Source organism: Vibrio sp. MMH1-50, from assembly GCF_022347645.1.
Taxonomy (GTDB): domain Bacteria; phylum Pseudomonadota; class Gammaproteobacteria; order Enterobacterales; family Vibrionaceae; genus Vibrio; species Vibrio harveyi.
Window position 1 is genome coordinate 1 of record NZ_JAKRGG010000034.1, and the last position, 56,739, is coordinate 56,739.

Below are 56,739 nucleotides of genomic sequence, written 5' to 3' on the forward strand. Positions count from 1 at the left end.
GATTCTTGATTTAGACCCACTAAACCTTTAAATCGCCGCCGCGTCTACAAACCAAGTCAGTCTCGCTGAACCTAGCATCTCGAGGTTACTTGGGTATATCTTGAAACTTTGTATTCTGCCGTTTTGTAATTCGAGCAGTGTAGATTGAGATGCAAAGCGCGATCTTCAGATACAAGAAAAGCGACCGAAGCCGCTTTTCTAAACTATTTCGACAGACTGATTAGTTGTCTACTTTTAGCTTTTGGAAGTACTCATCGTAAAGCACGCTAGCTTCACCAACTTCGTCTTGCCATGTACCGCTGTCCATCACTTCTTGTGGTGGGAAGATGCTTGGATCGTTAGCAAATTCTTTCGGTAGTAGATCGTGAGCTGTTTTCACTGGAGTAGGGTAACCAATCTCTAGTGCAATCTTAGCTGCGTTCTCAGGGCGTAGTAAGAAGTCAATCATCTTATGAGCTGCATCAACGTTCTTAGCACCCGCTGGAATTGCGAGGCTATCCATCCAGAAGATAGTGCCTTTTTCTGGCCAGATGATATCGATGTTCGCGCCTTCTTGACGAGCCATGTAAGCAGAACCGTTCCAAAGCATACCAAGTGATACTTCACCTGCTAAGTATGGGTTCGCTGGGAAGTCTGAGTTGAATACCAATACGTTCGGCATTAGCTTTTTCAGCTCTTCGTAAGCGGCTTTGATCTCGTCTGGGTTAGTGGTATTTGGTGAGTAACCAAGCTTAGTCAATGCAATGTGGAATACTTCGCGAGAATCATCCATTAGCATTAGTTGACCTTCCCACTTGCTATCCCAGAAGTCATCCCATTTAGTCACAGAAGACTTATCTAGCATATCAGCATTGATACCAATACCGGTCGCACCCCAAATGTATGGGATAGAGTAGTTGTTGTTCGGGTCGAACGGCTTGTTCAGGAAGTTAGTGTCTAGATCAGCAAAGTGAGAAAGTTTCTCTTTGTCGATCTTTTGCAGCATGCCTTCTTTACGCATTTTAGATACGAAATAGGTAGACGGTACTACCAAGTCGTAACCAGAACCTTGAGTTTTCAACTTCGCGTACATGCTTTCGTTAGACTCGTACGTAGAGTAGATAACTTTGATACCAGTTTCTTTTGTAAAGTCTTCAAGAACTTCGTTTGGAATGTATTCCGACCAGTTGTAGAAATACAGTTCTTGATCAGCAGCCATTGCAGGGGTAGCGATTAGCGTCGCCGCACACAGTGCGCTTGCGTAGAATTTACTTTTCATTTGTTTTCCGTTTTGTTCAGCAACAGGACAAATCAATACTAGTAACAAATAACGATTTGAGCCAAATTGCGATAAGCACAATCCTGTTTATCTGAGCCACGAAAACCAGCATTAGGGTCAAAATAGAACGTAATGCTTGAACTCGAGTCAAATAAACCTAGCAACATACAATTATATCAGTCAATTACAAAAATAGGCAGCGTATTGCTGCCTATTTTCATTTAGTAGATGGCTTATTAAGCAAGATCAGATTATTGACCCGCTTTTAGCTTCAGGAAGTAGTCTTCATACTTCACTGTCATGTCGCCAACAGAGTCTTGCCATTCAACACGGTCAAGGTCTTCTTGAGAAGGAAACAGTGGTGCAACGTCTTTGAATTTAGCGTTAGATTCTGCAACCGCTGTTAGGTAACCCGTGTCCGCTGAAATTTGCTCTGCGATTTCTGGACGCAGTAGGAAGTCGATCATCTTGTGAGCCGCTTCTACGTTCTTCGCGCCAGAAGAGATTGCGAAGTTATCAACCCAACCGATGCCGCCTTCTTTAGGGAATACTAGTTTCAGGTTCATGCCTTCGTTTTGAGCAGCTGCTGCGCTACCGTTCCAAAGCATACCAACGCCAACTTCGCCAGACATGTATGGTGCGCCTGGGTTGTCAGAGTTAAATACTAGAACGTTTGGCATTAGCTTTTGTAGTTCTGCGTATGCTTCGTCGATTTGTTTTGGATCCGTAGAGTTACCTGAGTAACCCAGCTTGCGTAGTGCAATGTGGAACACTTCACGAGTGTCGTCCATCAGCATTACTTGACCTTCTAGCTCTGGCTTCCATAGGTCAGCCCAGCTTTGGAAGTCGTTTGGATCATACATGTCTGCGTTAACCGCTAGACCTGTAATCGCAACAACGTGTGGAATAGAGTAGTCGTTATTTGGGTCGTAAGGCTTGTCTAGGTAGTTTTTATCTAGGTTGCCGAAGTTTTTCAGCTTAGTCTTATCGATCTTTTGTAGCATGCCTTCGTCACGCATCTTCGCTACGAAGTACGTAGAAGGTACCACTAGGTCATAACCTTGGTTATGAGTTTTTAGCTTTGCATACAAAGTCTCGTTCGACTCGTAAGTCGAGTAGATCACTTTGATGCCAGTTTCTTTGGTAAATTGCTCTAGGATATTACTGTTGATGTAAGGACCCCAGTTCATAAATACCAATTCTTTATCGTTCGCTGCCGCTGTACCAGAGAACAGAGAAAGCGCACATGCACTACCAGCTAATAGAGTAGCCCATTTTTTCATTGACGTTAGCTCCAAACCAAACGTTGTCCAATTAATTTTGGACGATAGATAGAAAAACAGAATGGCATGTAACCATTCTGTTTCGTGATGTTAACGGGTGCGGATTTTACTTCACTTTTTCTCTTGCTAGCAACTGAGAAATTACTACCAGAACCAAAGAAACAATCAGCATGACCGTTGCTAGGGCGTTCACTTCCGGTGAAATGCCCACCTTAACCATTGAGTAAATCTTCAATGGCAAGATTTCGTATGTTGGGCCTGTTACAAACGAGCTGATAATTACGTCGTCCAAAGACAGCGTAAAGCTCAATAGCCAACCTGCAGCAACCGCTGGTTTAGCAAGAGGAAGGATGATCTGTTTTAAGATAACCCATTCGCTTGCACCAAGATCTTTTGCAGCTTCCAACATTTTCACATCAAAGCCATTTAAGCGGCTGTACACTGTTACCACAACGAATGGTAAACAGAAGGTGATGTGAGCAATTAACAGAGTAAAGAAGCCAAGCTGTGCGCCCAATACAAGGAACAGAGCAAGTAATGAAATCGCCATGACAATATCTGGAGACATCATTACGACAAACAGCATGCCGTTTACCGCACCTTTACCTTTGAACGAGTAACGGAATAGGGCAACAGCCGTCAAGCTACCAATAATGGTTGCTGCTGTCGCTGAGAATACCGCTACGTTCAATGAATGCCATGCAGCCTGCATTAGGCTGTCGTTATTTACTAAGGTTTCGTACCATTTCGTGGTGAAACCGCCCCATTTCATACCAAATTTGTTGGCATTAAATGAGTTAACAATTAAGACGATGATTGGCAGATACAAAAATGCATATACCAGCGCCATAAAGCTAAATCTAACTGTGCGTCCCATTAGTCTAGCTCCACTTTCTTATTCAATAGTTTGCCTGCTCTGTAGTAAGCGTAAAGCATCACAGCCATTGCGAAGGTGAGGGCGATACTGGTCGCGGCACCAAATGGCCAGTCACGAGCGTTCAATACTTGGCTCTTAATTACGTTACCGATCAGTAGGTTCTTCGCGCCGCCTAGAAGGTCAGAGATGTAGAACATACCTAGTGCTGGTAGTAGAACCAACAAACAGCCACCGATAATGCCTGGCATTGTCAGAGGCAAAATCACTCGTGTAATGGTTTGAAACTTGTTCGCACCAAGATCTTTTGCTGCCTCGATGTATGTGTTGTCTAGTTTCTCTATTGCCGAGTAAAGCGGCAAAATCATAAATGGAAGCAAGATGTACACAAGACCAATCATTACTGCTGTTTCGGTATACATTAAACGCATCGGCTTATCGATGATTTCCATTGCCATTAACGACTTGTTCAAAATGCCTTGAGTACCGAGAACAATCTTTAAGCCGTAAGTACGGATAAGAGAGTTAGTCCAAAATGGCACAATCACCAAGAACAACATGAACGGACGCCATTTTTCAGGCATTTTCGCTACGATGTAAGCAAATGGGTAACCAATCACCAAGCACAATAAGGTTGCAATGATCGCCATGTAGAAAGAGTGCATCAACACTTTTGCATACAGAGGATCGAGCAGGCGAAGGTAGTTGTCGAAAGTAAACGTTAATTCAATTAGGTTCGCTTCATCACGCGTCAAGAAACTCGTACCGATAATCATTAGGTTTGGAACTAACACAAACAGCGTTAGCCAGCCAACGATTAGGGTAATGATCGCGTTCTGAAGATTAAGCTTCTTGCTTATCATTTAGTACTACCTCCCAGCTCTCAACCCAAGTAATAGCGACTTTCTGGCCGAGTGAGTGGTCCACATCTGGATCATCTTCGTTAAAGAATTCGCTTACCATCACGCGCATGCCTGAATCCAACTGGATAACTGAATCAAGCGTCATACCTTTATAGGTACGTTCTGTTACGTGACCTACGATGCCTTTTTCTTCAGACTCTTTGATCTCTTCGATACGTAAGTCTTCTGGGCGAAGTAGTACTTGTAGTTTCTCACCTGCTTGAGCTGCTTGATCGTAGTAAACAACAGATTCAACGCCTTCAATTTCTGCTCGGATGCGTTTCTCGTCGATACGCTCTAGCATGGTTGCGTTGAATACGTTGATCTCACCGATAAAGCGAGCAACAAATAGGTTCTTAGGCTCTTCGTAAATCTCACGTGGGGAACCATCCTGCTCGATAACTCCGTCGCGCATAACAATAATACGGTCAGACATCGATAGGGCTTCTTCCTGATCGTGTGTAACAAAGATAAAGGTAATACCAAGTTGACGCTGAAGCTGTTTAAGCTCGATTTGCATTTGCTTACGTAGTTTGTAATCAAGTGCAGATAGAGATTCATCTAACAGCAGTACTTTTGGTTTATTAACAACCGCGCGAGCGATCGCGATACGTTGTTGTTGACCACCAGAAAGTTGGTGAGGCTTACGCTGTGCCATTTTTTCTAGGCGAACCATGCGTAGCGCTTCCATAACTCTTGGTTCAATCTCAGCAGCAGGTGTTTTCTGCATGCGAAGACCGAAAGCAACGTTTTCAAATACGGTCATATGAGGGAAGAGTGCATAACTCTGAAATACCGTGTTGACGTGCCTTTGCTCTGCAGGAACCTGTGTTACATCTTGGTCATCTAGTACGATTTGACCGTTGTCTGCCGTTTCAAAGCCCGCGATCATGCGTAAAACCGTTGTTTTACCACAACCAGAAGGACCAAGAATTGTCAGAAACTCACCATGATTAACATCCAGATTTAAATTACCGATGATTTCCTTACCATCGAAACTTTTGCTAATACCAGATAGACGAACTACTGGCTTTCCTGCTTGCTGTTTAGCGTTCAACGTCTGTATTTCTCCCACGTTCAAATTGGGGTGTATCCAATTGATGTGACATTAGTCATTCACTTTTGAGGCGCGCATCATAATCACCAAAATTGTGAAATCAAAGCATTTTCTTATCTTGAAACAGAAAAAATTTTGCAGGCAAAAGTAAACATTCCTTACCATACTGTTTTTGTAGGGGTATTTACATTTCAGCTATACATAAGAAAGGCATTAATTTCTTGTGCAAATGTTTTCAATTTCATAGATTTGCGAGTGGTTAATTATCGACCAAATAGCAGATATTGCAAGTATTGAGGCCGACTTATGATTTTAGACGTGCAAAGATTTCTTTATAATGACGCCCTTATTAATTAACTGGTTTTCCAGAAAAAATTTTACAAGTTAGCCTTGGATAAAATATGAACAACGATTTTGAGAAAGATTTCAATCTTGGAGGGAGTGTAGAGCGAGCTCTTTCTGGCAAGTATGAACTAAAAGCAGCAGCCGTTTTTAGCGAAGCTTGGCGCACAACCATCCAACAGTTTTTGTCCTTCTCGCCAGCGATTATTCTCCTCCTATTCGTTCAGCTGGGTATTTTCTATATTGCACTTCAACTTCAACTCGGAGATCCAAGTGTTATTTTGGATGCGCTTCAAAACCCTGAATCTTTTACCACAGATATCGTGTCCGCTATTTATGTCGCTAATTTCAGTTATGAAGTGATCAGTGCGCCGATTTATGCTGGTATTAGTTTAATGGCAATGAGCCACGTGGCGGGGTTGAAGACAAAGGTACGTCATGTTGGTAAAGGTCTTCAATTTACGGTTCCTGTGATTTTAGCAACACTATTTAGCCTGATGATGCAGGGTGTTGCTGGAATGATTTTCCCTTTGCTATCGCTATACCTTTCTTTAGCATTTAGTCACTCTATCTTATTGATTTGTGAGAAAAGAGTACCACCAATGCAATCGCTTTTATTGTCTCTTCGTGCCATAAACAAAAAGCTTTTTGTTGTCGCAGGGCTTTACTTAAGCGTGATGTTGATGTTTATTGTTGCTGCAATGTTCTACGGAATTGGCTTGATCTTCGTGTTACCGTTCTTCTTCCATTTGAAGGGAATCCTGTACCGCGAAATGTTTGGTATCAAGTTGAAGATCGTAGCGACGCAACAAAACGATAACGATCACGATGGTAACTCTCAGGTGTTTGATGCCTAAATCTTTAAAATCTATGAGTTTACGAGTGGCGGCTATCACAATAGCCGCCACTTTTGTTTCTATTGGTCCTTATTTGCACTATGACCGTGAGTATCGCAAGGCGATTGATCCGCAAGTTGTGCATGGACCCGTTTCACACCCAGATTTGTCGCATCTTCCTTATATTGGTGACATTCCGGATTTTAACTCGATTAAGGACACGAAAGATAAGAAGACAGCATTCTTTGACTTTCTTCGTCCGAAAATCGCGTTAGAAAATAAGCGCATTGAAAAAGAACGTGCATTCCTAACGTCTTTGACGGTTGGAGAGATTAGTTCAGAGCAAACATCCTATGCCGAGCGTTTGGCTGCACTATATTCTTATCCTTTGAAAGATGGAGCTGTCACACAAGCTTGGCTGGATGAAATGCTTAAGCGTGTCAATGTGTTGCCGGAGGCGCTGGTGTTAACTCAAGCTGCCAATGAATCTGCGTGGGGTACCTCTCGTTTTGCTAAACAAGCAAACAACTTGTTTGGTCAATGGTGTTATAAGAAGGGCTGCGGAATTGTCCCTGCAAAACGTGGCGCTGGTAAAACGCATGAAGTAGAGAAGTTCGATACTGTTCAAGAATCTGTACATGGATACTTTATGAATGTGAACCGTAACCGCGCGTACGCAGATTTACGAGACATTCGTGCGAATTTAGCAGGGAAACACAAGGATTTGTTATCTGTGGCGACAGCATCGGAGTTGACTCATGGCTTGCTTGCGTATTCTGAACGTGGCATTGCCTATGTTAATGACTTACGTGCGATGATTCGCCACAATAACGCTTACTGGACACAATAAAAGAAATAACGGATCGGATGAAGAAGTTAAGCCTAAGTTTACTAGGCAGTGCGGTACTGGTCTTAGCATCGCCTGCAACTCACGCGCAAGAATACATGTTTACGTATTCCAAGCTCTATACACAATTGAAGAATAATGCGAAAGAAGGGCACGATGATGTTAAAGTCGGTGTGTTTTTTGTGGATGCAGATACCAAGCAACTGTGTGAGATAGAAAAAGCATGGATGGAAAAAGAAGAGCATTACGAAGAGTTTGTGATTCCAGCTTCTAAAGAGCTTCCAATTCCGATCGATAAGAACTTGAAGTCTGCGAACCCGCTTGTCTTCGTCCAAACACCAAAAGATACTCGATGTGATTATTCTTTAGTTGTAATGACCAAAGAACCATTACAGGGTAACGTATCTTACGAACAACTCACGCCTTTGATGCCTCAAATGCAAGCATTACTTGAAGATCTAGGTGGTATGTTTGCTGGTTGGTTTACACCTCAAGTACAAGGTGTGACGATGGAGTTTGCTGATGCTCTTAATGATACGATTACCTTCTCTAATGGGACAGAGAAAGCAATCGTGGATGGAAAAGTTCAAGTTGCACTGAGCGAAATTGGTGAAGGTGGGCACATGACACTCCCTCAACCAACAACCCGTGTATTACCTTATCTTCCCAACGCGAAAAAATAAGCGTTAAGAAAAGCAAGAAGGGTCGCAACTGCGGCTCTTTTTTATTTCCAACGTACTCTCACCATTTTTTCACACTATTTATTGACGACTCCATCACACAAACATTTAATCCTGCGCAAAAAGCTCGTATAATCCACGCCCCAAAGAAACCCATGTTAGGAAGCCCTGGTCGATTTATCGGCGATGTGAGAGCCCGCAATGAACCAAGTAGATACAAGAAAAGAAACCCTAGAATTCAACAAGCTTCAGAAACGCCTAAGAAGACATGTTGGAAATGCCATTACTGATTACAACATGATCGAAGAAGGCGATGTTGTAATGGCATGTATTAGTGGTGGTAAAGATTCATTTGCGATGCTTGATATCCTGCTGAATCTACAAAAGGCAGCACCAATCAAGTTTGAAGTGGTCGCAGTTAACCTTGACCAGAAACAGCCAGGTTTCCCTGAGCACATTCTCCCAGATTACTTTGAAACCCTGAACATTCCTTACTACATCGTAGACAAGGACACTTACTCAGTCGTTAAAGAGAAAGTGCCAGAAGGCAAAACGACGTGTGGTCTATGCTCACGCCTTCGTCGTGGTACGCTTTACTCGTTCGCAGAGAAGATCGGAGCGACTAAATTGGCGCTTGGTCACCACATGGATGACATTGTAGAAACAATGTTCCTGAACATGTTCCATGGTTCTCGCCTTAAAGCGATGCCGCCAAAACTTCGTTCAGACGATGGTCGCAACGTTGTGATTCGTCCTCTTACTTACTGTCGTGAGAAAGACCTGATCAAATACGCAGAGCACAAAGAGTTCCCAATCATTCCTTGTAACCTCTGTGGCTCTCAAGAGAACCTTCAGCGCCAATCGATTAAAGCAATGTTGATCGATTGGGACAAGAAAACGCCTGGTCGCGTAGAAGCGATCTTCAAGTCAATCCAGAACGTAAGCCCAAGCCAGCTTGCTGACCGCGAACTGTTTGACTTTGAAAACCTTCCACTAGATCGTGAAGGTAACCGTGAAGAATACGAATTCAGCGAAGCGATTGTGTCTTCGACGAACATTGACGAGTCAATGTTTATCGATGTCACCAACATTTGATTCTAGGAGGCTAAGTTAGCCTCCTTTTTATTACGTGTATAACGCAATGATAGACATAAAAAATCCCCCAGTTATTGGGGGATTTTTATTTCTGGATAACGTTACAACTTATTAAGTCGCCGTATTTGGATCAAGTGGACTGATATAACCGTTTGGTTTCAATGCCAGTACGTCACAATTGATCTTATCAATCACATGCTCAGCCGTGTTACCAATAAACACTGCAGAAAGCCCTGTGCGTCCGGTTGTACCAAGAATAACCATTGCCGCATTTAGCTTTTCAGCCGTTGCAGGGATGATATCTTCTGGTAAGCCTTGCTCAACGATAGTTTGCTCTTCATCCAGTCCGTGTTTTTGGCGAAGCGCTTTCATTGCTGTTAAGTGATGACCACGCACTGCGTCGGTATACGTCGTTGGGTCAAACTCAGGCAATTCGATCGTGATATTCGCCGGTGTAACCGGATAAGCATTAACAAGATACGGGTCTGCATCAAGACGATTAGTGATTTCTTTTAGACGCTCGACCATCGAATCGTTCAAGTCAATGTGCGTAGGGTTTTCAGAACCAACATGGACAGAAGCGAGAATCTTCGCATGCTCTGGCCAATCAGCATTTTTAATCAAAAGTACAGGGATAGGGCACTTACGCAACAAATGCCAATCTGTAGGAGTGAAAATGACGGATTCTAGAACATCGTGTTTACGCGTTCCTTTAATAACGATGTCGTGACCGCCAGCAAAGACTTCAGCAATGATCGCTTCATAAGGGCGATTATGCCAAACAACACAAACATCAAAGTCGAAGCTATCGTCTAAATACGGTTGGGCTATCTTACGCATCCATTGTTCACGTTGGTGGATAACACCGCGACGCATAGCATCTCTTTCATCGACCGACAGCATTGAGGTCATGTCATACGAAAAATCGTAGATTGACAGAAAGAAAGTGATTCGGCTTCTGGATACACTTTTTCGAGCGAGTTGAACTGCTCTTGCAAGTGCTGGCTGCTCATCATTATTGATGTCAGCAACAACAAGGATCTTACTGTATATACTCATATCTAAGCCCACTTATTATTGTAAAACCAAATACTGAATATAAGGTAAATCAGTATATTGGAGTACACAAGGTACATTTTTACTGTAGCTCAGTTTGGGGAAGAATTTGAGGACTTTCGAAGGGATTTTGGAAGAAATATGATGTAGCTCATTTTCGAGCTACATCAATTGATAGGGCAAATTAGTCTTTGCTGACGCCAGCAAGTTCCATCAATGCATCGTGATCTAAGATGGTGATGTACTTACCTTTTACGCTCAGAATTTCAGATTTCTGGAAGCGACCAAGTAGGCGGCTGATGGTTTCAACTGTTAGACCGAGGTAGTTACCAATATCACCACGAGTCATGGTTAGACGGAACTCTCGAGGGCTAAAACCACGTTGCGAGAAACGTGTTGATAGGTTGTAAAGGAAAGCCGCAAGACGTTCTTCAGCATTCTTTTTAGAAAGCAGAAGGATCATTTCTTGGTCACCTTTAATTTCGCTACTCATTAGACGCATGATCTGCTGACGAAGCTTAGGCATTTTGCCTGATAGGTCATCAAGGATTTCGTAAGGAATCTCACAAACCATTGAAGTTTCAAGTGCTTGAGCAAAACTTGGGTGTAGATCGCCCGTGATTGCGTCAAAACCTACAAGGTCACCTGCTAAGTGAAACGCAGTAATTTGCTCATCGCCTTGTTCTGTAATGGTGTAGCTCTTGATTGTGCCAGAGCGGATAGCGTACAGAGATTTTAGCTCATCACCTGCTTTAAAAAGCTCTTGGCCTTTTTGAATTGGCTTTTTACGCTCGATGATTTGATCCAACTGATCCAGTTCAGACTCGTTTAGAGTGAACGGAATACACAGTTGGCTAATGCTACAATCTTGGCAATGAATCGCGCAACCACCTGATTGGATACGCTTTGTTGCAGGTTTTTCAGAAATCATAACAACCTTTCACTATTTGATATACATCAATATTTTATCACCGCTTACTTCTAAAGGGTAGCAAAAAAATGATGGAAAACGACTTTGATGCTATATGAAACCAAGCATTCGCATCGCGCCGGCGGCAGTATACATGCCATAGCTTATTAGGATTAATGCAGAGATGTTTCTAAATATTAACGATTTTTGCAACTTCTGAAAATGGCTCGCACCATATCCGATGGCAAGCATTGATGGAAGAGTTCCGAGACCAAACGACAGCATGATTAATCCGCCGTTTAAAGCGTCTCCTGAAACTGCAGACCAGGTTAACGCCGAGTATACTAGTCCACACGGTAACCAGCCCCAAATAAAGCCAAATGGAAAGGCATACATTGGGTGCTTCAGTGGCAACAAGCGTTTTCCTGCTGGAGAGATGAACTTCCAGATATGTTGACCAGCTTTCTCAATAACAAGCAGTCCTTGCCACCATTTTGCGATATATAGGGCGACTAAGATCATGAAAAGCGCGGCGACAAATCGAAGCCAAGCGAGAGACTGGGTTAAACCGCTCAACTCTGAAAGACCTGATATAGCACCACCAACAATTGCCCCAATTAACGCGTAGCTTGCGAGTCTGCCAACGTTATAGAAAAGGGGAATAGAGGAAGAAGGTTTATTGTTCGGTGCGCCCATGGAGAGTAGAGAGGCGATACCGCCACACATTCCCATGCAATGACCAGCCCCAACGAGACCGATCATAAATGCACCAATAAAGTCTGGGCTCATAGAATAACGCTATTGTTTTTTATTATTTGGTTTTTCGTCTTCATCAAGAAGAATGTTGTGACCTTGTCGCTCTAGATCTTCAAACTGGTCGCTACGAACAGCCCAAAGAAAAATAGCAACGGCGACACAGACCAACACAATGGCGATAGGGATTAATATGTAAAGACTTTCCATGTTTGATCTCTCACTTACTTCTCTTTAAGCAGTCGCAACGAGTTGGATACAACGATAATAGAACTCGCTGACATACCGACTACGGCGACGTAGGGGGCGACTAAGCCTGCAACAGCAAGCGGCAAAATTAGCAGGTTGTAGCCCAAAGACCAAGCCAAGTTTTCTCGAATTATCTTTCTTGTACGTATTGCAAGCAACCTTGCTTCTAATAGCTTTTCTAAATTATCGCCTAGAAGCGTCATATCTGCAGAAGCTTTAGCGACGTCCGTACCACCACCCATCGCTACAGAAAGGTGCGCACCAGCCAGCGTAGGCGCATCATTGATGCCATCGCCAACCATCATGGTAATATCGTCTTGATCTAGTCCTTTAAGATACGCGAGTTTGTCTTCTGGTTTTGCCGATGCGATCACATGGTCGATACCCATTTCATCTGCAACAGGCTGGGCATTTTGTAATGAGTCGCCTGTCAATAAGGTAGTTGTAATACCAGCGTCAGCAAAGCGTTGGATGAATGCTTTACTCTCTTTACGAATGGGATCTCGGTAGTAAAAGGTCGCCACATGTTCTTCGTTTACAGAAAGATACACAGCATTGCTTTCATCTCGGTTTTCACCAACAACAAAATTAGCACTGCCAATTTTTACTGTCTTGTTGTTCCAAACTCCTTGAATACCAGAACCAATGACGTTTTGAACCTCATCGACGTAGATATCTTCATGACCAAAACCAGAAAATGCTCGTGCGATAGGGTGATTTGCATGCGCCTCAAGTGCCGCAGCAAGAGCTAATGCCACTGACTTATCTAACTCAGCTAAAGTTTTGGTTTCACTAATCTCGATATCGCCTTTAGTCAAGGTGCCGGTCTTATCCACGACAAGATGATTAATCTTACACAGCGTTTCGAAAACATGCCCTTTACGTAACAGGATACCAAAGTTACCCATACGAGAAGTTGCACACGTTAACGCGGTTGGTGTCGCTAGAGATAGGGCGCATGGACAAGTAGCAACCAGAACAGAGAGCATAATCCAGAATGCATCATCGGGTTTAGTTTGATGCCAGTAGAACCAAGTCCCTGCAGAAATGATTAGAATTGCGCCAACAAAATAACGCGCTACTACGTCGGCAATTTCTGCGATTTTGGGTTTGGAATGTTGGGCTTCATCTTGAAGACGAACGATATTAGAAATCATTGAATCTGCTTTAGAATTCGTCACTTCAAGTTCGAACGATTCGTCTCCATTTAATGTTCCCGCGTAAACTGCATCTCCTGCTTTCTTAACCACGTGAACAGATTCGCCGGTCAGCATCGATTCATCGATATGGATACGACCAGAAATCACTTTACCGTCGGCAGGAATATGTTCGCCAGGAAGAACGCGAATGCGATCGCCAACCTTTAGGGTTTTCACCGGAATTTGTTCACCGTCTAGTGTTGTCGCTATTGCAGGGATTAACTTAAGAAGGTTACCGCTAGCCGCAGCTGCTTTGCGACGAGCGCGCATTTCTAAGAATCGGCCGACCAACAAGAAGAAGGTAAACATCGAGATAGATTCAAAGAACACTTCGCCTTGCTCAGTCACTGTTGCGACTAAGCTCGCCACATAAGCAAAAATCAGCGCAATGGAAACAGGAACATCCATACCAAGGGTTCGACCTTTGATACTTCGCCATGCATTGAGGTAAAAGGGAAGCGCTGAATAGAGCAGTACAGGTGTTGCGAAGATTAAGCTTACCCATCGAAAGTAGTTTTTAAACTCTGGCTCCAAATCGCCAAAAACTTCCAAATACAATGCTACTGCAAGCATCATTACTTGCATGGTTGCAAGACCTGCGATACCTAAACGATAAAGGTACTGTTTCATCGTATGGTGGTAGGCAGCTTCTTGCTTGTCTGCCTCAAAAGGTGCTGCTTTGTAACCAAGCTTGTGAATCACTGATAGTAACTCGCTCAGACGTACTTGTGTCTTATCCCATGCAAGTAAAGCTCGGTTAGTGGTGGTATTTACACGAATAGAAACCAATCCTTTAACGCCGGAAACTTGCTTTTCGATCAGCCACGCACAAGCAGCGCAGGACACGCCTTCTAAAGAAAGGGTTACTTCAGAAGTGTTCTCGTGGTTACGAACGAACTCTAACTGAACGTCCTCATTGTCATAATGGATGAGAGCTTGGAGTTGCTCGGGGACTAGATCCGCCTTTTCTGCTGGCGCAGTTCGATATTGGTAATAGGAGACAAGACCACTATCAACAATGGTTTGCGCCACCGTTTCACAACCCGGGCAACACATGTCGCGAATTTCACCTAATATTTCTACTTTGAAATCCGTGTTGGCTGGTACATCTTCACCACAGTGATAACAGGATTTACACATAGGCTTACTTCATTAATGTTGTTGGTTGTGCTGGGAATTCGACGCGACCTTGAATCATCCATTCTTTGTTATGCGGTTCAAGCTCAACGAACCAAGGACCTTGAATAGAGTTTTCTGGCGTTAAACGATAGTTACCTTTCGCATCAGCAGTAAGTAGCTTAGTGAAATCACGGTCTGGCAATGTACGGTGCGTGAATGTCGCTGTTAGTGCAGGGAAGTGCGGTAATTCACCTTTATTGAAAGAGATAACCACTGTGTTGCTATCAGACGAAATCGTAGCGTTAAGACCAAGGTCACGAGCGACATTCATTTTACTGATATCGATATTGATGCCTTTGCCTTTTTTATAGTAATCCTCGGCGACCAAAGAAACTGAGTTATTGGCGAATACGACCACTGTAACGATTGTCCATACCACAACAGTTAGAGGCAGGATGATCAGGAACCACGGCCAAAATTGTTTATACCAAGGCTTTACCATAAAAAAGTTCTCAACAGCTAAATGAAAAAATGTAAGGCTTTAAATTTAAAGGAAAGACAGCCCCTATAAAAGGGGCTGTTATTGAAATGTTACTTATTGTCAGAGTTGCTTAAACTCCAGACGTATGCCGCGACAAGTTGAACTTTGTCTTCGCCTAGGATGTCCTTCCAAGCAGGCATTACACCAGAGCGACCGTTCATAACTGTTTCTGTTACTGCAGCGCGTGAATCGCCGAATAACCAATCTTGGTCAGTTAGGTCAGGTGCACCTACAGCAGGGTTGCCTTTACCATCGGTACCGTGACAAGCTGCACACACAACGAAGCGAGCTTTGCCGGCTTCCGCTTCACGTGCGTTCACTTTACGACCAGAAAGGCTTAACGTGTAGCTTACGACTTCTTGAACACCTTGTTCACCAAGTGCATCTTTCCACGCTGGCATCTGACCGATACGACCTTGCATGATAGTTGTAACGATAGCCGCTGGCTCACCGCCGTATAGCCATGCGTCGTCAGTTAGGTTAGGGAAACCTTTTTGACCACGAGCATCAGAGCCATGACATTGCGAACAGTTCTGTAGGAACAAACGTTGACCAACTTTAATTGCTTCAGGATCTTTCGCAATCTCAGGGATAGGGCGTAGACCATCTGCGTTGTGAGCAAGTGCGCGGAATGCTTCACCGAAGTATGCATCAGCATCATCTAGCTCTTTAGCGTATTGGTTAAGTTGCTTGTTTTCTTGTGCTCGTGCGATGGCTTCTTTCGACTCTTCCAACGTACGTACAGTTTGATCTGAACTCTGCCAGTTTAGGACACCTTTGAAGCTACCTAGACCTGGAAATAGGGTCAGGTATACAGCAGCAAACACAAACGTGCTCACAAACAAGTATGTCCACCATTTTGGTAGAGGGTTATTAAGCTCGCGAATACCATCGTACTCGTGGCCCATGTCTTCCCCTTCCTCGACGCCCATTTTGTCTTTAGCGCACCAAGTCAGGAGGATCGCACAGCCTACTAGCGTACCGACAGTAATCACGATAATCCAGAGACTCCAGAATGTAGTCATTACTTCTTCACTCCTTGGTTATTTGGGGTCGTTTGTTCTTCGTCAGCAAACACCAAGTTAGCATCTTCCTCAAAGCGTGCTTTACGCTTCTTACCAAATGCCCACCATACGATGCCAATAAAACTAGCGAAGAGCACAACGGTATAAATACTATGAATTGTACCGAAATCCATATGACCCCCTTACTTCATTGCATGACCAAGAGACTGAAGGTAAGCGATGATTGCATCCATCTCTGTTTTACCTTCTACTTCTTTAGCCGCATTCGCGATTTCTTCATCCTTATAAGGGACACCGAACTGGTCACGGAAGATTTCTAGTTTCTTCTGTGTCAGCTTGCCGTCTAGTACGTTCTCTTCAAGCCAAGGGAAGCCTGGCATGTTTGATTCTGGTACTAGCTCTCGCGGGTCAATAAGGTGAACACGATGCCATTCGTCAGAGTAACGTCCACCTACGCGTGCCAAATCTGGACCTGTACGCTTAGAACCCCATAGGAATGGGTGTTCCCAAACGCTCTCACCAGCGACAGAGTAGTGACCGTAGCGCTCTGTTTCAGAACGGAAAGGACGAATCATCTGGCTGTGACACACGTTACAACCTTCACGGATGTATATGTCACGACCTTCCATTTCCAGAGGAGTGTAAGCTCGTAGATTTTCTACAGGCTCCGTCGTTTGCTTCTGGAAAATCAGAGGAGTGATTTCAACAAGCGCACCCCAACTGATTGCAAAGACGATGAAAATAGCCAACAAACCGACATTGCGTTCTAGGATTTCGTGGCGATTATTCGAATTATTACTCATTCTTTAATCTCCTTATGCCGGCTGAGGGATAGCTTTTAAGCTTTCTTTAGGCGCAGTTACCGTCTTGTACGTGTTGTATGCCATTAAGAACATACCTGATAGGAAGATGAAACCGCCTAAGAAACGTACGAAGTAGAACGGGTAAGATGCTTCTACAGATTCTACAAAGCTGTAAGTTAGTGTGCCGTCAGAGTTAACTGCGCGCCACATTAGACCTTGCATTACACCTGAGATCCACATCGCTACGATGTAAAGAACAGTACCGATAGTCGCCAACCAGAAGTGAACATTGATTAGGCTTACAGAGTACATACGCTCTTGACCGAATAGACGCGGGACAAGGTGATATACAGAACCAATTGAAACCATTGCAACCCAACCTAGTGCACCAGAGTGAACGTGACCAATGGTCCAGTCTGTGTAGTGCGATAGCGCGTTTACTGTCTTAATAGACATCATTGGACCTTCGAAAGTAGACATACCGTAGAAAGACAATGAAACGATTAGGAAACGTAGGATAGGGTCGTAGCGAAGCTTATGCCATGCGCCAGACAGCGTCATGATACCGTTGATCATACCACCCCAAGATGGAGCAAATAGAACCAAAGACATCACCATACCAAGAGACTGAGTCCAGTCAGGTAATGCTGTGTAATGCAGATGGTGAGGACCAGCCCAGATGTATAGGGAAATCAGTGCCCAAAAGTGAACGATAGATAAACGGTAAGAGTAAACAGGACGTTCAGCTTGTTTAGGGACAAAGTAGTACATCATACCTAGGAAACCAGCGGTCAGTAGGAAACCTACCGCGTTGTGCCCATACCACCATTGAACCATTGCATCCACTGCACCAGAATAAATCGAGTACGATTTACCAAGTGACACAGGGATAGCCATGCTGTTCACGATGTGAAGTACTGCTACTGTTAGGATAAAGGCACCGAAGAACCAGTTAGCCACGTAGATGTGAGAGGTATTACGCTTGACCAATGTTCCAAAGAACACGACTGCGTAAGATACCCATACTATCGCGATTGCGATATCAATAGGCCATTCTAACTCAGCATATTCCTTACCAGAGGTTAAACCTAAAGGTAGGGTGATTGCTGCGGCTAGGATAATTGCTTGCCAACCCCAAAAGGTGAAGGCAACGAGTGGGCCACCAAAAAGACGTGTTTGACAGGTGCGCTGAACAACATAATAAGATGTTGCGAACAGAGCACTGGTACCAAACGCAAAAATTACCGCATTAGTATGCAATGGACGTAAACGACTGTACGTCAACCACGGCGTATCAAAGTTTAGCTGTGGCCAAACTAACTGAGCGGCAATCAAAACACCAACAGCCATACCAACTATGCCCCATAAAATGGTCACAAGGGTAAATTGGCGAACGACTGTATAGTTGTAGTTTTGTTCAAGCTGCTTTACTTGGCTCATTTGCATGCTTCCAATTTCTAATTAACTACACTTTACTTCCAACACGACTTGCGTCGTAACACCACCCAAGTAAACTCTAGAATTCAAGTGTTATCATCACTTTATTTCCATTGCTGACTTTAATAAAAAGTGGCATTTTCAGCGTGACACTATACTTGAATTAACATTTCAATGACAGAGTAGTAACCTTACAAGACCTCTGGAAATCATTTTTTATTTAAAAAGTTTGAAGTTTGTAACAAGGATATTAGGAATTATGGCCGCACAAAAGTTAACAAAGGCGAGACTTGCACAAATCTTAATCATGCTCAGTCTTTTAATCGGTGCCTTTTTCTGGCGCACCTTTACTTATGAGACGAGCAAAGAGGTGGACTGTTCACAAAAACAACGATGTGATGTAACAATTGGTGTATCAAAAATCACTATAAATAAGACTTCGAAAGGCTTTTCAATCGAAAGCCCAGAAAATCGCAGTATAAAAATTGATCTAAATCAATCTGGTGAATTTATTAATCTCAACGATAAATATCGAGACATCAATTGGAATAGTATTTCGGAAACAAAAACGATTAATATCAAATTAAATGAAAATATTGTCCAAGTTCATTTATAAATCTGATCTGACGCGAGATAATTGCATCTTGTTTATGCAATTAATGCTTTCTTGCCTAGCAGTAAAAATTTGCAGTGGTATAACAGTAAAGTGATAACCAATAATAAAACCGTATGCAGTGCCAATCATTATTTACTCATATCACCGACGAATATTTAGCGATAGAAGAATTTCGCTCTGAACTCAGTGAGGAGAATCTCTCACATATCATTTGCTACTACACTGAAGAGTACGACTTCAGAGCAATTCAGTACGCATTCTCCGACCTGTTTCCTGACATTCCATTCCATGGTGCTAGCTCATGCCAAGCTATCATGACTAACCATGGTTACCATCAAGGTCCTACCATTGCGATACTCGCGATCTATGACTCAGGTTTACATTCTTACGGGACAGGAATTTCAACTTATAGTACGGATATTGAATCCAGCGTAGACCAAGCGCTGAATATGGCTTTATTTCATGCAGATAGAGTAGGTGAGGTTCCTAACTTAATTCTCTTACATGCGACACCTGGGAATGAAGAATCTGTCATAGAATGCATTGACAGTCGGTTCGGAACATTAGTCCCAATCATTGGTGGTTCTGCTGCTGACAATAACATTGAAGGCAACTGGTCAATTATTACCTCTCAAGGGTACGAACAAAATGGCGTGAGCTTAACGTTGTTTTACTCCTCACAGCCGGTCGATATCGCATTTAGTGCAGGACACTCGCCAACAGGGATAACTGGTATTGCGACGAAAACGAAAGGTCGCATCTTACTCGAGATAGATAATCAACCTGCTCTCGATGTATATCGAGCGTGGACAAATCATCAAGAAACACAAACTGATAGAGAAAGCTTCCTGTTCACTAACTCAAGTGCATATCCGTTAGGGCGCATCGCGGGTCAATTGTATGAGAGACCTTATTACAAACTCTCACACCCGATAAGAGAAACTGAACAAGGTGGCATTGAGCTTTTCACCGATATTGAAGAAGGCGAAATGCTAACGTTGATGCAAGGTAGTCGCCAGCATCTTGTCGCAAGAGCGGCGAGAGTTGTGAACGCTGCATTCAATCAAAAGTTAGAGGAATCTCGAAAAATAGGGGTGATCAATATCTTTTGTGCTGGTCCTATGTTGCACTTAAAACAGGACATCAACAGTGTTTGTGAACAAATTAATCAGGAATTAGAGAACCTGCCTTTTATTTGCCCGTTTACTTTTGGTGAGCAAGGAAGATTTATAGGTGGTGAGAATGGACATGGAAACCTGATGATATCATCAGCGATATTCCATAAACCTTATGAAAGATAAATATTTAGAGATATACCAGCAGGAAGCGTTACAAGAGGCACTTGTCGAACTCAAAGAGGCAAGGCAACGTGAGAAGTTATTGGCTGATGAAAACAAAGCCATTCTGTCAGCAATCTCTGCAATGAGTGAAGCTCGAAACCGTCACGAGATTTTCTCCGGTCTAAACAGTGTTCTAAAGAAGTACATTGATTTTGATGACTTCATCGTCATTACTCGCGACTGTAATAGACAAAACTTCAAGACGTTATTATCAACAAATAGTGTTTTTGATAGAGCAGATTGGTTACCGGGTAACGCGTCGGAAAGGGCTCTTAATGGCGAATGTATTTTGTTGTTCGAGCCTATGCGATTAAAGGAGTTTGAGAGCTTAAACTCCTTTATTAAAAGCCACGTGAATTCAATGCTACTTACGGGCATTCGATCTGAAGTAACCCAGACTATTATCATCCTTGTTGGAGCTCAAAAAGGTCACTTCAGTATTGAAAACAAAGAAACGTTAAGGCGTTTTAGACCCTTAATTGAAAGGGCTGTTATCGATATTGAAACCAAAGAGAAGTTACAACGTATCGTTGAGGTGAGGACGTCTCAATTAGCACGGGCTAGAGAAGAAGCAGAAAGAGCTAACCAATCGAAGTCTGAGTTTTTGGCCATGATGAGTCATGAAATTCGAACGCCTTTGAACTCAGTTCTTGGGATGTTAGACATCTTGAGACAATCAACTTTAACCGATGCCCAGTCAGACGTATTGAACCAAATGGAATGCTCTGCAGATTTGCTATTGGCGATTATCAGCGACATTTTGGATTTATCAAAGATAGAGTCAGGAAGCTTTCATTTAAATGAACAGTGGACAGACTTAAGTGACGCGGTAACACTAATTGTTTCTCAACAAAAACAAGTGGCTACAAGCAAAAGTTTGAGCTTTGACCTACACTGCAATCTAGATAGAAATAAACAGTACTGGATTGATTCTACTCGTATATCACAGGTGCTTTTTAACTTGATTGGAAACGCGATTAAGTTTACAGACTTTGGAGATGTGCATGTTTCTGTGCTAGAAAGCAATGGTGAAATCATCATATCTGTCGCAGATACTGGGATAGGAATCCCTCAAGCTAAAATTGGTCATTTGTTTACAGCTTTTCATCAAGGCGACAGCTCAATTACTCGTCGATTCGGTGGTACCGGGCTTGGACTTGCCATCACCAAACACCTTGTTGAGATGATGCGAGGTTCAATTTCTGTAAAAAGTGAAGAGAGAGTCGGCTCTCATTTTACAGTCAAAATCCCGGTTCTTACCAGGACTAACCAAGAAAGACCGGTAAAGATAGAATCAAATCAGCCATCAAAGTCGACCAACATTTTAGTCGTGGAAGATACTGAATCTAACCAGTTAGTGATAAAGCTTATTCTGAATAAACTCGGGCACAATGTATTTATTGCCAGCCACGGCGCGGAAGCCTTAACGTTTTTGGAGCAACAAACACAAGACATCGATATCATTTTAATGGATGTGTCGATGCCCGTTATGGATGGCATTACAGCGACAAGACTTATCAGAAAGAAAGGAATCAAAACACCAATCATTGCATTGACTGCACACGCGCTTGAGAGTGATAAAGCGACATGCATGAAAGCTGGCATGGACGGATTTGTATCAAAGCCAGTTCGCAGACAGGATATCTACGAAGCGATCCATTCATTAGTGGAGATCGCGTAGCGAATTAATATAGATCTTAACAATCGTAAGATTATTAAGATCTATATTAAGTATTTTATGGTAAATCGCGGTTATGTTTAATGACACTCATAAAAAGCCTCATATTTTAAAATCTGAAAGGGATAGGAGCCCAGACGAAGAAAGAATTGGCGTACGTTGATATTCCATTTAACATAATATACATAATGCGCACTGATTTTGTAGGCGCAAAGTTGTAATGTCACTATTTACCAAAGTTAAAATGTCTCTTTAGTTCGTAGTCACTAAGCTTTGCTTACAAGCAGCTAAGGATGCGTTTAATCTGATTTTTCTCCAACACTTGCCAGAGAAAAACTAACGGAGTTCATAGTAACGAGACCTTACGAAGTTGGATGATTGCAGATGGTTTATGGACACCGCATTCGCAACGCAAGCCTAAAGTTTACCAACCTCGCTACCGACGTGATTGTTTAGGCGAGCTCGTTCAAATTGATGGCTCTTACCACGATTGGTTTGAAGGACGATCTGACAAATGCTGTCTATTAGTCTTTATCAATGATGTGACTGGACGTTTGATGAACTTACAGTTAAGCATTAGTGACGTCGTAACCTTGTGTTCTTCAACAATACTGAGGTGTCACTTGTTTATTCATTTTCTTATGACATTAAAAAAGCGACTTGTTACAGTCGCTTTGAGTTTTTTTGTGACACTGTGACTCTTTTACATCATAAGAGTCATCTTTCCTGGAGCACTCATTCTAATTGATGACAATGCTTCCCCTGATATCTGGACGTTAGCAAACCAAAATGGTTTATGCTTTTCTGCAAACACTTCACTTCTCGATAAGTTATCATAGATTGCATACGCCCTAGCCTGCGCTAAAGCTGCTCCATAGACACTGCGCTCTAAGATGGGTTTGCTTTCGATGTCTTCAAGAACAGCAACTTTTATATGTTCTACATTCTTCGACCAGTGAAAGTTTTCTAAAAGTCTTTTAGTCACCAGAGCTTCCATATCGACAATGACTTTAGGCAAGAAAGCGGAATTTGGTCGGACATCGGCGCAGGCATAATACTCATCTTTCCTGTTCGTTTTTCTATAGTTCAGCATGACTTCAATGAGTGCGTCTTCAAACGTATCTGTGAAGTGATTAATCAATACGATGCTACCTAAGCTACGAAGCGTTCCGATCAAAACACCACAATCGGAATCTTGAACATCTGCCGATTCCAATCGCATTTTGGTGACGTTGGCAGTCAAAACCAATTGTTGCCAAAACTTGGGAGTCAGGATTTTAGTATTATTATCTGACCATCTCATCATTGGGCGCGCCATTAAAACCGGGAATAGTTTACGGCAATTTTCAATTCCAAGGCGCCCAATCGCGACTCTTGCATCTGAACTAGTTTTAGCCGCACTCCCTCGCTCACGCAGTCTTGAGTTCTCAATCAGATCTATAATCGTTGAGCTTAGCTGATGGCTATTGTTAGCCAAGTCTGTCAGTTTTGAAAAGCTTAGAGATGGAGAATAGGCAAACGATGCGAATAACTCAAATGCGGGTATATTGCTCGATAATTTATCAATTGGAAGCGTTTCAAGCTTCTTCATTAACATTCGATCGGCGACTTTCGATACATCGCTGATGACTTTTTGCAGTGTTTTCTGCTTGTCTTCCACGATTTGGCGTTTTTCTTTTACTCGCTCTTGTTCGCACATGAGAAGTATTCTTTGGTTGCGCGTGATTCTGTCTTCTTCACTAAAGATCACATCGTCACAATAACGCCCCTGTAAACTGAGGAGCTTATCCACTTGTGACTGATCCACTTGGTGGTTCATACTAGCTAGCCACTTGGCATGTCTAAGTTCGACTTCTTTCGATACTTTGACCGCGATGTCCATTGCTTCTGGTGTGTAATTTTTTTGCGTGAGCAACAAACTGATATTCCTAACGTTGTTTTTATTTTCCTGTCGGCAAGTTTATCTATAAAGACACATGCAGTAAATGGAATGTGATATTAATTCCACTTATAAGTGAATAATAATTATCGAAATATTATTAGTGAATGCTAATTGCCCGTTGTTATGTGTAGTCGTATGTACTTTTCAGAGAATTTATAACGATAACGTTTGCCAATTTTCACATTTGATTTGGTGAGCTGACATACGCGTTTATCACCACTTCCTTTAACTCTCTTGATCGTTGCACTCTTGCCTTTGTGTTCCATTTCAATCATCAAGTCACAATATCCGTGGTAACCATCAAATGCCCTATCTGTTTTCTTCTGAAGCTCCGCTTTGATTTTTTTCGCTACAGGATTGATTTCTGAGTCGTCAGCTATAGCAACAGAAATTCCAAATAAAAAGCACAAAAACGTGACTGTGTATCGCATGAAGTTCCCTTTCAATTCGTAAAAAGTGAAACTTTAACTCACTGACTTTGCTGATATAAAAATGGGACACATTAAATGCGTCCCGTTTAACACGAATAAGTAATTGATAGTTTTCTTAAGCTCGCTTTTTACCTTTGGTGGACTTAAAGCCTTGGTGAGGAAAAACGTTTCTAATGCGTTGTTGAACTTTTTTCGGCACGTCTTTGGAAAAGGTTAAGCGCATACCTGTACGTTGGTTATAGACTTTCATTTCGCCATCAAACGGAGAATGCTCAGCGATGTCTTGCAGGTTGTGTTTAAAAGAAGGCGGTATGTGACCTTTCACCTTCGATATTTGCCCTTGTTCAAACTTAACTTTTAGGACAGGTCTATCTACGGCGATAAGCCAAAAAATGACAACAGCAGCAATCAATATTACGTAAAGCATTTGATACTCCTTAGCTAGAAAGCAATTTACTCAAGTCTTCTTTCAGCGACGATACCTTCATACTGGCTTTTTCACTTCGAGATGCCTCTGATAACAAATACTCAATAGCATCGGATAACGTACAGCCTAGCTCGTTCGCTCGATTGGAGAGTTTTTCCCACACTCGATAATCTAGATCGATGGACTTTTTCTTCGTGTGGACTTGTTCTGCATTGAAGTGACGTTTACGCTTAGCACGGATCGCTTGCTTCAGCTTATTATCAAGCTCTTCAGACATGTGGTTTTCAATCCAAGTAAGAACTTGGGTTGGCTCATGCTCAAGTTTACGAAGTTCGGCAATTGCGGCATCGGCTTCGCTCGTATCGATGTATCGGGTAACGGCTTCACCATCCTTCCACTTTTTGATGAGATACTTCCATTTCCAACCACATTCTAAATTTTCAAGCTGTTGATATTTCATCCTTCTGACCCTCAATACACTTATGGTGACAGCGTAACCCAAGTGTGCAGATTCGGCAATTAAAACTCATAAAAGTATCGATGTTGATCACTCATTTGTCGAAGGTTTAATCAACTGAATTTGCAGAATTTTTGGATTGGTCAAATTGTCGCTAGGGAGTTGATCGCCGTTTCGCTATAATGCTTGCAAGACTAAATTATGATGAATTTGAATGAACCAAGTTAACTGGCAAGATGTCACCCCTTCTTTCGAGCGGTACGAAGAGATTTTAAGTAAAGCCACTTCTCTACCGATTAAGCCCTTTATTGACCTTCAGCCTAGGCTTGAGGCGACCATTGACCGATTTACTCGTGTTCGAGGATTAACCCGTATTTTATTAGTGAATTGCACTGATAATGCGCTTTATCGTGGTTTCGTCAGCGAAGTATTGAAGAATAAGTCGTCAGCGCCTGTTGTGACAGTTGAGTCACTCGATGCCAAAGAGTTATTTGATCGCTACAGCGTGAATCAAGATGGTCAAACGACATTTGAGTCTGGCTTACTGTCTAAAGCAGATGGCGGTTATCTTGTTGTTCCTGCCAACTTAGTGCTTGCAAACGCTGCGCGCTGGCCAAACATTAAAGCAGCAGTTCAAGGTGGAAGCTTTGCCCCGATTAACCTTACACCAAATCGAATTGCGTCATCGCCTTTTGCACCACAAGACTACGATGTAAAGCTGATCATTACAGGCGATCGAAACCAGTTAGCGGAAATCGAATATGTCGATGAAGACTTTTCTACAGGTCTGACGATGTATACTGAGGTTGAAGAAGATATCCACTTATCTCAAGAAAACCTAAGCAAATACGTTGGTTTGGTCAATTGGATTTGCCATGAATACCAACACCCTGCATTGAGTAACGAAGCCTTCCGAAGATTAATTCTTGCCGGCATGCGCTATACAGAAGATCAACACTATCTGCCTCTCGGTGTACTGTGGCACAACCAGCTGTTAGGTCTTGCTGGTCAGTATTCAAACTCATCGAGTATCGAGTTTGACGATATTGATCGTGCTATTGATGATAAATATTACCGTGAATCTTACCTACCACAACGTGCTGTGGACGATATTCTTGATGGACAAGTGATCATTGAGACGACCGGCGAACAGGTTGGGCAAATTAATGGTCTTACAGTGATTGATATGGCCGGACACCCTGTCTCCTATGGGGAACCTGCGCGTATTTCTTGTGTTATTCACTTTGGTGATGGTGATATTTCAGACGTCGAACGCAAAGCAGAACTTGGCGGCAACCTACATGCTAAGGGCATGATGATCATGCAAGCGTTTGTGAGTTCAGCACTGAATCTTGATGAACCACTACCATACTCCGCTTCGATTGTATTCGAGCAATCATACAGCGAAGTCGACGGAGACAGTGCCTCCTTAGCAGAGCTATGTTGTTTGGTGAGTGCCTTGTCAGAATCTCCAGTGAATCAACAGATCGCGGTTACTGGTGCAGTGGATCAATTTGGTCGCGTGCAAGCCGTTGGAGGCTTGAATGAAAAGATTGAGGGCTTCTACCAAGTATGTAAACACCAAGGCTTTACGGGAGAGCAAGGTGTGATTATGCCTAAATCTAACCTAAAACATCTCGCGTTACATAAAGATGTCATAGAAAGCATTAAGAATGGTGAGTTCCATATTTGGTCAGTTTCTACTGTTGATGAAGCGATTCCCATTCTTATGTCTAAACCATTTCGCGGTGAAGAAGACAGCATCATTGGTAAAATTGCCGAACGTATTGAAAACTTTGAAAGACATGAGCATCCAGAAGGAATTGTGGAGCGCATCAAAAACTGGTTTGTCTAGTACTGATCGGAGTTGTTTAGCGTACACGTGTTCACTAAGATGCAGCTATCAAAAATTGGAGTAATTGATAATGCAAAACAAACGTGATTCTTACAACCGTGACGATCTTCTCGCTTCTAGCCAAGGTGAGCTATTTGGACCAGGTTACCCTCAGCTTCCTGCGCCAAACATGCTAATGATGGATCGTGTTACTAAAATGTCTGAGACTGAAGGCGATTTTGGTAAAGGTTTGATCCTCGCAGAATTGGACATTACTCCAGATCTTTGGTTTTTTGACTGTCACTTCCCTGGTGACCCAGTAATGCCTGGTTGTCTTGGTCTTGATGCTATGTGGCAGCTTGTTGGCTTCTTCCTAGGCTGGGTTGGCGGTAAAGGCAAAGGTCGAGCTCTGGGTGTTGGCGAAGTGAAGTTTACGGGTCAAATCCTACCAACAGCGAAAAAAGTAACGTACGAGATCCACATGAAGCGTGTTGTTAACCGCAAATTAGTAATGGGTCTAGCTGATGGTCGTGTATGTGTAGATGGTAAAGAAATCTACGTAGCAAAAGATCTGAAAGTGGGTTTGTTCCAAGACACTTCAAGCTTCTAATCTCCTACTCTGAAGTATTTATCAAGGCTCCTATCAAAGGAGCCTTTTCTTTATCTTATGGCATTTAGTTTAGACACACGCGTAAATTGCTACATTTAAAAACATCCGCTTTAAACGCAGAAAAGGCTCTTAACGAGCCCTTTCAAATCCTTCTGTTTGTATGTGGAGAGTTTATTTGTAGAGACCAGATTGTCTTTCATCTCTGGCATCACGCCAACCACCTAACCAATACGACCGAGCATCAATTTGTTGATATGGGCAAGCCTCTTGAGACCTTCCATTCAACCCAGCTTTATAGCCTTGAGATTGAGCTCGTTCTAGGCGATCACGCTTTTGTCTCTTCATAGTTAATTCCTCATACAGGTCCATTTACAAACGTACTACTGTTATTGTGAAACTTTGATGGAGTTTTTATGACTCCATCTACAAGAATCGATCAAATTGCGCATTTTCTCAAGGCATAAAAAAAGCAGAGGCTCATTTCTGTGAGCCTCTGCTTGATTTAAAAATTACTGACTATTTTCTACGGAACCCGAATAGACCCAGCATGGTCAAAGCCAGCCATCCTAGACCAGCGCCTTGGCGTTCCGCAGCTTCCTCTTCAACACTGCGTGATTGAATATCAGCTTTAGTTGCGCCTGGAATCGGCTTAAGCTTGACGGCAACGATTTTCTCTTCACCATTACTACAGAAAGAGTTGTGAGCTGTTGTGTCATAACCGCCTGCACACTTCATTGCTGTCGCTGAGATAACGCCGGCATCGTTGATATCTGAAGCGCTAATGATACGGAACTCGTTGTTGCTGTCAGAAATATCTCTGGCGCTTGCGCTCTGATCGTTTGCACCGTTGGTGAGATCGTCGAGGAGCCATGCTTTGCCATCGAAGATTTCTTTAGCACGCTCACTAACTGTTCCACCTTGAGCATATGGATAGATAAATCCACGTTTACGGCGAGGTTTACCCTCTTCTTCACGAGTCTTCTCAGCGTCTAATTGACCAACAATCTCATTGTATGAGTTGATGCCACCCATTTGACCGCCAGCACCGCTAAAGAATATACCAGAAGTTGGGTAGAAGGCACTTACTGAACTGCTAGTCACATTATCAACAATGAAAAGGCGATTTGGAGCAGAACCTGTTGGCATTAGATAAAGACCCGAACGTTTGGCTTCGCCAATTGCAACAAAATTTGCGTTTACGTCAGTTAGACGTGAGTTGGTATGAACCGTATCGCCACTGATTCTTTGTTGCGCGCCATCAACTTCTATATTTTTCCACGTGGAGCCAACTACTGAACCCTCTTTCGCCAACGTTCCCACGAACACGGTTGCGTTCATGTAGTTGTTGTCATTATCGTAGGTATTGTAACCAACACCGTACACAGTAGTTCCATCCTCAACTAAGCCACGCATACTTCCTTGCGCTAAACGTTCACCATCAATATAGTTCCCACTTGGCCACGCGATTTGACTTACAGTACCAGAATCATCCCAAATAGCTGCTTTGGAAGTATGGTGTGTTCCATTTTCGTTGCTAGCTCGTTCTGAAACACTACCGACCGTAAATTTACCATCAGTACGCCACGCTCGACTCGCGACAACGACAGCAGTGTCTGAGCTTGGTTCAATTTTGGGGATTACAGGAGCAACAACCGTATTTCTAGTTTCTAAATTCGAAGGGTCGGAACTACTAACAACGCTCTGATTACCAACTGGTTTACCATCAGCGGTAAGACTGTTAATGATATTGTTGTACTTATTGGTATACGCTGCAGAATCAATAGTATTAGGTGTATCACCCTCGACGTAAGCTAGTGCATTTGAAGTAAAGTCTTTACTAAAAGCCTCTTTATTCCAAGGACTCCAATGGACTGATGCCCATGATTCACATGTTGAGTAACGACGTTCGTTCGTACAGTATCTTTCAAAGTCATCGAACTCTTGTACGTAAAAGAAACCCGAATCCATCGCAAATGGCACTTCTTCACGGTAGCTAACGCCGTCGACTTCTTGCCCAGTTGAGATTGGGGTTACACGCGTTTCAAGCGCAAGTTTAAAGTGCTTTGAGTCACAATCTGCGCCTTTGTCAAAACAACCCAGCGCGAAAGGTTTTCCTGTATCAGGATCGTTATCCACGTCACCTTGTTGAATTGCGACACCGTACACTGTTTCCGTAGTGACGTTTTCAGGGGAAACTTCAACTACTTGATACAGTGCTGCATTGGCATTCATTGCCGTACCGACCATCATAGCGATGGCGGTTAATTTGAATTTGTTACTACAATTCATCGAATTCTTAACTATCCTGTTGCATTGCTTCGAGTTCTTCCCATCTCTCGAACGCGATTTCCAACTCCTGCTCTACCGCAGCGAGCTGTTCCAATACCGGTTGAGTCTGTTCTACAGATTTAGTGAAGAACTCTGGGTCGTTCACTTGTTCTTGTAGAGTCTCAATATCCGCCTCTAATTGTTCTAGTTTAGCTGGAAGAGCCTCTAATTCTCTTTGCAGCTTATACGATAACTTCTTCGAATTGTTCTTAGGTTGCGTAGTTTTGGGAGTTTCCTCAACCACTTTCTCTTTCTTCGCTGCTTTTTCAACCTGGCTGCGCGAAGCAAGAACTTGATCACGCTGCTGTTTTGCGTCGTGGTAACCACCAACAAACTCTTCGATTATGCCGTTACCTTCAAAAATCCAACTGGTCGTCACCGTATTGTCTACGAACTCACGGTCGTGGCTCACTAACAGTAACGTACCCTGATAATTGGCAAGCATTTCTTCTAAAAGTTCCAACGTTTCGATGTCCAAATCGTTGGTAGGTTCGTCAAGAATAAGCAAGTTGTTAGGTTTCAACAAGATACGAGCCAGCAACAAACGGTTTTTTTCACCTCCAGACAAGGCTTTTACTGGCGTGCGAGCACGTTTTGGTGCAAACAAGAAATCTTGTAGGTAGCTCAATGCGTGACGCTGACGCCCTCCAACCATCACTTCTTGCTTACCATCTGCTAAGTTATCAATAACCGTCTTTTCAGGATCAAGAATTTCACGGTATTGATCGAAGTAAGCCACTTCGAGCTTTGTTCCACAATGAAGACGACCGCCTTGCGCTGATAATTGCCCTAATAGCAACTTGAGAACGGTACTTTTACCACAGCCGTTAGGACCAATCAGTGCGATTCGATCACCACGCATAATGTTGAAGCTAAAGTTATCAACGATTTTTTTGCCTTCAAAAGCAAAAGAGACATTCTCAGCTTCAAAGACGATCTTACCTGAGCGTGAAGCATCGTCGATGTTAAGGTTAACTTTACCCTGAACCTCACGTCTGTCACGACGTTCTTCACGAAGCTTTTTAAGGGCACGGACACGACCTTCGTTGCGAGTACGACGTGCTTTAATGCCTTGGCGAATCCACACTTCTTCCTGAGCTAGCTTTTTGTCGAACTCTGCATTTTGCATTTCTTCGACACGAAGCATCTCTTCTTTATCATTTAAGTATTGGTCATAATCACCAGGGAAAGAAGCGAGTTGTCCGCGATCGAGGTCAACAATGCGTGTCGCCATCGATTTGATGAATGCACGGTCGTGGGAAATGAAGATGATCGAGCCTTTGAAGTCCTTTAGAAAGTTCTCTAACCATTCGATGGTCGTTACATCAAGGTGGTTAGTTGGCTCATCAAGAAGCAATACATCAGGGTCACAAACAAGTGCACGAGCGAGAGCGGCCTTACGTTGCCAACCACCCGATAGATCAGTCAGTTTGGTTTCAGGGCTTAGCTTTAGCGCGCCAAGTACATTCTTAACACGATCATCAAAGCGCCAAGCGTTAAGGTGATCCAACTGTTCTTGAATCTTAGCAAGACGATTAATGTTCTTTTCACTTGGGTCCTGAGCGACAAGATCGAGAAGATCATGATAGATCTTCAACTGCTCACCGATTTCAGCTAAACCACCAGATACGTATTCGTAAACTGTGCCTTCTTGATTGCGTGGTGGATCTTGTTCAAGTCGAGAAACAACGACGTCTTGGGTGATTTGAATCTTGCCATCGTCCAACAAAATGTCGCCAGCAAGCACTTTCATTAACGTAGACTTACCTGCACCGTTGCGACCAACTAAACAAACGCGTTCATTTTCTTGAAGAGCGAACTCTGCTTTGTCTAGTAATGGGTGGTCGCCAAATGCAAGTTGTGCGTTATGAATGGTAAGTAATGCCATTATTATCCAACCAATGTTTGAGTTTTTCTAAGTCAAACGGCCAGTTCAACTCAGAATCTTGATATTTTAATACGGGAATTGTTACGCCGTAACGAGAAAAGAGAGCATCGTCGAACGCTATGTCGACGATGTGTGTTTGTTCGGCGAGACCAATCTGACTAACGAGGTCAAACGCCATCTCGCAGAGATGGCATCCTTCAGTGCTGTAAAGCGTTAGCACGTTCAACATCCTTTTACTGTTCCGTCCCTATTCTGCGTGAGTAACCAACCAGCAGTTGTGAATCTGTTTGTTACGAGAAAAATCCAATGGCAGAGTTTGAGAAGAAATGTTCTGCGCTTTCAACCCAAGTTCTGCGAGCCCTGCTTCGTCCATCTTGAAATGGCGTTTATTGTTAGAGAAAACAATCGTACCGCCAGCACGCAACAGACGCTTAAGGTTCGTCATTAGCTTAATGTGGTCACGTTGCACATCGAACGACGTTTCCATGCGTTTAGAGTTAGAGAACGTCGGTGGGTCAATAAAGATAAGATCATATTCACCTTTGGCGTTCTCAAGCCACTGGAGACAGTCAGCTTGCTCAAAACGATGCTGGCGACCAACACAACCGTTTAGCTGCATGTTGTCTTTCGCCCAGTTGAGGTACGTGTTAGACATATCTACCGTAGTTGTAGAACGCGCTCCACCAACTGCAGCGTGCACTGTTGCACTGCCAGTGTAAGCAAACAAGTTAAGGAAATCTTTACCCTGTGCCATTTCGCCAAGACGACGACGAGTTATCTTATGGTCCAAGAACAAGCCCGTGTCTAGGTAGTCATGAAGGTTTACGATCAGCTTCACTCCGTACTCGTTCACTTCAAGCGTCTCTGAAACTTGACCTAATTTTTGGTACTGGCTACGACCCTTTTGCTTCTCACGAACTTTAAGTACTACGTTATTCGCTTCTACACCTGTTACCTGAATCGTTGCACGGATGATGTCCGTTAGACGGCGCTTGGCTTTTTCTTCAGGGATATTCTTAGGTGCCGCGTATTCTTGAATCACAATTTGATCGCCGTACACGTCGATCGCAACATTGTATTCAGGAAGATCCGCATCGTAGATACGGTAACAGTCAAGTTTCTCTTTACGAGCCCACTTACCAATCTTGCCAATGTTTTTCTTCAAACGGTTTGAGAAGTCTGGTGCAATTTGAACATTAGTGTCCGCGCCTTTCACTTCATCAACGCTGCGCTCTGCAATGCTGTAGTTCTTTTGGTGACAAGGTAACGCACCATTGTTCAATTTGAACTGTTTGTCCGCACGCATACGAAGACAGCTTAGTAGCTCGTCTGAACTTGAGAAGATAGACGCTTTACAACCGCCAAACTCTGCTTTTAGCTGACCACCAAACGCTGTGTATAGCGCGATCAGACCAGGCTCAGTGCCAAGACGCTCACCATAAGGCGGGTTAGAAATGATAACGCCAGATTCGAAACCAGCCGGACGAGTAATGGTTGCTGCATCGCCTTGTGCAAATTCAATCAACTCTTCAACACCAGCTCTACGAGCGTTGTCTCGTGCAACCTTCAATACTTTCGGGTCGTTATCGAAGCCGAAAAACTTAGCGTCAACTTTTTTGACACCGCGTCGAGCTTGTACATTTGCCTCTGATTTAATCTCTGCCCAAAGCTCTGGTTCAAAATCTTCTAGCGCTTCAAAGCCCCACTGTTTGCGCTTAACGCCTGGTGCCATATTGGCTGCCATCATCGCAGCTTCAATCAGCAACGTACCAGAACCACACATTGGGTCTAGAAGCGGTTGTGAACCATCCCAGCCACAACGCATTACGATTGCTGCTGCAAGCGTCTCACGTAACGGAGCTCGACCTGATTCTGGACGGTAGCCACGTTGATGAAGGCCACTCCCCACCATATCCACACCAAGAATGGCTTTGTCTTTGTGCAGACGAACGTGAACGCGGATATCAGGGCGTTCTTTGTTAATGTTTGGACGAGGAAGTCCTTTCTTCTCAAAGCAATCTACGATGCCGTCTTTTACTTTCATTGCACCGTATTGGCTGTTGCGGATTTCACGATTCGTACCATTGAAGTCGACCACAAAGCGCTTTGAACTATGGAACTGGTTTACCCAGTTGATTGAAGACGTCGACAGGTAAAGGTCCATGTCGTCGTTACAGGTAAATTCCGATAAAACACGTACAAATCGAGACGCCAAGCGGCTCCACAAACAGCAACGGTAAATCTGTTCATTCGTCGCCTTAAATTTAACGCCTGCCTGTACTGGTTTGGCGTTTTCAATGCCTAGTTTAGTCAGTTCTTCAACAAGCAAATTTTCCATGCCGTTTGAAGTTACCGCGAGATATTGATTCATAGTGTTCTTTCGTCGATAAAAAATGGCTTTGATTATACCTGACTTTACGATCAATGCCTCGTTTTTAAAGGCATTTTTACTTTATTAGCTCAAACAGTCGCCAATCTCATCTGTTGAAAATCAAAACACAACACATCTACAAACAGAATACGTCTCTTTATCACTTTCTAGTAAAGACAAGCATCATAACGAGAGTGAATACTTATTTACATCATTTTTGGTCTATACCAACCGTTGATTTTGCGCGTAATTAACTTACAAAATGAGCGTATAGGGGAACAAAAGGTGAAATATTAGGCGTCTGGTTGCCTAAATTAAGGAAACGCTAAAATGAAAAAAGTGGAATAAAAGTGAGCTACTTCATATCTGAGATACAAAATAGCCCTCACCTAGGCATGTATTTGGCGTGCACAAGAGGAGATATTCAGAAAATTCTAGGCAAAAAAAATCGACCTAATGAGGTCGATTAATGCAAACAAAGGAACGAAAATAAAGAAAAATCAAAAGGAAATTAACCCACCATCGCCATTGGTGCCATCGTGAATAAGTGATTGGCACACACCATGCGATCGTGCATTACTTTAATTGGTTGCCCAAATGGCAGTACTTTGCTGCCATCAAGTAGAAATTCATCCTGCCCTACGTAAGCACATAGGCTTGATGTTTCACCTGGTTCTAGAACGATGAATACGCCTTCTGAATATCGATTTGTTAGGAAGACCATATCCCCTTCTTCTGGCTCATGTCCATCGCATTGGGCGTCGAAGAACCAGCTCTTCGGTTGAACAGGTTTATGAAAGCGTTTTGCAGCTACGCAATAGAGCGTAAGTTCGGCTTGACGGTATTCGTTGATGTCGAGACAACGGATTCGTTCGTTGTACGTTTGAAACGCGCTTGCGTCGTCAACAGTGAATTCATTGTTTGAGAAGGCACAATTGACCAACAGCTTACGGCATAGATTGGTTTGGAAAATCATCTCCTCCCCCAAATCCAGCATTAGGCAAGCTTTCTGCTCGTCAAAATACCAATTCCATTTGTCGCTGGGTTTAAGCATTATTCCGTTCTCTTGTTTGTGACTAGTTAATCAGTAATAAGAGGTAAGACGCTTAATTACCTACTCATGATTTTTAAATTTTACAAACGAACGGGCAAAAAAAAAGAGGAAACGAATTCCTCTTTTTTTAGTAACAAGCGTCGATTTCTCAACGATTTAGCGATTGCTCTTATAGATTTTTAACAATATCGCGTACGAGACCTGGTCCGTGGTAGATGAAACCAGTGTAAACTTGAACAAGTTGTGCACCTGCCATCATTTTCTCTTTCGCTGCAACGTATGAGTCAACACCGCCCACACCGATTATCGGAAGTTTATCGCCAAGCTCTTCATGAAGTTTACGAACAACTTCTGTTGAACGTGATTGAACCGGACGTCCGCTTAGACCACCCGCTTCGTTCGCATGTTTCATGCCTTCAACGACTGTGCGATCAAGCGTTGTGTTTGTTGCAATCACACCGTCGATGTTATTCTTAATTAGCGACTCACAGATCTGGCTGATTTCGTCATCGCTCAAATCCGGTGCAATTTTTAGCGCAAGTGGTACGTACTTACCATGCTTTTCTGCAAGTTCTGCTTGTTTCTCTTTGAGTTCAGATAGCAATTCGTCTAGCGCTTCACCGTACTGAAGTGAACGAAGCCCTGGTGTATTTGGTGACGAGATGTTCACGGCGATGTAACCGGCATACTCGTACACTTTTTCCATACAAATCAGGTAGTCCTCTGCCCCTTTCTCAATTGGTGTATCTTTATTTTTACCAATGTTGATACCAAGAATGCAGTTGTATTTTGCCTTTTTCACATTCTCAACCAGATGATCCACACCTAGGTTGTTAAAGCCCATACGGTTGATGATACCTTCCGCTTCAACTAGGCGGAACAAACGTGGCTTGTCGTTACCTGGTTGCGGACGAGGCGTAACAGTACCAACTTCGACAAAACCAAAGCCCATAGCGTCAAACGCTTCGATACATTCGCCGTTTTTGTCCAAACCAGCAGCAAGACCCACTGGGTTACGGAATGTAAGCCCCATGCATTCTACTGGACGATTTGGTAATTGTTGACGATAGAAAAGATCGAGAGGAGTGCCGTTAAAGCGTTGGAAGTTTTTGATTGCAAGATCATGTGCCTTTTCGGCATCAAGTTGGAAAAAGCCAGTTCTGGCTAGACGGTAAAGCATTGTGCCTCCGAAAGAAAAAAGCCCCGTGTAAACGGGTCAATATTATTTACTGTTTTTCAGTGCAATTCAATGAAAATGAGTGAATTCAGCAAAATAGTATGTCTCATTTTAATTTTGTTCATAAAAACAGTTGATTAGCACTCTATTCTCTATACAAAATTGCTAGCTTTTTATTTAAAAGCAAACGATTTCATGCCGGGAAAACTCAAATTGCACGTTACGGCGTCACTTGTTGTGTGGAGTTATAATGATTTGAACATAAAAAAGCCCCGCGATTGCGAGGCTTTTGCTAAAGTCACTTACCCTATTCGTTCGAAGAACAGTTCAGGTTAAGTAGAACCAACTCTCGAAGTGCAACAGAGAACTTAGCGAACTCATGAACGGAACCAACTTTGAATTCATTCAAGATGCTCTCCCAACGATGTAATGACAATTCATTCGTTGTCATCCAATCTTCGAGTGCTTGCATCACGTCTAGATCTTCTGTTGAGCAGCCGCAAGTTAGAACTTGAGCAGTCAATTGACGTTGTTGCCAATCGAGATCCTCACGGAATGCTGCACGAGCAAGAGCTTGCCAGTTATTATCAACCGCTTGGCTATTGATCTGTTTCAAGAACCAGTGAAGTGATAAACGGTCACCTAGATTAAAGTAAAGCTTCGAGGCTTGTTCAACCGTTTTACCCGTTTCGCTTGCTACTGTTGAAATATCCAGTGCAGACTGTAGGCTAGAGAGACGAGCTACATGGTGTGCCAGTTTCTCCTCTACTCCGCGCTCAATCCATTTCTGAGCAAGTTCGTTATGCTCTTCCACTTCTGATGCAACTAGCATGGTGTCTAGCGTTTCAGTAATAGTGTGAACATCGTCTTTATATAGCGCAACGAGCTCAGTTACTGTGCTCTTACCGCTGCGATTGCGAAGTAACCAACGAGAGATACGGCGCAATGCGCGACGTACATAAAACATGATCTCATACTGTGCTTCTGCAGTTGCAACGTTATCGAGTGCACGAGTTTGCTTAAGAATATCTTCCAGTTCGAAGATCTCACGTGTTGCACTGTAAGCGTTCGCAATATCAACGACACTCGCGCCCGTCTCTTCTTGAAGACGAGTCACGAAGTTACAGCCCATTTCATTAACCATTTGGTTTGCCAGCGCTGTTGCGATGATTTCAGCACGCAGCGGGTGGTTTACCATCTGATCTTTGTAGTTACGGCGTAACTCACTTGGGAAATAAGCAACTAACTGTTTTCCATGGAATTCATCATTTGCAATTTCGTCAGCAACCAATTGTTCTTTCAGAACCATCTTACCGTAAGCTACGAGTACTGAAAGTTCAGGACGTGTCAGACCAAGACCTTGTTTCTCTCGCTCAATCAAGGTTTCATCGTCTGGAATGTACTCAAGAGCACGATCCAAGTACCCTGCTTTCTCCATTGTATGGATAAAGCGGATTTGCTCTTTAACGATGCCAACACCTTGCTGTTCAGTCACCGAAATAGACTCAGATTGACGGTATGCATCGTCCAATACGATTTCGCCCACTTCGTCTTCCATCGATTCAAGAATCTGGTTGCGTTGTTTAACCGTTAGATCGCCATTCGATACTAAACCATTCAAGAAGATCTTAATGTTCACTTCGTTGTCCGAACAGTCTACGCCACCAACGTTATCCACAAAGTCCGTATTTACACGACCGCCTGTGCTTGCGTATTCGATACGACCAAGCTGAGTCATACCTAAGTTACCGCCTTCACCAACCACTTTCGCTTTTAAATCACGTCCATCGATACGGAGTACGTCATTTGCACGGTCGCCAACATCAGTGTGTGTCTCGCTGGAAGCTTTAACATACGTACCGATACCACCATTCCAAAGCAGATCCACTTCCATTTGCAGGATCATCTTAATCAGATCGTTTGGCGCTAGAGACGCTTTCTTCGTGCCCAGCATTTTTTGGATTTCTGGCGTTAGTTGGATCGATTTAGAGCGACGAGAGAAAATACCACCGCCCTGCGAGATCAACTCGGCGTTGTAATCTTCCCAGCTTGATCGTGGGAGATTGAACAAGCGATTACGCTCTTCCCAGCTGGTGGCTGAATCCGGATTTGGATCAATGAAGATGTGCATATGGTTAAACGCAGCTTGTAGACGAATATGCTTAGATAGCAGCATACCGTTACCAAATACGTCCCCTGCCATATCACCCACACCAATTGCTGTGAAGTCAGTGGTTTGACAGTTGATGCCCATTTCTCGGAAGTGGCGTTTCACCGATTCCCAACCACCTTTCGCAGTGATACCCATTGCTTTGTGGTCATAACCATTAGAACCACCTGATGCAAACGCGTCACCTAGCCAGAAGTTGTACTCATCCGATACAGAGTTCGCCAAATCAGAGAATGTTGCTGTACCTTTATCGGCGGCAACAACTAAGTATGGGTCGTCTTCATCGTGACGCACTACACTCTTCGGCGGAATAACTTCGCCTTCGATGATGTTATCGGACACATCGAGAAGCGCGCGAATGAAGCGTTTGTAACAACGTTGACCTTCAGCGAAGATTTCATCACGGTTAGTTAGAGTTGGCTGACGTTTACATACGAAGCCACCTTTTGCACCCACAGGAACAATAACCGTGTTCTTAACTTGCTGTGCTTTAACCAGACCAAGAATTTCAGTACGGAAGTCCTCTTGACGATCCGACCAACGCAAACCACCACGCGCGACTTTACCGCCACGTAGGTGTACACCTTCAATATCAGGTGCGTAAACGAAGATCTCAAACGCAGGCACTGGCTGAGGAATATCTGGGATTTCGCTTGGTTTCATCTTCAACGATAACCAAGGTTTCGGCTGCTTATTTTCGTCCAATTGGTAGTAGTTAGTACGTAGCGTTGCCGTGATCATTTCCATGTAGCGACGGATGATACGATCATCATCTAGGCTTTCAACACGATCCAGTTGCTCGGTTATTTTCTTGATAAGATCGTTCTGACCTTTCTCGCTGCCTTTGTGTTTTGGATCGAATCGTTTGGCAAACAAGTTTACTAGACCCGTTGCCAAATCTGGGTAATGGCTAAGGGTATCTTCTATGTATTGTTGGCTGAATGGGAAACCAACCTGGCGCATGTAGCGCGCGTATGCACGAAGAATTGAGATTTCACGACCAGACAGTGAAGCGCCTAGTACCAAGCGGTTGAAGCCATCACTCTCTAGGTTACCTGCCCAAATCGCTGCGAATGCTTGTTGGAAACGATCGCGAGCTTCACGAAGATCAACGGTCTTGTCGCTCTTATGCAGCATTGAGAAATCTAGGATCCAGAATGTTTGACCATTGTTGGTTTCGATCTCATAAGGCGATTCGCCGATCACACGTAACCCTAGGTTTTCCAACATTGGCATCACGTCGGATAGGTGAATTGGCTCGTCGCGGTGGTATAGCTTCAAGCGAACTGCTTTCGATTCAGCCGCTTCTTCTTGCGGACGATAGAACAACATGCCGAGTTTGTTGTCGTCGCTTAACGCTTCTAGACGTTCGATATCTGCAACCGCAGAACCTGGCATCATGTCTTCTTTATATGAACGTGGGAATGCGCTCATGTACTCTTTCGAAAGCGGAAGACCTTTGCTTTCACCAAAGTTAGCAATGATAGACTCTTTTAGGCGGTCGTCCCATGAAGTCGATACTTCCATTAAGTTCTGCTCAATCTTTTTCACGTCTACATCAATGTTGTTATTGTCTACACGAACAATGTAATGGGTTCTCGCCAACGGGCTTTCTGAGAAGAAGGTTGTGAATTCAACCTCTTGTTCACAGCCAAAGTACTGCTTAAGAATGCGTTGCGTTTGACGACGAAGCTCTGTGTTGTATCGATCTTTTGTCACATAAACCATACAGCTGAAGAATCGACCAAACGGGTCTTTACGAACAAATAGACGTAACAAGTCACGATCTTGCATTTGCACGACACCCATCCCCACTTCTAATAACTCTTCTTCACGAGCTTGAAGTAATTCGTCACGTGGGTAGTTTTCTAGAATGTTGTGCAGGGCTTTGTACGAGTACGATCCGTTACGGTAACCACTCGCTTCTAGAATACGATCCACTTTCTCGCGGATCAGAGGAATACTTTGTACGGCTTGGTTGTATACAGCAGAAGTGTAAAGACCTGTGAAACGGTGCTCACCAATCACTTTGCCGTTCTTATCGAATTTCTTAACGCCAATGTAGTCAGTGTAAGCTGGGCGGTGAATACGAGATGCCTGATTGCCCTTAGTGATGATCAATGCGTAAGGCTTTTTCGCTTCTAGGCGTGCAGAGTCGGACAGTTCAGAAAGCTTGATGCTGCGAATGCGATTGTCATCGGCAAAGAGACCAAGACCTTTCTCTTTAACAGGTTGCAGCTCAGTGTCACCATTGACGCTAACAAGATCATACTCTTTGTAACCCATGAAGGTGAAGTTATGATCCCCTAACCAACGTAGGTATTCGATCGTCTCATCTAAACGATCAGTCTTCATCGAAACTCGATCTTTGTTCTTTTCAAGATCATCAGTAACGATCTTAAGTTTATCAACCATTTGTTTCCAATCATCAACCACTAAACGCGTGTCAGACAAAATGGTCAGTAGCTCATTTTTCAGCTCTTGCATTTCACCTTTACTGGTTAAGCGGTCAACTTCGATATGGAACAGAGATTGAAGAACACCACCCTCGCCATTAACGTCCGTCACTTGCCCTTTTTTATCGCGTTCTAGTTGCGTTGGGTTGTTGAGCATCAAGTGAGAAACAAGGTCAAGTCGCGTTAACGCCATCTTGATGGAATCCACCAAAAACGGGCTGTCCGGAACAACAATTTCAACAATAGTGTGTGTTGATTGCCAACCTTGGCGGCTGACAGTTGGGTTGAATACCCTGACAGAAATGTCTTCTGGTTTCTTTTCATTGACATGATGCCACAGGCTAACAACGGCACCATATAGGTCGGATTCGTTTCGCTGAATCAAGTCATCATCAGCAATGTTACTAAATAAGTGTTGAGCAAGTTTAGTTACAAGCGGTTGGTGAGAAAGCTCGAGTTTGTCTTGAATTAGTTGGTATACCTTTTCAAGCAGAACCGGCACTACATTTTCACGCGCGGTCATATTCACACTCCACATTAGAATTGTTGTTTTGTAGGGGGACTTAACTTCGGGTTTTAGCCTCGAAACTAAGCATAGGTAATGCATGCACTTATTGTAAAAGCATAATTACAAATGTTTAACAAAAATTCGCAGTGGTAGGAGGTGAAATGTTTGATTATGTGACTAAGATTCCTGTTTAACTCACTAGGAATATCAGGCATCACAGAGTTTCTAACTTTAGAAACTTATTATTTTGGTCAGTTGTGAGTCTAAAACGACCTCTAATGCCTAATTGACTAAGAAACGGTCGAAATTTTGATGCATCTAGTTGCACCCTCAAACCATTGTCAGTAATGACTTGTACAGAACTTGCGGCACCAGAGTAGTGTGAAAGAAATGTTTGATAAGAGATGTTGAGAGAGAAGTAATACTGGTTCATGAAAATGGATTGTTGTCAGAACAAAAAACTAGGGTGATCGTAATGACCACCCTATTCTTTTGTCGATTATTCGTCTAGTGCTTTAGTCACTTTTTCGAATAAGTCTTTCGCTAGATTGTCCATCGCTTTAAGCTTTTCAAGCTCTACACGAATAAGCGCTTGACGACCTTCATCGTATTTACGGAATTTCAATAGAGGATCGATCATGCGGGACGCCACTTGTGGGTTACTATCGTTCAAGTGACGAAGGATCTCACCAGCAAATTGGTAGCCAGAACCAGATTTATCATGGAAGCGTACTGGGTTTGCGTTCAAGAACGAACCAATCAAACTGCGCGTGCGGTTCGGGTTCTTCAAGCTAAACGCTTCGTGGCTCATGGTTTCTTTTACTTTCTCAAGTGCGTTCTCAATCGGGTTGCTGCCCTGAAGAACAAACCATTTGTCCATAACCAGACCATCGTGCTTCCACTTGTCGCTGTAATCCGCCATTAACGCTTCACGACATTCAAGTTGTGCACTGTTCGCTGCACTCATCGCCGCAATTGTGTCGGTCATATTGTTTGATGATTCATACTGCGCTTTTGCTAGCTCGTTACCCTTTTCAGTGTAAGCCAAGAACTGCAAGCACTGGTTGCGCAGAGCGCGTTTGCCAATCGCTGCATGGTCAATGCTGTATTCTGTTTGGTTCAATGCGTGATAAGTAGCACTCAGTTCATCTTCTAGTTCTTTAGAAAGTGACACTGTAATGCTATTCAGTACCGTATCTACCGCATCGATATCAATCTGCTTGTACCAACCAGTGATTTCGTTGATGGAAGGCAGAGAAAGCACTTGAGCAATAAACGCAGGTTCAAGGTTTGCATCAAGTAACACACCACGGAATGCATCGATTAAGTCTTCTGATAGCTTAACCTCACCACCCGCTTGAACGTTAGTTACGTTTTGACGAATGTATTTCGCTAGCAGCATTTGGCTTGCATCCCAACGAGCAAAATCGTTCGTTGCGTGCTTCATCAAGAAAATCAGTTCATCATCGCTGTAATCGTATTCCAATTTAACCGGTGCAGAGAACTCACGAAGCAATGATGGTACTGGTTGTTCTGCAACGTTTTCGAATACGAAAGTCTGCTTGTCTTGCTTCACGTCCAAAACGTTGTGTACGGATTCACCGTTGATAACCAGTGGAATCACATCACCATTTTGTGCGTATAGTTCAATATCGAATGGAATATGTAGCGCTTGTTTTTCTGCTTGGTCGTGCGTTGCTTCAGTAAATTGCTCAACCGTTAACGCGTAAGTTTTTGCTTCAGCGTTATATTCGCTGTTTACGCGAAGTGTTGGTGTACCCGATTGGCTATACCATAAGCGGAATTGTTTAAGATCAACGCCCGTTGCGTCTTCCATTGCAGAAACAAAATCTTCACACGTTGCCGCTGTACCATCATGACGTTCGAAGTAAAGCTTCATGCCTTTTTGGAAGCCTTCTTCGCCAAGTAACGTGTGGTACATGCGGATCACTTCGCTGCCTTTTTCGTACACGGTTAGCGTGTAGAAGTTATTCATTTCAATAACTTTATCTGGGCGAATTGGGTGTGACATTGGGCTTGAGTCTTCCGCAAACTGAGGACCACGGATAATGCGAACGTTGTCGATGCGGTTTACTGCGCGTGAACCAAGATCGGACGAAAACTCTTGGTCACGGAATACCGTTAGACCTTCTTTTAAGCTCAGTTGGAACCAATCGCGACAAGTCACGCGGTTACCCGTCCAGTTGTGGAAGTATTCATGACCGATTACCGCTTCAATGCCAAGGTATTCGCGGTCAGTCGCGGTTTTTTCATTCGCAAGCACAAACTTCGAGTTGAAGATGTTTAAACCTTTGTTTTCCATTGCACCCATGTTGAAAAAATCAACCGCAACGATCATGTAGATATCAAGATCGTACTCAAGACCAAAGCGATCTTCGTCCCACTTCATTGAGTTGATCAGCGAAGTCATTGCATGACCCGCGCGATCGAGGTTGCCTTTGTCGACAAAGATTTCTAGGTCTACTTCACGACCTGATGTGGTTGTGTATTTATCACGTAGTACATCAAAGTCACCGGCAACCAAAGCGAACAAGTAAGCAGGTTTTGGATGTGGGTCTTGCCATTGAACCCAATGACGACCATTTTCTGCCTCACCTTCAGCTACGCGGTTACCATTGCTTAATAGAAATGGATACACGGTTTTGTCTGCGATCACTTTTGTTGTGTATTTCGCAAGAACGTCTGGACGATCTAGGTAGTAAGTAATACGACGAAAGCCTTCTGCTTCACACTGTGTACAGAACGCACCACCTGATTTGTAAAGACCTTCAAGTGCGGTGTTTGCTTCCGGGTCGATCTTAGTAACGATTTCTAAATCAAATTCTGCTGGCAGATCGGTAAGAACTAAAGAGGCTTCTTTGACTTCATGATGAGACCAGTCTTCATCGTTCACTTTTACAGAGCGTAGCTCTAGCCCTTCACCATCGAGTTCTAATGTGGTTAATTCACCCTTTTGAACTACTTTTGATACTGCTGTAACGATCGTGTCGTTGTCATAAAGATCAAACGTCAAATCAATATCGGTAATTGTATGAGATGGCGCTTTATAATCTTTGCGATATTTCGCTTGGGGAGCTTGAGACATGTCCATAAATCCTTGTATATAGAACCACAAAAATACCAGGACTAGAGGCTCAAACACCTCTTACTGGTATCACGATATAAGCTATTTGTAGGGGTTGTGGTATCAGAATACAAGTCTTTCTATAAAAAAACGGAGCTTTTAGTGGCTTAGCTCCGCTTTCTGTTTAACATTTAATCAACATCAGAATATTTCACTATTAATAACCCTGCGTGAAATAATGGTGATGAATCATTTATGGTGTTACTCGATTAAGTACCGCGTACATATCACCGTTAGAATCTTGAATCGTCAGCTCGTTTTGGTTCAATGTATAGCGGGTTCCGTGCTCTCCGTTCTCGTACAAAAGAACTAGATGCTCACCTTCTGTGTAAAACACGCCTTGTTTCACTGCCTCTTCACCTTCTTCATTTGACACTCTAAACATAAATACAAAGTCTGGTTGAAGAATTAAGTCCATTTGGTTGATGTTATTTGCAAGCATGCCATCCCCTCCAACTTGAGAGCTTGACCAAATACCTGCAAGTGCATTCGACAACCCCTTAGTGAAGGTTACACCATTCAAGTCTAGAGTGTTGTGGTTATTACGATATGCATAAATTTGCGGTTCATCAGTATTCAACCCAAGGACGATGGTGTCCTCATTGGCGTTATAGAGTCCTTCCCAATGGTCGATTGAGTAATCTTTTTTCTGAATGTCGATAGAGAACGTGTAGTCCGAGCCAAGGGTGAGTTTTATCGCTCTAAAGTTTTCTGAAGAATCATCAGGGTTTGGATTCATCAAATACCAATCTCCGATCAAGAATGGAGTGTCAAAGTGACTAAGTTCGTCTTCCTTGTTGGTTTCCGCGCTAGAAACACTAAAGCAGCAAAAGCTAAGTAAAATAATGAACCATTTCATAACGGTATCCTTATCGTTTTCTTTTAGCTTAGGCTCTAGATCTCATTTTCGCGAAATATTTGATCTACATCACGTAAATTGTTAGTGCAAATTAAGCGCAGGAACAACCTATTTTTATAGAAACGCCGCTTTATAAACGCATAAAAAAAGAGCGAGTCGCTATGACTCGCTCTTTATATAGAGAATTATTAGTCGTTTTGACTGAATTTTTAGCCTTTCAGCATATCAACCATAACAGCAACTGACTCATCTAGATAAACGTCTGGCGCTTCGTAATCTTTTGGCACATCATCAAGCGTTTTGAATGGTTTTTTACCCATTGCTGCTTGACGTTCATTGATGCGCTCTAAGCGTAGAGCCTCGGCTTTATCTGATTCGTCTTCGCGCACTTTCTCGTTAAGAGACAACAAATTATCGTCTTTCTCTTTACGGTACTTCTCAATATCTTCTTTGATGAAACGGAACTCCATCTCATCAGCAATACGTTTATTGTGAAGCTCAGTTAGTTTAGTAACAAGCGCGTCGTTGCTTGGGAATGTCTGATACTTTGCTTTATCAATGCTATCCCAAGGTAATGCGTTGTCTTCAACACTCTCACCTGTTTCGCTTGGCTCAACTGGAGTTGGGTAAGCGATGTCTGGTGCAACACCACGGTTCTGAGTACTGCCACCATCGATGCGGTAGAACTTTTGAATCGTGTATTGTACGTAGCCAAGTTCTTTGTCGAAAAGATCGTAGATATGATTCAATGAGCGGTGTTGTTGAACGGTACCCTTACCGAAAGAGTTTTCACCAAGAATAATCGCACGGTTGTAATCCTGCATTGCTGCCGCAAAGATTTCAGACGCTGAAGCACTGTAGCGATTGATCAACACGGTTAGTGGACCATCGTAACTCACTTGCCCATCGGTATCTGCATTTACTTTGATGCGACCATAGCTATCGCGAACCTGAACAACTGGACCTTCTTTAATGAAGAGCCCTGTTAATGCCGTTGCTTCAGTCAGCGCACCACCGCCGTTGTTGCGTAGATCAACGATAACACCGTCGACGTTTTTCGCCTTCAATTCAGATAGCAGTTTATCGGTATCTTTTGAAAGACCAACGTAAAAACTAGGAACCTCAAGAACCCCAATCTTCTTACCGTCTTTCTCGATGATTTCAGACTTAACCGCACGGTCTTCTAAACGAACTTTATCACGCACAATAGTGACAACGTAACTCTTCGCATCTTTACCTTCTGGCAAGACTTGTAGGTTAACTTTGGTTCCTTTAGGACCTTTGATTAGTTGAACGACATCATCAAGACGCCAACCGATCACATCGACAACTTCTTCGCCATCTTGACCAACACCGATAATGCGGTCGCCCTCACCTAGCTGTTTACTCTTAGATGCTGGACCGCCGGCAACTAATGAACGAATCACTGTATAGTCGTCGGTCATTTGAAGCACAGCCCCAATACCTTCAAGAGACAGATTCATCTCTGATTGGAACTGTTCCGCGTTTCGTGGAGATAGGTAGCTAGTATGTGGATCAACTTCACGAGCGAATGCATTCATGTAAAGTTGGAAAGCGTCTTCATTGCGAGTTTGCGTGATGCGTTTCATCGCGTTGTTGTAACGTTTCGCTAGAACCTCTTTGATTTCTGGCCATTCTTTACCAGTCATTTTAAGGTTAAGAGCATCGTACTTAACGCGTTTTCGCCATAATTCATTTAACTCAGCTTCATCCTTGGGCCATGCGGCTTCAGAACGATCCAGTTCAATAAACTCATCAGTATTAAACTTGATTTCTTTATCGAGTAGAGTCAATGCGTAGGCAAAACGATCAAAACGCTTCTGCATCGAAAGATTATAAACATCAAATGCAATCTTGTTATTACCAGCTTTAAGCTGATCATCAAGGCTGACGGACCAATCTTTGAAAGAGTCGATATCGGCTTGAGTAAAAATATTTCTATTGTAATCAAGCATTTCTACGTAGCGCTCAAAGATCGCTTTGGAGAAATCATCGTTTAGATTGAAATGCTTATAATGAGAGCGGGTAAATCGAGAAGTAACTCGTTTGCTGGCTGTTTCATGCTGAACTTCAGGTGCAAGAACCGGCAAATCATCTTTGTTTAGTTTGGCTTCTAGAGCCTGAGCTGATGCTGCTAGCCAGAAGCTAGCAGCAATCAGTGTCACTTTTGAACGGCAATTCATGCGTAGGAGTATCTCCCTTATGCGCGCAAGTGCTCCGCTTTCACAACCATTTGTAGGCCGTTAGCAAGTTGAACACGTACATCATCCTTATTGACTTCAACAATGGTCGCTGCCATGTTTCCTTTGCCCATGTTCACGTTAACTGCGTTGCCGATTGTGATTTCATCAGCGTTTAGCGCGCGTGTTTCTACAGGCTTACTTTCTTTTTGTACTTTTGGTTTGTTAGCACGACGAGGCTGTTGTGGCTTTTTAGCCGCAGGTTTCGCTTTCGCCTTACCCTCTTCGCGAGCTTTTTGAGCTTGCTCTTTACGACGAGCCTGAACTTTCGCTTTGCTTTCAGCAAGTGTCGCTTTAGCGTGTTCTACGTGTTCTTCTTCTAGCTCACCACATGGGTTGCCATCTAGATCAACACGTACTGCACCTGGTTTTACGCCGTGTAGGTAACGCCATGATGAAGTGTACTGTCTTAACGCTGCACGAAGCTGAGTTTTGCTTACTTTTTCGTCTTCATTTAGACGTTCCGCAAGATCTTGAAAAATACCAATTTTCAGAGGCTTTGCTTCACCTTCTAAAGTAAAGCACTTAGGGAAACATTCAGCAATGTATGCGATAACTTCTTTGCTGTTTTTTAACTTTTCAGTCATGAGGGTTCCTGGTTTGAGCGGATTTCCGCGAAGCATTAAGAAAAAATATTCTCGTATTATAGTGACATGCCAAGGAAAAACCACACTCGAGGGCGAATTTATGCGTCGTTAGCGTGCGAATTAAGCAGCTTTTCTACTTCAGCCATAAAATGAGTGAGGCCTTCTTCATCAATTTCATTGAATCGACCGATATTTGGACTATCAATATCCAACACGCCAGCCACTTCCCCATTGATAGTAAAAGGAATAACAATTTCTGAATTACTTGCTGCATCACAAGCAATGTGACCTTCAAATGCATGCACATCGTATACTCTTTGTACGCTGTTAGTTTGTGCTGCAGTACCACAGACGCCTCGTCCCATTGGGATACGAACACAAGCAGGCTTACCTTGGAAAGGGCCGAGCACCAACTCATCACCTTTCGTTAGGTAAAAACCCGCCCAATTCAGGTCTTCAAGTTCCATAAATAGAAGAGAGCTGATGTTGGCAAGGTTTGCGATGTAGTCTTTCTCTGATTCGATAAGCGCAACTGCTTGCTTGGTAAGTCTTTGGTATTGTTCTATGTTCATATTAACTTCCTACTTTTTATTTAGGCTTCCATTCTGTTGGTATGGCGCTAAAATGCAGCCCTACTTTTTAATAGGACTTATTCTCAATTACAATGAATCCGAAAAACGACACTATTAGCCGTTCTTGGTTGATAACACAAGTGAAAAAGCACAAGTCCAAGCTGATTCTAGCGAACTTGATAGCTGTACTTGCGACCTTGATTAGTGTTCCAATCCCTCTTCTTATGCCTCTCATGGTGGATGAAGTCTTATTGGACAAACCGGCATCGGGCTTAGCAGCAATGAACGCGGTTTTACCTGAAGCGTGGCACACACCTACGGGTTATATCTTCTTTACTCTGTTCTTGGTTGTGCTGATGAGGGCAGCAAGCCAAGGGTTTAATATTCTTCAAAGCCGACAATTTACCTTGGTTTCAAAGACAATCACCTTTGAAATGCGAAGTAAAATGATCGACAAGCTTGGTCGTATTAGCATTCGACAGTACGAAACAAAAGGCAGTGGTGGCATCAACGCTCACCTTATCACCGACATTGAGACCATTGATAAATTTATTGGTTCTACATTAGCTAAATTTGTTATCAGCCTACTGACGGTGATTGGTACAGCTATCGTGCTACTTTGGCTCGATTGGCGTCTGGGTCTGTTTATTCTTCTCGTCAACCCTATTGTCATTTACTTCTCACGTAAGCTGGGAAGTATGGTTAAGCACCTTAAACGCAAAGAAAACCATTCATTTGAGATTTTCCAGAACCGCTTAGTCGAAACTCTTGACGGCATTTATCAACTACGAGCGGCTAATAAAGAGCGAGAGTTTCTCCAGCAGTTAAAAGGCAGCGCTGACCAAGTTCGTATCGATGCTGACAAGTATGCATGGCAATCAGAGGCTGCGGGACGTGTCTCTTTCCTTCTGTTTTTAATCGGTTTCGAGTTGTTCCGTGCGGTTGCAATGCTAATGGTAATGTTCAGTGACCTTACCATTGGTCAAATTTTCGCGGTGTTTGGTTACCTTTGGTTTATGTTGTCTCCTGTTCAAGAACTATTGGGTATCCAATTCTCTTGGTACAGCGCAAAAGCGGCACTTAAGCGAATTAATGATCTACTCGAATTGGAAGAAGAACATAGACCTGTTTCGAAAGTAAATCCTTTCAAAGAAAATCGAGAGGTTGATGTAAAAATTGAACATGTTGATTTTTCATACAACAATGAAAACAAGGTGTTGGATGATCTCTCGTTGCACATTCCTGCTGGTAAGAAAGTGGCGCTTGTGGGTGCGAGTGGTGGTGGTAAATCAACCCTGATTCAATTATTGATCGGCGTTTACCGTCAGAATTCTGGTTCTATCCGTTTTAATGATGAGTTGACAGAAGACATCAGCTTTGAAGTAATACGCGACAAAATTGCCGTGGTTTTACAACAACCTATACTATTTAATGACACCTTAAGGCATAATCTGACCCTTGGTGGTGACTTTGATGAAATGTCATTATGGCGAGCACTAGAAGTCGCTCAGCTTCAGGACGTGATTTCGCAACTTAACCACGGATTGGATACTCAAATTGGTCGTAATGGTATTCGCCTATCCGGCGGTCAGCGTCAACGCTTAGCGATTGCACGTATGGTGCTGAGCAACCCACAATTTGTTATCCTAGACGAAGCAACGTCAGCACTGGACACCGCAACTGAAGCGGCTTTGCATAAGGCGTTAACGGAATTCTTACGCGGTCGAACGACTCTTATTGTCGCCCATCGCTTATCGGCGGTGAAGCAAGCAGATTTGATTTATGTGCTTGAAGATGGAAGAGTGACGCAAACAGGTACCCATGGTGAGCTCGTTGAGCAAGAAGGCTTATATCAAACCTTATATGGTGGCACTCAGTCCCACGCTTAAACCATTCAGTTTAGAGAGGTCGTTGTGACCTCTCTGTCTAAACACGCCATGCAACCGAATAGCGTCCGCTTGTGCCAAGGTTGCGAATTGCCTGTCGATATCGTCGATCTACCTAATGGCAAAAATGCACATTGTCCACGTTGTGGTACTCAGCTCTATCGTGGTGGTAGTCCTAGCCTATCTGGTAATCTCGCTATCGCTGTTACTTGTATTCTACTTTTTATACCTTCGCACTTTTTTAACTTCATCAGTATTCGGTTATTCGGTGTGATGATTCCGGCGACACTGCCATCTGGAATGATAACGTTATTTCAAGAGGGCTTCGTCCTCCTTTCTATCCTCATTCTTTTTTGTAGTTCTCTTGCCCCACTTATTGTGTGCAGTTCTGTTGTAACGGCACATTGGTCGTTGCATAAACGTTGGTTTAAAGGGCTTCGCGTTTCATTATGGTTAATCCAACACCTAAAACATTGGGTAATGTTGGATGTGTTCCTTGTGAGCATCGCAATCTCTTGTTTTAAGCTGCAAGATTACTCCGATATTTTTGTTGGACCGGGCTTAATTGGTCTTGTTCTATTACAAGTTTTTACGGTTCTGTTGATCTCTCGCATTAGTGTTCGTCGTTATTGGGAAGCATGGCAACCTGAAAACAGTTACGACTTCGAACACAAAGATGTGCATTGTCACGAGTGCCACTTATCGCAACCTGAAGGCGAAAACTGCCATCGTTGCCATCATGCGCTATACCACCGTAAACCAAATTCTATCCAAAAAACGTGGGCATATTTAATTGCAGCGACGATTGCGATCTTCCCTGCCAACTTGATTCCGATTTCAATTTTGCTGACAAACGGTAAGCGCTTGGAAGACACTATTTTTTCAGGTGTGGCAGGCTTAGTTAAAAACGGTATGTACGGAATCGCGGTTATCATTTTTGTTGCCAGTATCGTCGTTCCTGTGGCTAAGATTCTCGGCCTGACTTACATCTTGTTATGTATCAAATTCAAACGTTCGGTGTTTAGAAGACAACGAATGATGGTTTACTTTGCAGTAAAATGGATCGGCAAATGGTCAGTGATGGATTTGTTTGTTATTTCTATCATGATGACGTTGGTCGATCGTGGACAAATTCTCGACTTCACACCGGGCTATGGCGCTGTTGCGTTTGGTCTGGTGGTCGTTTTAACAATGCTTGCGGCGGAGAGCATTGACCCAAGGCTTATTTGGGACCAAGCCCCAACACAATCAGAAAAAGAGTCAATTAATGAGTGATCAGAACAGTTCTCAAACGTCATATGTGCCAGATGTAAAGAGGAGTAAAGGTATTTCTCCCCTTTGGTTGTTGCCGATTTTGACTATGGTCTTAGCTGGCTGGCTTGTTGTGAAATCAATTCATGACGCAGGACAGCGTGTACAAATCTATTTTTCCGATGCTGCGGGTTTGGTCGCTGGACGAACCACTATCCGCTATCAAGGTTTAGAAGTGGGAATGGTGCGCGACATTAACCTGTCTGAAGATTTAGGCAGCATTTATGTCGACGCTGATATCTACCCTGAAGCGACGAAACTGCTGAACGATAAAACGCGTTTCTGGTTAGTAAAACCAACAGCAAGTTTAACCGGCGTGTCTGGTCTTGATGCGTTGGTTTCTGGTAACTACATTTCTATCCAGCCAGGTGATGGTGAACAGTTTGAAACCACTTTTCATGCTTTGGAATCGGCTCCTACCGACTTACGAGTCACTCAAGGTCTGAACATTAAGTTGAAAAGCCGAGACTTGGGCGGCGTTTCTATTGGCTCGCAAATCGTCTACAAAAAGATTCCGATTGGTGAAGTGTTCAGCTATCAACTGAATGATGATGCGAAGTCCATAACCATTCAAGCCAATATACAAGAGCAGTATCAGCACCTGATTAATAGCCGCAGCCGTTTTTGGAACGTAAGTGGAATTGGTGCAAGCATCGGTTTTGAAGGTGTTGATGTTCGTCTAGAAAGTATGAGCGCCCTACTTGGTGGCGCTATTGCTGTTGACTCGCCAGATGATGGCGAACCCGTTGAAGAGAATACCGAATTCCGTCTTTATAAAGACCTTAAAACTGCGGGGCGCGGTATTCCAATCAAAATCGCGCTTCCTGATGACAACAAAATTAGCGGCGAAGGCGCGCCTATCATGTACCGCGGGATTGAAGTAGGACAAATCACCGATTTAAGCCTATCTGAAGGTCGTGAAGTGATTTTAGCGTCTGCTGCAATCCAACCTGCTTTCAGTGACATGTTGACTTCTGGCACACGTTTTGTTCTTGAAGAAGCAAAAGTTTCCCTTTCTGGTGTTGAGAATATCGCAAACCTTGTCCGCGGAAACTTTTTAACCATCGTCCCGGGTGAAGGTGAAAGATCTCGACGATTTACTGCCATTCGCCAGAATGTATTTAATCAGCAACAGCAGAAGTCGATTGCAATTCGCCTCGTTTCTGACAACTCCTTTGGCTTAGACAGCGGTGCAAACGTACTTTACAAAGGCATTGTCGTTGGCTCGATCATTAAAGTCGGTTTGCTTGATGAAAAACAAGCGCAAGCGGCAAAGCATGAAGTGTTCATGGATGTCCTTATCGACAATGAGTACAAGCATCTGATTAAATCGAACAACCGTTTCTACGTGACAGGCAGTGCTTCTGCAGAACTTACAGAGTCAGGATTGAGTGTCACAGTACCTCCAGCTAAGCAGCTTCTCACTGGTTCAATCAGCTTCGTTAGCCAAGGACAAGAACAAATCCAGAAAGAATACCAATTGTTCCAGAGCGCTTCTCTAGCGGAGCTTGCACAGTACAATCAATCTGGCTCTAAGACGCTGACTCTCTTTGCATCTGAGTTACCACCGATTTCTAAAGGTAGCCCTCTGCTCTACCGCAATTTGCCAGTTGGCAGCGTATCTGATTTCAATCTGGTCGATGGTGGCGTGATCGTCAAAGCAACCATTGAAAATCGATACGCGCACTTACTCAGTGAACAGACGGTATTTTGGAACCGTTCTGGTGTAGAGATTGATGCCTCTCTTGCTGGTATCACCGTCAAAGCTCACCCTCTTAAAACGTTGATCAAAGGTGGTATTGCTTTTGACTCCATTCCGGGCATTGAGAATAAAGTGGGTCAACGTTGGAAGCTATACACCGATCAGAACCAAGCACGTAAGTTTGGTCGAGTTATCGCGTTAGAAACTGATGGCAGTCAAGAAGTAACCAAAGGTATGCCAATTAAATATCAAGGTGTTAAGGTCGGTGAAGTTACTCTAGTCGTTCCAAACTTTCGTCGTGAAATGGTGGAAGTCACCGCGCGCATTCTTCCTGAATATGTCGACAACATCGCCGTTACCGGGTCACACTTCTGGCTAACAGAACCTGAAATTGGGCTGGGTGGCGTGAAGAACTTAGGCGCGTTAGTATCAAAATCCATCAGTGTTGAACCTGGTAATGGCGCCGCGAAATTCAAGTTTGATTTAGCGGAAAGCCAGCAAGCACAACAAGGAGTGTCATTCACACTGCAAAGTGAGCAACGTGGTTCAGTTCAAGTTGGAACCCCTATCCTATATCGACAAATGGAAGTAGGCAGTGTAACGAGTGTCAGCTTGGGTGAGTTTGCTGATCGAGTGGTAACAAAAATCGAGATAAAGCCCGCATATGCATATCTTGTTCGTCAAAACAGTGTGTTCTGGAATGTCTCAGGCGTAGATGTCTCTATTGGTCTAGGAGGCGCAAACATCAAAGCAGGTACATTTGACAGCTTAGTTCGTGGCGGCATTGCTTTCTCAACCCCTGAGCAATCACAAATTCCACCAGCGGCAAAACAAGGGCAATCTTTCTACTTATACCCTCAAGCAGAAGAGAGTTGGACTCAGTGGCGCACTGCTATTCCAAAACCATAATGCTTTTAGAGAAAACTATCGACATAAAGAGCAGCAATCGCTGCTCTTTTTTATTGCTCAAACCTTGCTGGCTATTCGTTTCTGATCCGCTTTCGTATATTATTTGCGGCAAATTCTGCAATCGAGACTTCACTTTGCATTCTAACGTTTACATCCCAGAAGCTTTTCTGGAAAAAATCCAAACTATTCTCCCTGCTCACCTCAACATGGAAGACTTTATCGCGTCGTGCCAAAAGCCATTACGCAAAAGTATTCGTGTTAATACGTTGAAGATCAGCGTAGAAACGTTTTTGGAGCGTGCAGAATCAAAAGGCTGGACGCTTTCTCCGGTTCCTTGGTGTGATACGGGTTTTTGGATCGAAGCGGATGAATCGGTTGTCCCACTAGGTAACACTGCTGAGCACATGTCAGGGCTATTTTATATTCAAGAAGCAAGCTCAATGATGCCTGTCTCTGCCCTGTTCATGGATGATGAATCCTACGACGCGGTTCTCGATACCGCAGCTGCCCCTGGTTCTAAAACAACGCAAATTGCTGCGTTGATGAACAACGAAGGCGTTTTGGTCGCGAATGAATACGCCGCGAGTCGTGTAAAAGTACTTCATGCCAACATTGAGCGTTGTGGTGTGCGAAATGCGGCGCTAAGTAACTTCGATGGTCGTGTGTTTGGTGGCTGGCTCCCAGAACAATTTGACGCGGTTCTATTGGATGCGCCATGTTCTGGTGAAGGTACGGTTCGAAAAGATGAAGACGCAATGAAGAACTGGACGCAAGCGTCGGTGATTGAAATTGCAGACACACAAAAAGATCTGATTGAAAGTGCTTTCCACGCTCTTAAGCCAGGTGGCGTGATGGTTTATTCAACCTGTACGTTGAGTACCGAAGAGAACCAACAGGTTTGCCATCACCTTAAAGAAACTTTTGGTGACGCAGTTCAGTTCGAGAGCTTAAAAGATCTGTTTGAAAATGCAGAAGCGGCGCTAACAGAAGAAGGCTTCTTACATATCTTCCCTCAGGTTTATGACTGTGAAGGCTTCTTCGTAGCTCGAATTCGTAAGCTTACAGCAGTAGAAGCGCCACAAGTAAAAAAACGTATGGGTAAATTCCCATTTGTAAAAGCGTCTAACAAAGAATCAGCAGAAATCGCTAAGCAGTTACAAAACACGATGGGCATCGAACTACCAGATGACAGCACGGTTTGGATCCGCGATAAAGACGTTTGGCTTTTCCCTGACGCGCTAGAACCTATGATTGGCGAATTACGCTTTTCGCGTATGGGCATTAAAATCGCCGAAGCGCACAAAAACGGTTACCGCTGGCAACATCAAGTGGCAACTGCCCTAGCAACTGGTAACGAGAAAAACGCAATTGAGTTAACGATTGAAGAAGCTCGAGAATGGTACATGGGTCGCGATGTTCGCCCGCAAAACATTCCAACAGATATGAAAACGGGTAAAGGCGAAGTGCTCGTGAAGTACGAAGGCGCGATTATTGGTCTTGGGAAATGGGTAAGTAACCGCGTTAAAAATGGTCTTCCACGTGAATTAGTGCGAGATAAGAACTTATTTTAGTAGCAAAGTGAAATACTATAAATAAATGAAAAGCCATCGTATTTACGATGGCTTTTTGGTTCTAAAGCATGATTGGAACTGGGTTCACTAGCGATCCGAGTGCCCTGTACTAAACTGAATGTATCAAAGCATCGCTTTGAAACGGCATTTCTCTCTATGTTTAACCGACAATATGTGTTGGTCAAAAAGTTTAGCGCAGGCTCTATAAAGGAGCCGTTTCCCCTAGGCCCAAAATAAGGACGAGTTTGGGCCATTTTTTTGACTGATGCATTCCCTATATGAGCTATACCCAAGTGACTTCAAGATGCAGGATTCAGAGCGTTGTCATTGATTCGAGAGTAAGGAAAACAACGCAGTGTAATAGCTAGCTCTTTCCAAGTTGT

At 43.4% G+C, this 56,739-nt stretch carries 46 protein-coding genes and 1 pseudogene; 14 read left to right on the forward strand and 33 right to left on the reverse strand.

Going from position 1 to position 56,739, the window contains the following annotated elements; genetic code table 11:
* Nucleotides 1–220: 220 nt before the first annotated feature.
* From MHO32_RS19860 to potA, 5 genes are all read right to left on the reverse strand, one after another.
* Nucleotides 221–1,258, reverse strand: a complete 1,038-nt coding sequence (locus MHO32_RS19860; protein WP_005445793.1) for an extracellular solute-binding protein — start codon at nucleotides 1,256–1,258, stop codon at nucleotides 221–223.
* Between the two features lie 251 nt (nucleotides 1,259–1,509).
* Nucleotides 1,510–2,541, reverse strand: a complete 1,032-nt coding sequence (locus tag MHO32_RS19865; RefSeq protein WP_005445792.1) for an extracellular solute-binding protein — start codon at nucleotides 2,539–2,541, stop codon at nucleotides 1,510–1,512.
* A 106-nt stretch (nucleotides 2,542–2,647) separates the two neighbouring features.
* Nucleotides 2,648–3,418, reverse strand: coding sequence for a spermidine/putrescine ABC transporter permease PotC (potC, locus tag MHO32_RS19870; protein ID WP_005389180.1), 771 nt, complete (start codon nucleotides 3,416–3,418; stop codon nucleotides 2,648–2,650).
* On the reverse strand, nucleotides 3,418–4,278 hold the full coding sequence (gene potB / locus MHO32_RS19875; RefSeq protein ID WP_005441590.1) for a spermidine/putrescine ABC transporter permease PotB: 861 nt from the start codon (nucleotides 4,276–4,278) through the stop codon (nucleotides 3,418–3,420). Before potB ends, potC begins: the two co-directional genes overlap by 1 nt.
* Nucleotides 4,259–5,374 carry a spermidine/putrescine ABC transporter ATP-binding protein PotA gene (gene potA / locus MHO32_RS19880; RefSeq protein WP_009697791.1) on the reverse strand — a complete coding sequence of 372 codons (1,116 nt, stop codon included), beginning with the start codon at nucleotides 5,372–5,374 and terminating at the stop codon, nucleotides 4,259–4,261. The genes potB and potA overlap by 20 nt, the downstream gene beginning before the upstream one ends.
* Nucleotides 5,375–5,775: 401 nt before the next feature.
* Between potA and MHO32_RS19885 the strand changes: the two genes are divergently transcribed.
* The 4 genes from MHO32_RS19885 (at nucleotide 5,776) to ttcA (ending at nucleotide 9,174) form a co-directional block, all read left to right on the forward strand.
* Nucleotides 5,776–6,573, forward strand: a complete 798-nt coding sequence (locus tag MHO32_RS19885) for a hypothetical protein (RefSeq protein WP_005445789.1) — start codon at nucleotides 5,776–5,778, stop codon at nucleotides 6,571–6,573.
* Nucleotides 6,566–7,402 (forward strand): glucosaminidase domain-containing protein, encoded by an 837-nt coding sequence (locus tag MHO32_RS19890; protein ID WP_029788463.1) that lies wholly within the window; start codon nucleotides 6,566–6,568, stop codon nucleotides 7,400–7,402. The genes MHO32_RS19885 and MHO32_RS19890 overlap by 8 nt, the downstream gene beginning before the upstream one ends.
* 17 nt (nucleotides 7,403–7,419) lie before the next feature.
* A complete protein-coding gene (locus tag MHO32_RS19895; protein ID WP_005445785.1) occupies nucleotides 7,420–8,082 on the forward strand; it encodes a DUF2987 domain-containing protein in 663 nt (220 codons plus the stop codon).
* 198 nt (nucleotides 8,083–8,280) lie between these two features.
* Nucleotides 8,281–9,174: a tRNA 2-thiocytidine(32) synthetase TtcA gene (ttcA, locus tag MHO32_RS19900; RefSeq protein ID WP_045489318.1), complete on the forward strand. Its 894-nt coding sequence runs from the start codon at nucleotides 8,281–8,283 to the stop codon at nucleotides 9,172–9,174.
* Between the two features lie 111 nt (nucleotides 9,175–9,285).
* On the opposite strand, the gene uspE is transcribed toward ttcA, so the two are convergent.
* The 10 genes from uspE to ccoN form a co-directional block, all read right to left on the reverse strand.
* Nucleotides 9,286–10,233, reverse strand: coding sequence for a universal stress protein UspE (uspE, locus tag MHO32_RS19905; RefSeq protein ID WP_005445783.1), 948 nt, complete (start codon nucleotides 10,231–10,233; stop codon nucleotides 9,286–9,288).
* A gap of 181 nt (nucleotides 10,234–10,414) precedes the next feature.
* Entirely contained in the window at nucleotides 10,415–11,161 is a 747-nt protein-coding gene (locus tag MHO32_RS19910) for an FNR family transcription factor (protein ID WP_005445781.1), read from the reverse strand.
* A 90-nt stretch (nucleotides 11,162–11,251) separates the two neighbouring features.
* Entirely contained in the window at nucleotides 11,252–11,929 is a 678-nt protein-coding gene (locus MHO32_RS19915; protein WP_005445779.1) for a sulfite exporter TauE/SafE family protein, read from the reverse strand.
* Between the two features lie 9 nt (nucleotides 11,930–11,938).
* Nucleotides 11,939–12,103 (reverse strand): cbb3-type cytochrome oxidase assembly protein CcoS, encoded by a 165-nt coding sequence (ccoS, locus tag MHO32_RS19920; protein WP_005429857.1) that lies wholly within the window; start codon nucleotides 12,101–12,103, stop codon nucleotides 11,939–11,941.
* Nucleotides 12,104–12,117: 14 nt separating this feature from the next.
* Nucleotides 12,118–14,481, reverse strand: a complete 2,364-nt coding sequence (locus MHO32_RS19925; protein ID WP_239213608.1) for a heavy metal translocating P-type ATPase — start codon at nucleotides 14,479–14,481, stop codon at nucleotides 12,118–12,120.
* A 4-nt stretch (nucleotides 14,482–14,485) separates the two neighbouring features.
* Nucleotides 14,486–14,962: a FixH family protein gene (locus MHO32_RS19930; protein WP_239213610.1), complete on the reverse strand. Its 477-nt coding sequence runs from the start codon at nucleotides 14,960–14,962 to the stop codon at nucleotides 14,486–14,488.
* A gap of 89 nt (nucleotides 14,963–15,051) precedes the next feature.
* A complete protein-coding gene (gene ccoP / locus MHO32_RS19935; RefSeq protein WP_009697799.1) occupies nucleotides 15,052–16,026 on the reverse strand; it encodes a cytochrome-c oxidase, cbb3-type subunit III in 975 nt (324 codons plus the stop codon).
* On the reverse strand, nucleotides 16,026–16,199 hold the full coding sequence (locus MHO32_RS19940; protein ID WP_005429887.1) for a cbb3-type cytochrome oxidase subunit 3: 174 nt from the start codon (nucleotides 16,197–16,199) through the stop codon (nucleotides 16,026–16,028). The genes ccoP and MHO32_RS19940 overlap by 1 nt, the downstream gene beginning before the upstream one ends.
* Nucleotides 16,200–16,208: 9 nt before the next feature.
* Nucleotides 16,209–16,829 (reverse strand): cytochrome-c oxidase, cbb3-type subunit II, encoded by a 621-nt coding sequence (ccoO, locus tag MHO32_RS19945; RefSeq protein WP_009697800.1) that lies wholly within the window; start codon nucleotides 16,827–16,829, stop codon nucleotides 16,209–16,211.
* Nucleotides 16,830–16,841: 12 nt separating this feature from the next.
* Nucleotides 16,842–18,269 carry a cytochrome-c oxidase, cbb3-type subunit I gene (ccoN, locus tag MHO32_RS19950; protein WP_005445771.1) on the reverse strand — a complete coding sequence of 476 codons (1,428 nt, stop codon included), beginning with the start codon at nucleotides 18,267–18,269 and terminating at the stop codon, nucleotides 16,842–16,844.
* A gap of 256 nt (nucleotides 18,270–18,525) precedes the next feature.
* Here ccoN and MHO32_RS19955 point away from each other — a divergent pair, with 256 nt between their 5' ends.
* The 4 genes and pseudogenes from MHO32_RS19955 to MHO32_RS19970 form a co-directional block, all read left to right on the forward strand.
* Entirely contained in the window at nucleotides 18,526–18,882 is a 357-nt protein-coding gene (locus MHO32_RS19955) for a hypothetical protein (protein ID WP_239213612.1), read from the forward strand.
* A 113-nt stretch (nucleotides 18,883–18,995) separates the two neighbouring features.
* Nucleotides 18,996–20,183 (forward strand): FIST signal transduction protein, encoded by a 1,188-nt coding sequence (locus MHO32_RS19960; RefSeq protein ID WP_005445769.1) that lies wholly within the window; start codon nucleotides 18,996–18,998, stop codon nucleotides 20,181–20,183.
* The gene (locus MHO32_RS19965) at nucleotides 20,173–21,903 is read left to right on the forward strand and encodes a response regulator (protein WP_038898070.1); all 1,731 of its coding nucleotides are present in this window, start codon (nucleotides 20,173–20,175) and stop codon (nucleotides 21,901–21,903) included. The genes MHO32_RS19960 and MHO32_RS19965 overlap by 11 nt, the downstream gene beginning before the upstream one ends.
* A 303-nt stretch (nucleotides 21,904–22,206) precedes the next feature.
* Nucleotides 22,207–22,484 (forward strand): annotated as a pseudogene (locus MHO32_RS19970) (ISNCY family transposase); the annotation flags it as partial.
* Nucleotides 22,485–22,603: 119 nt separating this feature from the next.
* Here the strand turns inward: MHO32_RS19970 and MHO32_RS19975 are convergent.
* The 4 genes from MHO32_RS19975 to matP all read right to left on the reverse strand — a co-directional run bounded on the left by MHO32_RS19975 (nucleotide 22,604) and on the right by matP (nucleotide 25,160).
* Complete coding sequence (locus MHO32_RS19975; protein WP_009697843.1) at nucleotides 22,604–23,818, reverse strand: HDOD domain-containing protein; 1,215 nt, start codon at nucleotides 23,816–23,818, stop codon at nucleotides 22,604–22,606.
* A gap of 131 nt (nucleotides 23,819–23,949) precedes the next feature.
* A complete protein-coding gene (locus MHO32_RS19980) occupies nucleotides 23,950–24,273 on the reverse strand; it encodes a hypothetical protein (RefSeq protein WP_239213614.1) in 324 nt (107 codons plus the stop codon).
* Nucleotides 24,274–24,388: 115 nt separating this feature from the next.
* A complete protein-coding gene (locus MHO32_RS19985; protein ID WP_005446826.1) occupies nucleotides 24,389–24,700 on the reverse strand; it encodes a DUF3634 family protein in 312 nt (103 codons plus the stop codon).
* Nucleotides 24,701–24,710: 10 nt separating this feature from the next.
* Complete coding sequence (matP, locus tag MHO32_RS19990; RefSeq protein WP_005446823.1) at nucleotides 24,711–25,160, reverse strand: macrodomain Ter protein MatP; 450 nt, start codon at nucleotides 25,158–25,160, stop codon at nucleotides 24,711–24,713.
* A gap of 211 nt (nucleotides 25,161–25,371) precedes the next feature.
* On the opposite strand from matP, the gene MHO32_RS19995 reads away from it, so the two are divergent.
* Both MHO32_RS19995 and fabA read left to right on the forward strand, forming a co-directional pair.
* Complete coding sequence (locus MHO32_RS19995) at nucleotides 25,372–27,012, forward strand: S16 family serine protease (protein ID WP_050936356.1); 1,641 nt, start codon at nucleotides 25,372–25,374, stop codon at nucleotides 27,010–27,012.
* A gap of 70 nt (nucleotides 27,013–27,082) precedes the next feature.
* On the forward strand, nucleotides 27,083–27,601 hold the full coding sequence (gene fabA, locus MHO32_RS20000) for a bifunctional 3-hydroxydecanoyl-ACP dehydratase/trans-2-decenoyl-ACP isomerase (protein ID WP_005390081.1): 519 nt from the start codon (nucleotides 27,083–27,085) through the stop codon (nucleotides 27,599–27,601).
* Between the two features lie 171 nt (nucleotides 27,602–27,772).
* Here fabA and rmf read toward each other — a convergent pair whose 3' ends face one another.
* The 14 genes from rmf to MHO32_RS20070 form a co-directional block, all read right to left on the reverse strand.
* Complete coding sequence (gene rmf, locus MHO32_RS20005; protein WP_005446820.1) at nucleotides 27,773–27,946, reverse strand: ribosome modulation factor; 174 nt, start codon at nucleotides 27,944–27,946, stop codon at nucleotides 27,773–27,775.
* A 171-nt stretch (nucleotides 27,947–28,117) separates the two neighbouring features.
* Nucleotides 28,118–29,890, reverse strand: a complete 1,773-nt coding sequence (locus MHO32_RS20010) for a DUF3466 family protein (protein WP_239213616.1) — start codon at nucleotides 29,888–29,890, stop codon at nucleotides 28,118–28,120.
* A gap of 7 nt (nucleotides 29,891–29,897) precedes the next feature.
* Complete coding sequence (locus MHO32_RS20015; protein WP_005446816.1) at nucleotides 29,898–31,817, reverse strand: ABC transporter ATP-binding protein; 1,920 nt, start codon at nucleotides 31,815–31,817, stop codon at nucleotides 29,898–29,900.
* Nucleotides 31,795–32,046, reverse strand: coding sequence for a glutaredoxin family protein (locus MHO32_RS20020; protein ID WP_009702647.1), 252 nt, complete (start codon nucleotides 32,044–32,046; stop codon nucleotides 31,795–31,797). Before MHO32_RS20020 ends, MHO32_RS20015 begins: the two co-directional genes overlap by 23 nt.
* 18 nt (nucleotides 32,047–32,064) lie before the next feature.
* The gene (rlmKL, locus tag MHO32_RS20025) at nucleotides 32,065–34,188 is read right to left on the reverse strand and encodes a bifunctional 23S rRNA (guanine(2069)-N(7))-methyltransferase RlmK/23S rRNA (guanine(2445)-N(2))-methyltransferase RlmL (protein ID WP_239213617.1); all 2,124 of its coding nucleotides are present in this window, start codon (nucleotides 34,186–34,188) and stop codon (nucleotides 32,065–32,067) included.
* Between the two features lie 511 nt (nucleotides 34,189–34,699).
* Nucleotides 34,700–35,242: a cell division protein ZapC gene (locus tag MHO32_RS20030; protein ID WP_239213618.1), complete on the reverse strand. Its 543-nt coding sequence runs from the start codon at nucleotides 35,240–35,242 to the stop codon at nucleotides 34,700–34,702.
* A gap of 169 nt (nucleotides 35,243–35,411) precedes the next feature.
* Nucleotides 35,412–36,422 carry a quinone-dependent dihydroorotate dehydrogenase gene (pyrD, locus tag MHO32_RS20035; protein WP_017190185.1) on the reverse strand — a complete coding sequence of 337 codons (1,011 nt, stop codon included), beginning with the start codon at nucleotides 36,420–36,422 and terminating at the stop codon, nucleotides 35,412–35,414.
* Nucleotides 36,423–36,726: 304 nt separating this feature from the next.
* On the reverse strand, nucleotides 36,727–41,568 hold the full coding sequence (locus MHO32_RS20040; protein WP_005446807.1) for an NAD-glutamate dehydrogenase: 4,842 nt from the start codon (nucleotides 41,566–41,568) through the stop codon (nucleotides 36,727–36,729).
* 199 nt (nucleotides 41,569–41,767) lie between these two features.
* Nucleotides 41,768–41,986, reverse strand: a complete 219-nt coding sequence (locus MHO32_RS20045; RefSeq protein WP_005446806.1) for a DUF2835 domain-containing protein — start codon at nucleotides 41,984–41,986, stop codon at nucleotides 41,768–41,770.
* A 66-nt stretch (nucleotides 41,987–42,052) separates the two neighbouring features.
* Nucleotides 42,053–44,659 (reverse strand): aminopeptidase N, encoded by a 2,607-nt coding sequence (pepN, locus tag MHO32_RS20050; protein ID WP_239213628.1) that lies wholly within the window; start codon nucleotides 44,657–44,659, stop codon nucleotides 42,053–42,055.
* A gap of 232 nt (nucleotides 44,660–44,891) precedes the next feature.
* Nucleotides 44,892–45,557, reverse strand: coding sequence for a hypothetical protein (locus MHO32_RS20055; protein ID WP_005446804.1), 666 nt, complete (start codon nucleotides 45,555–45,557; stop codon nucleotides 44,892–44,894).
* 209 nt (nucleotides 45,558–45,766) lie between these two features.
* A complete protein-coding gene (gene prc / locus MHO32_RS20060; protein ID WP_005446803.1) occupies nucleotides 45,767–47,761 on the reverse strand; it encodes a carboxy terminal-processing peptidase in 1,995 nt (664 codons plus the stop codon).
* 17 nt (nucleotides 47,762–47,778) lie between these two features.
* Nucleotides 47,779–48,405 carry an RNA chaperone ProQ gene (proQ, locus tag MHO32_RS20065; RefSeq protein ID WP_005446802.1) on the reverse strand — a complete coding sequence of 209 codons (627 nt, stop codon included), beginning with the start codon at nucleotides 48,403–48,405 and terminating at the stop codon, nucleotides 47,779–47,781.
* A 98-nt stretch (nucleotides 48,406–48,503) separates the two neighbouring features.
* Complete coding sequence (locus MHO32_RS20070; RefSeq protein WP_005446801.1) at nucleotides 48,504–48,977, reverse strand: GAF domain-containing protein; 474 nt, start codon at nucleotides 48,975–48,977, stop codon at nucleotides 48,504–48,506.
* Nucleotides 48,978–49,069: 92 nt separating this feature from the next.
* Here MHO32_RS20070 and MHO32_RS20075 point away from each other — a divergent pair, with 92 nt between their 5' ends.
* The 4 genes from MHO32_RS20075 to rsmF all read left to right on the forward strand — a co-directional run bounded on the left by MHO32_RS20075 (nucleotide 49,070) and on the right by rsmF (nucleotide 56,356).
* Nucleotides 49,070–50,866 carry an ABC transporter ATP-binding protein gene (locus tag MHO32_RS20075; protein WP_239213630.1) on the forward strand — a complete coding sequence of 599 codons (1,797 nt, stop codon included), beginning with the start codon at nucleotides 49,070–49,072 and terminating at the stop codon, nucleotides 50,864–50,866.
* A gap of 24 nt (nucleotides 50,867–50,890) precedes the next feature.
* Entirely contained in the window at nucleotides 50,891–52,138 is a 1,248-nt protein-coding gene (locus tag MHO32_RS20080; protein WP_026000329.1) for a paraquat-inducible protein A, read from the forward strand.
* Nucleotides 52,131–54,785 carry an MlaD family protein gene (locus MHO32_RS20085; RefSeq protein WP_239213633.1) on the forward strand — a complete coding sequence of 885 codons (2,655 nt, stop codon included), beginning with the start codon at nucleotides 52,131–52,133 and terminating at the stop codon, nucleotides 54,783–54,785. Before MHO32_RS20080 ends, MHO32_RS20085 begins: the two co-directional genes overlap by 8 nt.
* Before the next feature lie 134 nt (nucleotides 54,786–54,919).
* Complete coding sequence (gene rsmF / locus MHO32_RS20090; RefSeq protein WP_038898057.1) at nucleotides 54,920–56,356, forward strand: 16S rRNA (cytosine(1407)-C(5))-methyltransferase RsmF; 1,437 nt, start codon at nucleotides 54,920–54,922, stop codon at nucleotides 56,354–56,356.
* The last annotated feature ends 383 nt before the right edge of the window (nucleotides 56,357–56,739 follow it).

Bases quoted from the DNA above. Each gene is read 5' to 3' on its own strand.
- MHO32_RS19915 (WP_005445779.1), bottom strand. From the start codon at position 11,929: ATGAGCCCAGACTTTATTGGTGCATTTATGATCGGTCTCGTTGGGGCT.
- MHO32_RS19925 (WP_239213608.1), bottom strand. From the start codon at position 14,481: ATGTGTAAATCCTGTTATCACTGTGGTGAAGATGTACCAGCCAACACG.
- MHO32_RS19930 (WP_239213610.1), bottom strand. From the start codon at position 14,962: ATGGTAAAGCCTTGGTATAAACAATTTTGGCCGTGGTTCCTGATCATC.
- rlmKL (WP_239213617.1), bottom strand. From the start codon at position 34,188: ATGAATCAATATCTCGCGGTAACTTCAAACGGCATGGAAAATTTGCTT.
- MHO32_RS20030 (WP_239213618.1), bottom strand. From the start codon at position 35,242: ATGCTTAAACCCAGCGACAAATGGAATTGGTATTTTGACGAGCAGAAA.
- MHO32_RS20070 (WP_005446801.1), bottom strand. From the start codon at position 48,977: ATGAACATAGAACAATACCAAAGACTTACCAAGCAAGCAGTTGCGCTT.
- MHO32_RS19985 (WP_005446826.1), bottom strand. From the start codon at position 24,700: ATGCTTTACGTAATATTGATTGCTGCTGTTGTCATTTTTTGGCTTATC.
- proQ (WP_005446802.1), bottom strand. From the start codon at position 48,405: ATGACTGAAAAGTTAAAAAACAGCAAAGAAGTTATCGCATACATTGCT.
- fabA (WP_005390081.1), top strand. From the start codon at position 27,083: ATGCAAAACAAACGTGATTCTTACAACCGTGACGATCTTCTCGCTTCT.
- ccoS (WP_005429857.1), bottom strand. From the start codon at position 12,103: ATGGAAAGTCTTTACATATTAATCCCTATCGCCATTGTGTTGGTCTGT.
- MHO32_RS20045 (WP_005446806.1), bottom strand. From the start codon at position 41,986: ATGAACCAGTATTACTTCTCTCTCAACATCTCTTATCAAACATTTCTT.
- MHO32_RS19890 (WP_029788463.1), top strand. From the start codon at position 6,566: ATGCCTAAATCTTTAAAATCTATGAGTTTACGAGTGGCGGCTATCACA.
- MHO32_RS19995 (WP_050936356.1), top strand. From the start codon at position 25,372: ATGAACCAAGTTAACTGGCAAGATGTCACCCCTTCTTTCGAGCGGTAC.
- potC (WP_005389180.1), bottom strand. From the start codon at position 3,418: ATGGGACGCACAGTTAGATTTAGCTTTATGGCGCTGGTATATGCATTT.
- ccoN (WP_005445771.1), bottom strand. From the start codon at position 18,269: ATGAGCCAAGTAAAGCAGCTTGAACAAAACTACAACTATACAGTCGTT.
- MHO32_RS19965 (WP_038898070.1), top strand. From the start codon at position 20,173: ATGAAAGATAAATATTTAGAGATATACCAGCAGGAAGCGTTACAAGAG.
- MHO32_RS20085 (WP_239213633.1), top strand. From the start codon at position 52,131: ATGAGTGATCAGAACAGTTCTCAAACGTCATATGTGCCAGATGTAAAG.
- MHO32_RS20055 (WP_005446804.1), bottom strand. From the start codon at position 45,557: ATGAAATGGTTCATTATTTTACTTAGCTTTTGCTGCTTTAGTGTTTCT.
- ccoO (WP_009697800.1), bottom strand. From the start codon at position 16,829: ATGAGTAATAATTCGAATAATCGCCACGAAATCCTAGAACGCAATGTC.
- MHO32_RS19940 (WP_005429887.1), bottom strand. From the start codon at position 16,199: ATGGATTTCGGTACAATTCATAGTATTTATACCGTTGTGCTCTTCGCT.
- rmf (WP_005446820.1), bottom strand. From the start codon at position 27,946: ATGAAGAGACAAAAGCGTGATCGCCTAGAACGAGCTCAATCTCAAGGC.
- MHO32_RS20020 (WP_009702647.1), bottom strand. From the start codon at position 32,046: ATGTTGAACGTGCTAACGCTTTACAGCACTGAAGGATGCCATCTCTGC.
- MHO32_RS19865 (WP_005445792.1), bottom strand. From the start codon at position 2,541: ATGAAAAAATGGGCTACTCTATTAGCTGGTAGTGCATGTGCGCTTTCT.
- pepN (WP_239213628.1), bottom strand. From the start codon at position 44,659: ATGTCTCAAGCTCCCCAAGCGAAATATCGCAAAGATTATAAAGCGCCA.
- MHO32_RS20015 (WP_005446816.1), bottom strand. From the start codon at position 31,817: ATGGCATTACTTACCATTCATAACGCACAACTTGCATTTGGCGACCAC.
- MHO32_RS19910 (WP_005445781.1), bottom strand. From the start codon at position 11,161: ATGATTTCTGAAAAACCTGCAACAAAGCGTATCCAATCAGGTGGTTGC.
- MHO32_RS20075 (WP_239213630.1), top strand. From the start codon at position 49,070: ATGAATCCGAAAAACGACACTATTAGCCGTTCTTGGTTGATAACACAA.
- MHO32_RS19955 (WP_239213612.1), top strand. From the start codon at position 18,526: ATGGCCGCACAAAAGTTAACAAAGGCGAGACTTGCACAAATCTTAATC.
- MHO32_RS19980 (WP_239213614.1), bottom strand. From the start codon at position 24,273: ATGCGATACACAGTCACGTTTTTGTGCTTTTTATTTGGAATTTCTGTT.
- potB (WP_005441590.1), bottom strand. From the start codon at position 4,278: ATGATAAGCAAGAAGCTTAATCTTCAGAACGCGATCATTACCCTAATC.
- prc (WP_005446803.1), bottom strand. From the start codon at position 47,761: ATGAATTGCCGTTCAAAAGTGACACTGATTGCTGCTAGCTTCTGGCTA.
- MHO32_RS19885 (WP_005445789.1), top strand. From the start codon at position 5,776: ATGAACAACGATTTTGAGAAAGATTTCAATCTTGGAGGGAGTGTAGAG.
- pyrD (WP_017190185.1), bottom strand. From the start codon at position 36,422: ATGCTTTACCGTCTAGCCAGAACTGGCTTTTTCCAACTTGATGCCGAA.
- MHO32_RS19895 (WP_005445785.1), top strand. From the start codon at position 7,420: ATGAAGAAGTTAAGCCTAAGTTTACTAGGCAGTGCGGTACTGGTCTTA.
- ccoP (WP_009697799.1), bottom strand. From the start codon at position 16,026: ATGACTACATTCTGGAGTCTCTGGATTATCGTGATTACTGTCGGTACG.
- uspE (WP_005445783.1), bottom strand. From the start codon at position 10,233: ATGAGTATATACAGTAAGATCCTTGTTGTTGCTGACATCAATAATGAT.
- ttcA (WP_045489318.1), top strand. From the start codon at position 8,281: ATGAACCAAGTAGATACAAGAAAAGAAACCCTAGAATTCAACAAGCTT.
- MHO32_RS19860 (WP_005445793.1), bottom strand. From the start codon at position 1,258: ATGAAAAGTAAATTCTACGCAAGCGCACTGTGTGCGGCGACGCTAATC.
- matP (WP_005446823.1), bottom strand. From the start codon at position 25,160: ATGAAATATCAACAGCTTGAAAATTTAGAATGTGGTTGGAAATGGAAG.
- MHO32_RS20040 (WP_005446807.1), bottom strand. From the start codon at position 41,568: ATGACCGCGCGTGAAAATGTAGTGCCGGTTCTGCTTGAAAAGGTATAC.
- MHO32_RS20010 (WP_239213616.1), bottom strand. From the start codon at position 29,890: ATGAATTGTAGTAACAAATTCAAATTAACCGCCATCGCTATGATGGTC.
- MHO32_RS19960 (WP_005445769.1), top strand. From the start codon at position 18,996: ATGCAGTGCCAATCATTATTTACTCATATCACCGACGAATATTTAGCG.